At 66.1% G+C, this 45,374-nt stretch carries 42 protein-coding genes (1 of these 42 only partly in view); 14 read left to right on the top strand and 28 right to left on the bottom strand.

From position 1 onward, the window contains the following. The 9 genes from AC07YR_RS03840 to AC07YR_RS03800 all read right to left on the bottom strand — a co-directional run. Nucleotides 1-217 (bottom strand): hypothetical protein (locus tag AC07YR_RS03840; protein ID WP_494733087.1); only part of this gene is annotated, 217 nt, incomplete at its 3' end. A 22-nt stretch (nucleotides 218-239) separates the two neighbouring features. Continuing rightward, complete coding sequence (locus AC07YR_RS03835; protein ID WP_494733086.1) at nucleotides 240-800, bottom strand: HNH endonuclease; 561 nt, start codon at nucleotides 798-800, stop codon at nucleotides 240-242. A 4-nt stretch (nucleotides 801-804) separates the two neighbouring features. Beyond that, nucleotides 805-1,209: a hypothetical protein gene (locus AC07YR_RS03830; RefSeq protein ID WP_494733085.1), complete on the bottom strand. Its 405-nt coding sequence runs from the start codon at nucleotides 1,207-1,209 to the stop codon at nucleotides 805-807. 129 nt (nucleotides 1,210-1,338) lie between these two features. Then, the gene (locus tag AC07YR_RS03825; RefSeq protein ID WP_494733084.1) at nucleotides 1,339-2,175 is read right to left on the bottom strand and encodes a hypothetical protein; all 837 of its coding nucleotides are present in this window, start codon (nucleotides 2,173-2,175) and stop codon (nucleotides 1,339-1,341) included. Nucleotides 2,176-2,257: 82 nt separating this feature from the next. After that, on the bottom strand, nucleotides 2,258-2,440 hold the full coding sequence (locus AC07YR_RS03820) for a hypothetical protein (RefSeq protein ID WP_494733083.1): 183 nt from the start codon (nucleotides 2,438-2,440) through the stop codon (nucleotides 2,258-2,260). After that, the gene (locus AC07YR_RS03815; protein ID WP_494733082.1) at nucleotides 2,437-3,330 is read right to left on the bottom strand and encodes a RecB family exonuclease; all 894 of its coding nucleotides are present in this window, start codon (nucleotides 3,328-3,330) and stop codon (nucleotides 2,437-2,439) included. The genes AC07YR_RS03820 and AC07YR_RS03815 overlap by 4 nt, the downstream gene beginning before the upstream one ends. 9 nt (nucleotides 3,331-3,339) lie before the next feature. Then, nucleotides 3,340-3,813 (bottom strand): hypothetical protein, encoded by a 474-nt coding sequence (locus AC07YR_RS03810; RefSeq protein ID WP_494733081.1) that lies wholly within the window; start codon nucleotides 3,811-3,813, stop codon nucleotides 3,340-3,342. A 77-nt stretch (nucleotides 3,814-3,890) separates the two neighbouring features. After that, nucleotides 3,891-4,298 carry an ImmA/IrrE family metallo-endopeptidase gene (locus tag AC07YR_RS03805; protein ID WP_494733080.1) on the bottom strand — a complete coding sequence of 136 codons (408 nt, stop codon included), beginning with the start codon at nucleotides 4,296-4,298 and terminating at the stop codon, nucleotides 3,891-3,893. Nucleotides 4,299-4,462: 164 nt separating this feature from the next. Beyond that, a complete protein-coding gene (locus tag AC07YR_RS03800; RefSeq protein ID WP_494733079.1) occupies nucleotides 4,463-5,848 on the bottom strand; it encodes a recombinase family protein in 1,386 nt (461 codons plus the stop codon). 224 nt (nucleotides 5,849-6,072) lie between these two features. Here AC07YR_RS03800 and AC07YR_RS03795 point away from each other — a divergent pair, with 224 nt between their 5' ends. Together AC07YR_RS03795 and AC07YR_RS03790 are read left to right on the top strand one after the other, a co-directional pair. Further along, nucleotides 6,073-6,744 (top strand): potassium channel family protein, encoded by a 672-nt coding sequence (locus tag AC07YR_RS03795; RefSeq protein ID WP_055802226.1) that lies wholly within the window; start codon nucleotides 6,073-6,075, stop codon nucleotides 6,742-6,744. Continuing rightward, complete coding sequence (locus AC07YR_RS03790; RefSeq protein WP_055802224.1) at nucleotides 6,745-7,512, top strand: potassium channel family protein; 768 nt, start codon at nucleotides 6,745-6,747, stop codon at nucleotides 7,510-7,512. Between the two features lie 35 nt (nucleotides 7,513-7,547). Here the strand turns inward: AC07YR_RS03790 and AC07YR_RS03785 are convergent, their stop codons facing one another. The 4 genes from AC07YR_RS03785 to dut all read right to left on the bottom strand — a co-directional run bounded on the left by AC07YR_RS03785 (nucleotide 7,548) and on the right by dut (nucleotide 10,066). After that, nucleotides 7,548-8,333: a DUF3159 domain-containing protein gene (locus AC07YR_RS03785; RefSeq protein ID WP_494733078.1), complete on the bottom strand. Its 786-nt coding sequence runs from the start codon at nucleotides 8,331-8,333 to the stop codon at nucleotides 7,548-7,550. Next, entirely contained in the window at nucleotides 8,330-8,722 is a 393-nt protein-coding gene (locus AC07YR_RS03780) for a hypothetical protein (protein ID WP_436057320.1), read from the bottom strand. The genes AC07YR_RS03785 and AC07YR_RS03780 overlap by 4 nt, the downstream gene beginning before the upstream one ends. Beyond that, a complete protein-coding gene (locus tag AC07YR_RS03775) occupies nucleotides 8,715-9,422 on the bottom strand; it encodes a DUF3710 domain-containing protein (RefSeq protein ID WP_436057319.1) in 708 nt (235 codons plus the stop codon). Before AC07YR_RS03775 ends, AC07YR_RS03780 begins: the two co-directional genes overlap by 8 nt. 95 nt (nucleotides 9,423-9,517) lie before the next feature. Continuing rightward, nucleotides 9,518-10,066: a dUTP diphosphatase gene (dut, locus tag AC07YR_RS03770; protein WP_028270827.1), complete on the bottom strand. Its 549-nt coding sequence runs from the start codon at nucleotides 10,064-10,066 to the stop codon at nucleotides 9,518-9,520. A 118-nt stretch (nucleotides 10,067-10,184) separates the two neighbouring features. On the opposite strand from dut, the gene AC07YR_RS03765 reads away from it, so the two are divergent. Further along, nucleotides 10,185-10,673: a DUF3093 domain-containing protein gene (locus AC07YR_RS03765; protein ID WP_055802217.1), complete on the top strand. Its 489-nt coding sequence runs from the start codon at nucleotides 10,185-10,187 to the stop codon at nucleotides 10,671-10,673. A 9-nt stretch (nucleotides 10,674-10,682) separates the two neighbouring features. Here the strand turns inward: AC07YR_RS03765 and AC07YR_RS03760 are convergent, their stop codons facing one another. Next, complete coding sequence (locus AC07YR_RS03760) at nucleotides 10,683-10,982, bottom strand: DUF4193 domain-containing protein (protein WP_055802215.1); 300 nt, start codon at nucleotides 10,980-10,982, stop codon at nucleotides 10,683-10,685. Between the two features lie 354 nt (nucleotides 10,983-11,336). On the opposite strand from AC07YR_RS03760, the gene sepH reads away from it, so the two are divergent. Together sepH and AC07YR_RS03750 are read left to right on the top strand one after the other, a co-directional pair. Further along, entirely contained in the window at nucleotides 11,337-12,773 is a 1,437-nt protein-coding gene (gene sepH / locus AC07YR_RS03755; RefSeq protein ID WP_494733077.1) for a septation protein SepH, read from the top strand. 35 nt (nucleotides 12,774-12,808) lie between these two features. Then, nucleotides 12,809-13,504, top strand: coding sequence for a flavodoxin domain-containing protein (locus tag AC07YR_RS03750; RefSeq protein WP_436057317.1), 696 nt, complete (start codon nucleotides 12,809-12,811; stop codon nucleotides 13,502-13,504). Here the strand turns inward: AC07YR_RS03750 and AC07YR_RS03745 are convergent. From AC07YR_RS03745 to AC07YR_RS03730, 4 genes are all read right to left on the bottom strand, one after another. Next, nucleotides 13,422-14,144: a thymidine kinase gene (locus AC07YR_RS03745; RefSeq protein WP_436057316.1), complete on the bottom strand. Its 723-nt coding sequence runs from the start codon at nucleotides 14,142-14,144 to the stop codon at nucleotides 13,422-13,424. The two genes, AC07YR_RS03750 and AC07YR_RS03745, sit on opposite strands and share 83 nt — an antisense overlap. Next, a complete protein-coding gene (locus AC07YR_RS03740; RefSeq protein WP_494733381.1) occupies nucleotides 14,137-15,306 on the bottom strand; it encodes an alkaline phosphatase family protein in 1,170 nt (389 codons plus the stop codon). Before AC07YR_RS03740 ends, AC07YR_RS03745 begins: the two co-directional genes overlap by 8 nt. A 70-nt stretch (nucleotides 15,307-15,376) precedes the next feature. Further along, entirely contained in the window at nucleotides 15,377-16,117 is a 741-nt protein-coding gene (locus tag AC07YR_RS03735; protein WP_436057315.1) for a DUF5998 family protein, read from the bottom strand. 54 nt (nucleotides 16,118-16,171) lie between these two features. Then, nucleotides 16,172-18,892, bottom strand: coding sequence for a bifunctional acetate--CoA ligase family protein/GNAT family N-acetyltransferase (locus AC07YR_RS03730; RefSeq protein ID WP_494733076.1), 2,721 nt, complete (start codon nucleotides 18,890-18,892; stop codon nucleotides 16,172-16,174). A gap of 53 nt (nucleotides 18,893-18,945) precedes the next feature. Here AC07YR_RS03730 and AC07YR_RS03725 point away from each other — a divergent pair, with 53 nt between their 5' ends. After that, the gene (locus AC07YR_RS03725; protein WP_494733075.1) at nucleotides 18,946-21,444 is read left to right on the top strand and encodes a DNA gyrase/topoisomerase IV subunit A; all 2,499 of its coding nucleotides are present in this window, start codon (nucleotides 18,946-18,948) and stop codon (nucleotides 21,442-21,444) included. 9 nt (nucleotides 21,445-21,453) lie between these two features. Continuing rightward, on the top strand, nucleotides 21,454-21,972 hold the full coding sequence (locus tag AC07YR_RS03720) for a DinB family protein (protein WP_494733074.1): 519 nt from the start codon (nucleotides 21,454-21,456) through the stop codon (nucleotides 21,970-21,972). Between the two features lie 18 nt (nucleotides 21,973-21,990). On the opposite strand, the gene AC07YR_RS03715 is transcribed toward AC07YR_RS03720, so the two are convergent. Genes AC07YR_RS03715 through AC07YR_RS03700 form a run of 4 tightly spaced genes read right to left on the bottom strand, consistent with a single transcriptional unit; the run spans nucleotide 21,991 to nucleotide 29,320 of the window. After that, a complete protein-coding gene (locus AC07YR_RS03715) occupies nucleotides 21,991-23,025 on the bottom strand; it encodes a GNAT family N-acetyltransferase (RefSeq protein WP_494733073.1) in 1,035 nt (344 codons plus the stop codon). Nucleotides 23,026-23,034: 9 nt separating this feature from the next. After that, a complete protein-coding gene (cydD, locus tag AC07YR_RS03710; protein ID WP_494733072.1) occupies nucleotides 23,035-26,643 on the bottom strand; it encodes a thiol reductant ABC exporter subunit CydD in 3,609 nt (1,202 codons plus the stop codon). A gap of 6 nt (nucleotides 26,644-26,649) precedes the next feature. Next, complete coding sequence (gene cydB / locus AC07YR_RS03705; RefSeq protein WP_436057309.1) at nucleotides 26,650-27,699, bottom strand: cytochrome d ubiquinol oxidase subunit II; 1,050 nt, start codon at nucleotides 27,697-27,699, stop codon at nucleotides 26,650-26,652. A gap of 19 nt (nucleotides 27,700-27,718) precedes the next feature. After that, nucleotides 27,719-29,320: a cytochrome ubiquinol oxidase subunit I gene (locus tag AC07YR_RS03700; RefSeq protein ID WP_436057308.1), complete on the bottom strand. Its 1,602-nt coding sequence runs from the start codon at nucleotides 29,318-29,320 to the stop codon at nucleotides 27,719-27,721. Between the two features lie 273 nt (nucleotides 29,321-29,593). Between AC07YR_RS03700 and AC07YR_RS03695 the strand changes: the two genes are divergently transcribed. Both AC07YR_RS03695 and AC07YR_RS03690 read left to right on the top strand, forming a co-directional pair. Then, entirely contained in the window at nucleotides 29,594-29,980 is a 387-nt protein-coding gene (locus tag AC07YR_RS03695) for a BlaI/MecI/CopY family transcriptional regulator (RefSeq protein WP_028270841.1), read from the top strand. Between the two features lie 6 nt (nucleotides 29,981-29,986). Beyond that, a complete protein-coding gene (locus tag AC07YR_RS03690; RefSeq protein ID WP_436057307.1) occupies nucleotides 29,987-31,015 on the top strand; it encodes a M56 family metallopeptidase in 1,029 nt (342 codons plus the stop codon). A 67-nt stretch (nucleotides 31,016-31,082) separates the two neighbouring features. Here AC07YR_RS03690 and AC07YR_RS03685 read toward each other — a convergent pair whose 3' ends face one another. Next, a complete protein-coding gene (locus tag AC07YR_RS03685; protein ID WP_055802189.1) occupies nucleotides 31,083-33,191 on the bottom strand; it encodes a DNA gyrase/topoisomerase IV subunit B in 2,109 nt (702 codons plus the stop codon). Nucleotides 33,192-33,414: 223 nt separating this feature from the next. Between AC07YR_RS03685 and AC07YR_RS03680 the strand changes: the two genes are divergently transcribed. Then, on the top strand, nucleotides 33,415-33,636 hold the full coding sequence (locus tag AC07YR_RS03680; protein WP_028270844.1) for a DUF7455 domain-containing protein: 222 nt from the start codon (nucleotides 33,415-33,417) through the stop codon (nucleotides 33,634-33,636). 134 nt (nucleotides 33,637-33,770) lie between these two features. Here AC07YR_RS03680 and AC07YR_RS03675 read toward each other — a convergent pair whose 3' ends face one another. The 4 genes from AC07YR_RS03675 to AC07YR_RS03660 all read right to left on the bottom strand — a co-directional run bounded on the left by AC07YR_RS03675 (nucleotide 33,771) and on the right by AC07YR_RS03660 (nucleotide 39,025). Beyond that, nucleotides 33,771-35,072, bottom strand: coding sequence for an RNA polymerase sigma factor (locus AC07YR_RS03675; RefSeq protein ID WP_028270845.1), 1,302 nt, complete (start codon nucleotides 35,070-35,072; stop codon nucleotides 33,771-33,773). 304 nt (nucleotides 35,073-35,376) lie between these two features. Then, nucleotides 35,377-36,621, bottom strand: a complete 1,245-nt coding sequence (locus AC07YR_RS03670; protein ID WP_494733071.1) for a DUF4192 family protein — start codon at nucleotides 36,619-36,621, stop codon at nucleotides 35,377-35,379. Between the two features lie 98 nt (nucleotides 36,622-36,719). Continuing rightward, nucleotides 36,720-38,051 (bottom strand): MFS transporter, encoded by a 1,332-nt coding sequence (locus tag AC07YR_RS03665; protein ID WP_494733070.1) that lies wholly within the window; start codon nucleotides 38,049-38,051, stop codon nucleotides 36,720-36,722. A 35-nt stretch (nucleotides 38,052-38,086) separates the two neighbouring features. Further along, nucleotides 38,087-39,025, bottom strand: coding sequence for a proteasome assembly chaperone family protein (locus tag AC07YR_RS03660; protein WP_436057304.1), 939 nt, complete (start codon nucleotides 39,023-39,025; stop codon nucleotides 38,087-38,089). A gap of 319 nt (nucleotides 39,026-39,344) precedes the next feature. Here AC07YR_RS03660 and AC07YR_RS03655 point away from each other — a divergent pair, with 319 nt between their 5' ends. The 4 genes from AC07YR_RS03655 to AC07YR_RS03640 all read left to right on the top strand — a co-directional run bounded on the left by AC07YR_RS03655 (nucleotide 39,345) and on the right by AC07YR_RS03640 (nucleotide 44,865). Next, on the top strand, nucleotides 39,345-40,871 hold the full coding sequence (locus tag AC07YR_RS03655; protein ID WP_494733069.1) for a leucyl aminopeptidase: 1,527 nt from the start codon (nucleotides 39,345-39,347) through the stop codon (nucleotides 40,869-40,871). Nucleotides 40,872-41,145: 274 nt separating this feature from the next. Continuing rightward, nucleotides 41,146-42,528 (top strand): dihydrolipoyl dehydrogenase, encoded by a 1,383-nt coding sequence (gene lpdA, locus AC07YR_RS03650; protein WP_028270850.1) that lies wholly within the window; start codon nucleotides 41,146-41,148, stop codon nucleotides 42,526-42,528. Between the two features lie 114 nt (nucleotides 42,529-42,642). Continuing rightward, a complete protein-coding gene (sucB, locus tag AC07YR_RS03645; RefSeq protein WP_494733068.1) occupies nucleotides 42,643-44,367 on the top strand; it encodes a 2-oxoglutarate dehydrogenase, E2 component, dihydrolipoamide succinyltransferase in 1,725 nt (574 codons plus the stop codon). Nucleotides 44,368-44,514: 147 nt separating this feature from the next. Then, entirely contained in the window at nucleotides 44,515-44,865 is a 351-nt protein-coding gene (locus tag AC07YR_RS03640) for a hypothetical protein (RefSeq protein WP_436057300.1), read from the top strand. A gap of 119 nt (nucleotides 44,866-44,984) precedes the next feature. Here the strand turns inward: AC07YR_RS03640 and AC07YR_RS03635 are convergent, their stop codons facing one another. Continuing rightward, on the bottom strand, nucleotides 44,985-45,374 hold the 3' portion of the coding sequence (locus AC07YR_RS03635) for a VOC family protein (protein ID WP_494733067.1). Its footprint extends 21 nt past the window's final position; 390 of the gene's 411 nt are visible here — the last part of the coding sequence; its start codon lies off the right edge, out of view; the stop codon is at nucleotides 44,985-44,987.

The raw sequence follows: 45,374 nt of genomic DNA, 5'->3' as shown, positions 1-45,374 counted from the left end.
CGGCTTCCAGCCGCGCCCCGATGAGCGCCTTATTCTGAAAGCTTGCAGCCACGCGGCCAATGTCGACCGGCACGCTGGATGCTTCGAGCTCCTGCAGCATTGACTCAAGCTGCTGGAGGTTAGTGGCCCGCATCACGAGCCACGGAGCGTCCCTGTCGTCGGAGCATTTGAGTGTCAAAACTAGTGGGGCTTCAATGATGGTCTTCGTGTCCGACAAGTCGGACTCCTCTCAGTTGTTACTAGGCGGCCTTTAGCCAGCCCCAGCTCTCTCCGCTGGCGATGGAGTTGATGGCAGAGTGGGTCACTCCATACATGCTGGCGATTCCTCGCCGCGTGCCGCCCTCCCGGAGGAGGGCCTTGATCTCGAGTACCTGCGCCTGGTTCAGCTTGCTCTTGCCGTTGACTTCGCCTAGCGCGAATGTTCCGTGGCGAATCATGTCCGCTACGTTCTCCAGCCGAGTGTCGTAGCGCAGGTTCTCTAGATGGTTGTTCGCGGGGTTCCCGTCGTAGTGGCAGACATGGATGTCGCCGGAGGGGCGTGGCCCGAGGAATGCCTCAGCCATCAGGACGTGGACCGCCGCAGTGCGGTAACCGCTCTCCACCTTGACCCTGACTTGCGGGTAGCCACTGCTATTCGCGGGCGACTTGAGGAGTTTGGGCACCTTGGATCGGTTCAGCCAGCCTCGCTGACTACGCGCCTTCCACGACCGAACGCGACCGCGATTGGATACCTCATACCAGCCATTGGAGCCAACGACGGCCCGCCACTCTTCGGCAGCGGGCCGTTCCTCGGTTGTCATGGCGCTACTCGGCCGAAGCCGCAACCTCGGCTGCGGGGATGTAGCGGGCTGCGTACTCGCGGGGCGGCTGAGCCGGGTTGCGGCCCTGGGCAAACCCGGTCCACGCCACGCCCAGCACGCCGCCGATCTCAAGGTCGCCGACGCCGGCTGCTGCGAGGGCTGCGCCGATTGCCTTCTGCAGGCGGGAGCCCTGCGGTACGTGCAAAGTCTTCGACTCGCCGGATTCGGTGGTCAGCGGGACAAGCGCCTTCATTTTCGGGTCACCGTTCGGGAAGGTGGCCAACTGGTCGCGGCTGCCAAACACCGTGTCCTGCTGAGTAATCACGGGGCCGGACACCTGGGCGACGAACTCGACGTTCTGTGCTTCGAACTTGACGGACGTGCCAGAAGTGGTGTTGAAAAAGCTCAAGGGAAATACCTCTCGTTGGTGTAACTGGTAAACATGTCGCCCGATACGCGGGCACAGAAAAGGCAGCCGCCACGTTGACGACTGCCTCGGAATTGGGGAGGCGAGCTGGCGCTCACCCCTGGCCGCTAGCTAGCTAGACGCAGCGAGGTCGGCGTAGGCCGACTCGTACTCGGCGATTGCCGCCGTGACTGTCTTCAGGCTGGTCGGCGAGATGCCGCAATCGGCAACCGTCGTCAGGCGCTCGAGCACCCTGTCGCGAGCCTCGTCGGCGCGAGTCTTGATGGCCTTGCGCTCATCGGCCCGCTGGTCGTGGCGGTCAACCGACTTGAGGTAGGCGACGGCCGTGGCGAGAATCCGGTCGCGGTGCTCCGTGGAGCCGATGACCACTCCGCTCGAAAACCCGGCGCCAATGGTGGTGTTGAAGCCGCCAAGAATGCCGGGCCGGTCGTAGCCCAGCACGTTGAGCGCCAGCGGGACGCTGTCAGCTGCATTGACGTAAACAGCGGCGGACTGGCCGCCCTCCTTGTCGGTGGCCTCGAGCAGCGCCGTGACATCGACGCCCCATGATGTAGCCTCGGAGACTTCGATAGTGTCGCCATCGCTGTCGGTGTATTCGTGACTCTTGGTCAAGCCCATGGGCTTGCTCCTCTCGTTGAAAGTTGCTTCGTCAATGCCGACGAAGAAACGCTGCGGCATGGCGTAATTCTCGACAGCATCCAGCCACTGCTGCTCCCTGATGCCTGTCGACCAGGTGGCTGGATACTTGATGGAATAGTCGCGGGACGCCTTGTTGACGATGTCCTGCAGTTGGAGCATGTGATCGGTCAGTGGGTCGGCCCTTGGCCGCAGCCAGGCTGGCGTCTCGTTGGCGAAACCAGCGGGCTTCCAGCCCTTGGCCGACCATTCACCACTCTCGTCAAACCAAATGGCGGCCCTGTCGGAGCTCAGCGTGAACGGCTCTGTCATCGTGACGCCATTGGCTGTGGTTCCAATGCGCTGCCAGCCACTCTCGCCAAGCTTCGTGCCGACCGGCGCCACCCACACGCCGCTAGCGATTGGCACGCCGAGCTTTGCGGGCCGCCCTGTTCTTCGCCCGCCGCTTGGCGACAGTGACCTCGGGCACGGTGCCGGCGTAAATGCCGAGACGCGGATGCGAGTTGAAGCCCGACGCCAGCTTGTTGATGGCAATCAAAAGCTGAGCTGCTGGCTTGTTGGTGATCGTGTCGCTCATGCGGCAACCTCTTTCTGTGCTGCGAAGTAGTCTTCGCGTTTGCGGATCATGCTGAACATTGCGGCCGATTCGCCGTGGCCCTTGCCCGGCACCGAACACCACTGAGCGACGCCGCAAGTGCGTTCGCATTGGTCCTGTGGATTCGGGAGGTAGAGGCCTTGGCGCTCGGCCTTGTCGAAGTCGCGGAACAACTGGGTAATGTGCTCGCGAGTCCATGGGCCAAGGTCGTGGCGCAGTTCGAGTACAGGCTTCGCCTTCCCTCGCGCAGTTGCGGGCCGCGCCAACTTGATGAAGGCGGCGGTCGCTGGCTTGACGCCCAGATACTCCTCGGCCGCCAGGCCGTAGACGCCCAGCTGGAACGCTGAGCCGGGAATCGTCGAGCCGCCCTTGAGGTCGTCAACCTCGATGGAGCCGTCGGCGTACTGCCTGACTTGGTCGATGTAGCCGAGGACTTCGACGCCGCCAAGCTCGATGACGAACTCGACCTCCGACGCGATGACCCGCCACTCGGCGGCATGCTCAAGGGCGTAGTTGATGTACTCGCGGACCTGATAGGCGCCGACAACCCTGCGGTCGTCCTTATCTTGCTCGCCCTTCTTGGCGCCGCCTGTCATCCAGCTTTCCCATTCGGGCCACCGGGCAAGCTGCTGCTCGATGCCCTCGTCGTAGGCCTTGTGGAAGAGGTCTACTGCCCAGTCGTCGGGATGCTCGCGGCCGGTGGTCTCCCACTTTTCGATTGCCTCGTGAGCTGCGGTCCCCATCGTGAACCAGGAGGCGGGCCGCGAAGGCGCCTTGGCGACCTTTTGCAATCTGTAGCTTTCGGCGCATTGTGCGTAGGAGGTCAGCTGCGAAACTGACCTGCGGATGGGGGGTGGTTCGGGCTCTGGCATTGCGCTCCTTTAGTTGGCGAGTGATGCGTCGTAGCGGCCGAGGGCCTCGCGCAGCTTGCCGATCTCGTCGCCAGTGAACGCGCCGGGGCCGTCATTGCGAAGGCGGATGACCGCGTCTGTTAGCGCTTGAGCGGCTGCTTCACGCCGCTTCTCGGCGGTAGCAAGGCGGATGGCCCGCTTGTCGTAGGCGATCACCGCCTTGAGTAGTGCTGCCGCCTGCCTCAGCTGAAAGTCGCGAGTCATCGGCGTCTGCGCAACGCTAACGACCGCGTCCTCGACGCTTACCGAGTCGGCGTGCCGGTCTTCCTCGTCGAGGTCATGGCCGAGCACATTCACTGCCAGCGGAACGCTATTGGCCGGAGTGACATAAAGCCCGTCCTCGGCGCCGCAGATGTACACGTCCTCGTCGTTCTGAGCCGACTCGCTAATGGTCAGGTCGTCGTAGCCGTTGTCGCTGTAGCGATATGTCCTGGTCAGTGTCATCTGGCCCTCTCGTTGATTTTGGTCATGAAAAAAGCGAGCCCGGAGGGACTCGCTTTTAGGTACTGCTTATTCAGTTGTCATGCGGCCAGCTGCCAGGCAGGGGCACTCAGCCACAAGTACGCCCGCAGTATGACGCGAGCAACCCGCAACTCGCGGCACATGTCTCTCTCGCTCATGCCATGCCGCTGCAAACGCACCATCTCGTGGTGGTCGATCAAGTTGCGACCCGCCATTGCCGAGGCGAGCCTCTCTTGGCGGAGTTCCCTGCACCATATGTCCTGTGGCTCGTGGCGCATCTCAGCGTGCGCCGCCTCGTGGGCTAGCACGCTGCGCTCCACATTCGGGTCAAGCCCGGCGCGAATCTCAACCAGCCGCTCGTCGTGATAGTAAAGCCCGGGCACCTCAAGGTCGGGCACAAACTCGACCCTAACCCCCATCATGAGCAGGTGGCGGAGTGGATCGTAGTTCTGAAAGCGGTGCGGCAAAGCGGTCCCCCCAAGGGATGTGAGTGGTTGATGCTGCAACCAAATCATGGAGGTACGACACTAAAAGCTGATTACTACAACGTTTGGATAACAGAACACCATTCACTTTAGTTACCTTTCGGTAACCATTGCGTGTTTTTGTCACATTTGACTCGCACCCTGCTTTAGGGTGACCCCTCTGCCATCTCAACCTTGATGCTGCTGTAGTCGAAGTGGCGACCGGCGGAGCCGACTTTCATGATCGTCACCTTGATCGTGTCGCGGATGATCGTCCGCTTCTGCTCGAGCGTCAGCTTGTCCCAGACCGCAGAATCGAAGCTGGCGGAGTGGGCGATCTTCGCCTCATCCATGGCCGCTTCAAGTTCGGCCAGGGACGCGTTTAGCTTCTTGCTCATAACTCCAAGTTGGGCCATGCTTAGCACCCCCTCAGAAGCCATTGACGCCGCCTCTATGAGGCGGGCACGCAGTGCCTTAGCCTCCGCTTCAAGGTCACCCGACGCAGCCCGCTGCGGCCGCTGTAGCGCCTCCGCTATTCCGGAGCCGCGCTTGCGCAGTAGCGTCGGAACTAGCATGTTGACGTAGCGGTCGACGTTCTCCGCGTTGCGATTCACATGCCCCGGGCCAATGAGCTTGCAGCGATAGACGCCGCGCCGCCCGCCACGGTGGTCACGAGTCGCCCCGATCTTCACCGTGGAGCCGCACTCGCAAAACGCCAGGCCACTGAGCAGCCAGCGGCCGCTGTTGTCGAAGCTGGTCCTGCGCTCCGGCGCCTTGAGCAGCGCACGAACTCCGCGCCACCTTTCTTCCCCGATGATTGCCGGAAATACCGGGTCATCGACGATCTCGCCATCGACTTCCCGCATGCCCGCAATCTTCGGCCGGATCAGCATCTGCAGCAGGCTGACGTGATTCCACTTAGCCCCGCGTGGCGACAGCTCGCCGCTTGCGTCGAAGTGGCGCACTAGGCTGCTCATCGTCGCGCCCAGATAAATCTGGTCGACGGCGTGGCGGAGTAGATTCGCCTGCACCTCGTTGACGACGGGGTTGCCGTCGACATTCGACCAGCCAAAAGGAACCACGCCGCCAGTCCACTTGCCATTCTCTCGGGCCTGTTGCCGTTGCCGCTTCTGACGTTCCGACTTCATCTCACTTTCGTATCGAGCCCACGCCCCCAGCGTCCGGGCTACCGCCCTGCCGGATGGTGTCGCCAAGTCAAGCTCGCCGGCCTGTACGGCGTGTGTTGCTATCCCACTCTTCTCGCTGATGTCGATGTAAGTTTCGAGGTCGCGGGTCGAGCGGGTCAGCCGGTCAAGGTGCCAGCAGAGAATGATGTCGGCGGCGCCAGTTTGCATCGCGCTTAGCATTGCCTCATAAGCTGGCCTACGCTTGCCTGAGTAGGCGCTGATGTCGGAGTCGGTGAATACTTCAATCACCTCGGCCCCCAGCCGCTTAGCCAGCAGCCTGCAGTCCTCTTCCTGGCGACTCACGCCGAGACCGGCGCCGGTCCGGTCCTGACTGATGCGAGCGTATATGAAAGCGCGAAGTCCCATGCAAACAAAGGGTAGTTTATGTAGCGTGCAACTGCCTATTTGTCAGCACTCCACAAAGCTAGTCTGATTCGGACGCGATGTCATGACGGCGGGTGGCCGTTCGCTCCGGGGCCCCTCCGCGGCGCCCGCGCGGCGGCGGGCCGAAGTTGCGGGCAGCGGGCAGAGTGGCGCCGACGGCCGGTAGAGTCTTACGCAGCAACTGGAAAAAGACTGAGGAGGCACGGGTGGCGCACTTCGTGATCATGGGATGTGGGCGTGTGGGAGCCACGCTGGCGCACACCCTCGAGGATGCTGGCCATTCGGTGGCGATCATCGACCAGGACGACCGTGCCTTCCGCAGGCTCCGCACCGGGTTTTCCGGTCGCAAGGTCACCGGCGTCGGGTTCGACCGGGAGACCCTGAAGCAGGCCGGCGTCAGTGAGGCGTACGCCTTCGCCGCCGTGTCCAGCGGTGACAACTCCAACATCCTGGCGACCCGGGTGGCCCGCGAAACCTTCCACGTGCCCCACGTCGTGGCCAGGATCTACGACCCCGGCCGCGCCGAGATCTACCAGCGCCTGGGCATTCCCACGGTCGCGGCGGTGCGTTGGAGCGCAGACCAGGTGCTGCGCCGGATCCTGCCCGAACAGCACCTCGCCGGTGATTTCCGTGAGCCCTCCGGCCGGCTGGTCCTCGCTGAAATCGACCTTGACCCGGCCTGGATCGGGCACTCCGTCGCCCAGATCGAGAAGGCGGCCGGCATCCGGGTTGCCTACCTGACCCGGTTCGGCGAAGGCATGCTGCCGGCCGCCGCTACGTCCTATCAGGAGGGCGACACCGTCCACGCCATGTTGCGCGTGGACCGCAGCGCCGAGGTAGGCCACATTCTTGCCAAAGAACCCCCCAAGGAGCAGTAAGTGAAAGTCGTCATCGTCGGGGCAGGCAGCGTCGGTTCCTCGATCGCCCGTGAGCTCCTTGCCCACAAACACGAAATCCTGCTGATCGACCTGAAACCGGAAGTGATCGGCCGCAGCGGGCTCCGTGGCGCCCATTGGCTTGTGGGCGACGCCTGCGAACTGAGCACGCTCCAGGACGCCAAGCTCGAGGACGCCGAAGTGGTGGTTTCAGCCACGGGTGATGACAAGGTGAACCTTGTGGTGTCCCTGCTGGCGAAGACCGAGTTCGGCGTTGGCCGGACGGTGGGACGCGTCAACAACCCCAAGAATGACTGGATGTTCAACGATTCCTGGGGCGTCGACGTCGCAGTCAACACCCCGCAGCTGATGACCGCGCTTGTGGAGGAAGCGGTGGAAATCGGCGACCTCGTCCGGCTGCTCACGCTGCAGACCGGGGTTTCGTCGCTGGTCGAGTTCACGGTGCCCCACGACTCGCACGTCATCGGACTGACGGTGGGAGACATTGACTGGCCCGAGGACTCCACCCTGGTGGCGATTCTTCGTGACCAGGCCCCCATCACGCCCAGCCGGGACGATGTGCTCGACGGCGGGGACGAACTGTTTTTCGTCACCACCATTGCTGCCGAAGACGACCTCAGGGCCCTGCTGTCCCCTGAACAGCAGGACCGGGACACGGACACGCACGGTTCACAGGAGGACGACAATGAACCGGCGGCCGCCCAGCCCCGGGAGCAGCAGGCCCCCGAGGACGACGGCTTCGACGGCTAAGTCCGCCGTCTGCGTCAGACAGCTAATGCCGGCGGCTACGCCGCCGGCGGAGGACCTTGCTGCGGTGCGCCGGGCTGCGAAGGTTCACCGGGCTGCGCCGGCGGCACCGCGGCAGCAACGGGCCTGGTGATGAGCCAGGCAACCCAGATGCCCAGGATGTACAGCGGGGCGCCCATCAGGAGCCGTGTGGTGGCGAGGCCGGCCAGGCCCTGCTCGCCGAGGAGGTAGAGCGGCACCTGCACCAGCAGCCGCAGGGCCAGGACGCCCACGATGATCCACGTGCCCAGGCGGTAGGCCCTGACCCGGGCCGGGTCCTTGCGCCACTCCAGGCCTTCGTTCCTGATGAAGCCGAACAGCAGGCCGGCGATGGGCCAGCGCAATGCTATGGACACCACCATGCCTGCAATGTAGGCGGCATTGGTGAAGAATCCCAGGACGTAGAAGTTTTCCGCCTTGCCGGTGGTGTTCGCCAGCCACGCGGAAATTCCGACGCCGACTATCCCGGCCAGCGCCTGGGTCAACGGACGCCGCTGGACCAGCCGGGCAATGGTGAAGGCGGCGGCCGCAGCCAAGGCGCCGATCAGGGACAGGGTGAGGTCGCGGGTGATGGTGAACGCGACGAGGAAGGTGAGTCCGGGAACGATGCTCTCGGCAATGCCCTGGACGCCGCCCGCAGTCTTGAGCACGTCGATGCTGCCGTCCTTCGTCCGATGCAGGCCGGCCTTGACTGCGTAGCCTTCCGCGAGGTCGGCCACTGGTGGTTTGACCGGTTCGGACGCGGCGCGCCCGGCAGCGGGATCCGGGGTCTCGGACGGCGTCATTGGTTCTCCTGGCGGGACAGTATTTCGTAGCGGGGGTTGAACATGGTGGGCAGCCCGTCGCGCAACGTCAGCATGCCTTCCAGCCGGAGTTCGCAGCCGGGGTCGACGCCGGGTACCCGACGCCGGCCGAGCCACACGACCCGCAGCCGGTCGCGCCGGCCGGGTCCTCCGCGCCTCCGTGCCGACGGCGGTTCCACCGCGGCGGGGGCAAGGCCCCCCTGGGCGCGCGGCAGGTCGTGGTCCGTGACGATTGCGGTGAAGCTGGCAACCTGTGTGGCCGGTACGTACGTCACCGATTCGATGAAGCCGCGGCACAGCACACGTCCACGGTCCGGCAATCCACTGATGGACAGCTCGGGCTGCGGATATTCGCCGGCCGGGTCAGCCAATCTGGGTGATCTCCGGTCCGCGCTCGGGTTGCTCGAACTCAGGTGCGCCCTGCAGCGGCGCCGGAGCGGAATCCTTCGGCAGGCGGAGCTGCAGCAGGTCACGCGGCGGCATCGGGCTCTCGCCCCGCACCACCACGATCTGCCTGAACAACGACTCCAGGTTCGCCGCAGCATCGCGGTCCAGGGCAGCTTCGCCGCCCAGCACGCCGCGGAGGAACCAACGGGGGCCGTCGACGCCGATGAAGCGGGCCACGCGGTAGCCGCCCGCGCCGTCGGCTGTTCCTGCCGGAAGTTTGGCCACGAGCTCGGTGCCGAAAACTCCGGGAATCTCCTCGACCTGCCCGCCCTGGCTTCCCACGGACTGGCCGATCTGTTCACGGATCTCATCCCAGAGTCCCTCGGTGCGGGGTGCGGCGAAGGCCTGGAGCTGGAGGCTCGAACCGTCGAGGTCCATGGTCACGGCCACAACCCGCTGGGTGGCTTCCTCGATCTCGAGACGGAGCTGGAGGCCTTCCCGTGGTGCAATCAGGAGGGCGCCAAGGTCCACGTAGCCGTCAGTGCTGTCGACTTCCGAGACATCAAAGGGCCCCGTGACGGCCCGGCCGGTGCTCTCCTCGGCAGCGGAGCCTGCAGTTTCCGGGCTTTCCCCGGGCTCTGCCGCCTGGTCCTTCTTGGCCTTCTTGCCACGCCCAAAAACCATCGGGTTGTCTCCTTAGTTGTGATCATTTCCCGCCGTGCCACCCTGGGCCGCGCGGTAAGTCATGCAGCACCGGCTGAGCCGGGCGGCGCCCGCGGCTAGGCCTGCGGTGTTCCGAAACCGGCGGCGGAACCGAAACCACCGGTGGAACCGAAGCCGCCGTCACCGCGGACCGAGTCGCTCAATTCCGCAACGGCCACAAACTGTGCGTACTCCACGCGCTGAATGACCATCTGTGCAATTCTATCGCCGCGCCGCAGCTCGATGGCTTTCTCACGGTCCGTGTTCAGCAGCGTCACGGCGATCTCGCCGCGGTATCCGGCGTCCACGGTTCCGGGGGCGTTGACCACTGTCAGGCCGTGCTTGGTGGCGAGCCCGGACCGCGGGTGGATGAGGGCGACATACCCGTTGGGCAGGGCGATGGAGACGCCCGTGGGCACCAGCCGGCGTTCACCCGGTTCAAGAACTACGTCCTCGCGGGCACGAAGGTCCGCTCCGGCGTCGCCGGGGTGCGCGTAGGACGGGGCTTCGAGGCCCGCGTCGAGCATTTTCAGCTGGACCGACAGCGTGGGCGATCCGTAGGCCGCGGCACTGCCTTCCAGGGAGTTCGGCGGCAAAGTACTCACGGCTGCAGTTTCTTCAGTCACAGTCATTTACTCTAACGCGAGCGGCGCACCTTGGCCTAGCCGCGGTACTGGCCGCCGTGGGCGGCGGCCAGTACCGGGCCAAGGTGAAATACCCCGGGAAAAGTGGAAAGCTGGGCCTATGCCGGAATCTAGTGCAGCTGTGCCTGCCCCCAACAGCACACCCCGCGGAACTGCCGTTCTGTATAGCGAGAAACTCCACCCCAACCTTTGGATCTGGCTCGTGGCAGCAGGCTTGTCCGGCGCAGGCATCCTCGTGTTTGCTCCGATCAGTATGGCGGCCGGCATCACGGCAGCGCTGGTGCTGTTCACCATCATCACGGTGCTGCTGATCCTGTCCACGCCGTCGATAACGGTGACGGCAGACACGCTCCAGGTCGGGCGGGCAACCATCGAACGCCGGTACATAGGAACCGTGACACCGTTCACCGGCAAAGAGGCGACGGCGGAACGCGGCACGCGCCTGAACGGACTGGCATACCTCTGCATCCGGGGCTGGGTGGACCCGGTGGTCAGGATCGACATCACGGATCCTTCCGATCCCACGCCTTACTGGCTTACCTCCACGCGGCGCCCGGCACAGTTGACGGCGGCCCTCACCCGCGCCTAGGCCGCGTTGTCAACCCTCGCAGTCCTTGCAGAAGAGCAACCCGTCCTTTTCGCGGGCGATCTGCGAGCGGTGACGGACCAGGAAGCATGACGAGCAGGTGAATTCATCAGCCTGGGCCGGCAGGACGCGGACCAGGAGTTCCTCGCCGGACAGGTCCGCCCCTGGGAGTTCGTAGCCTTCGGCCAGATCGGATTCGTCCTCATCCACCACTGCCGTTGGCTTGTCAGCGCGGCGGGTCTTCAATTCCTCAATGGAATCTTCGTTCAGGTCCTCTTCTGATTTCCGCGGCGCATCGTAATCTGTCGCCATTATTTTTTGCTCACACTCCGATTTTTTCGGTTTGATGGCCGGGTGCCGGTGGCCGCGTTCAGGGACGGACATCGTCCGTGGGCTGGTCCCCCGGGCCGGTTCACCGATGTAAACGCTGGCCTGCCTGGTTTTGTGCCCGACTTAGGCGCCAATTTTCCCTAAGCGGGGGCGAAAGCGAGGGCTTTTCGGGGCGGCGCCCACCCGAGCCTGCCCGACGGAAGGCGGAGGCGGGATAAAAGGACTTGACGGCCGGAAAGTCGCGGAATATCGCGGCGCGCCCTCTCCCCTCCCCCGAATTGCGACTGCCGAGTGGCAGAGTTTCGAATGTCAGTAATGCCAGGGTGGAGGATTTGTATGCAGGATCTACGGCTTGTAGGCGTCCACGACGACGGGGAGCATCTCCTGTTGAGCGGCACCGGCGGCGAGATGTTCCGGCTGCCGATCGACGAAGCCCTTCGGCTCGCGGCCAGCCGCTCTCCGGCGAAAGCGGCCGCTGCAGTTGCGCCTGTTGCCATGTCCCCGCGGGACATCCAGGCACGCATCAGAAGCGGTGCCACAGCCGCCGAAGTTTCGGAACTCTCGGGCATCCCACTGGCCAAGGTCCAGCGCTATGAAGGCCCCGTACTTGCCGAGCGAGACTACGTGGCACAGCAGGCGCGAAAAATCGAGGTGGCTTCCCCTGCGCCGGGCCATGACGTCTACCGCTCCGCCTTCGGCGACAACCCGGCTACCCTCGGCGACATGGTGGCACACCGCCTCAACGCCCACGGCATCGAATCCTCCACCGTTGAGTGGGACTCCTGGCGGCGCCCGGACGGCACCTGGACGGTGGTGGCACGCTTCGAAACCAGTACCGGCGCGCACACCAGCATCGGCGAGGAACCGCCGGCCATGTGGACCTTCAGTCCCGCGCGGAAATCCCTGCAGAACGCCAACCGCTGGGCGCAGCAGCTCAGCGAACTGGAACCGCTCGACGGTCCTGTTCCGGCCCGCCGCCTGTCCGCAGTTTCCGACCGCCCGTTTGACTTTGAGACCGACGCCGAAGCGGCCGCGGCCCGGACGGCATCCGGCCAGTCCGGCAAGGATTCGGACGGCCTGCTCGAGATGCTCCGCTCACGCCGCGGCCAGCGGCTCGGTGTGGACGAGGACGGCGACGACGCCTTGGCACTACTGCTCACGAACGGTGTTCCGGCGGCCCACCCGCGCCCCTCCGAAGTAGTGGCGGAGCCCGAGGCCGATGACGACGCCACCGGGACGGAAAGCCGCGAAGAAACCGACGCTCCGGCCGCCAAGGGAGACTCGTTCACCCGCAAGCGCGAAGTCCGCGCGTCAATGCTGTCCCGGCTCAGCCTGGCTCCCCGGCACACCGGGGACGACGATGAACGGCTGAAACTCCACGACGGCGTCAGCACGGAAACCCGCGAAATCACCATCGTGGCTTCCCCGCTGCGCCCGGTGACGGACCCGGACGAAGCGTCCGCTGAAGACTCCGGCAGCACGCCGGCGGCACGCGACGCCGGCCCGGACACCGATGAAGCCGCCGTCGCGGAACCCGCCCCGGCCAAAGAAACCGCACGTGCCCGCCAGACCGGCTGGAACCGCGAATCCGCTCCGAACGTGGGTCTGGATGAACTGCTGGGCGGAGGCAGCCCGCGCCGGAGCCGGGACGACGCACCGGCCACCCCCAGAAATGACCGGGATGCAGAGCAGCCCGAACGGCAGCCATCCAAACCCAAGCGCTCCAGCGTACCCAGCTGGGATGAAATAGTCTTCGGCGCACGCGGCGACTGAGCAGCTCCGCCCTGCCTGAGCCCGCATAGGGACTAATGGCACCTTCCAGCCAGCGAACTTTCCATGAGACTGGAGAGCGGAAGGTTGGAGGCGTCATCATGACTGTTCTTGTCACCTACGCAAGTGCGATGGGTTCCACCCGGGAGATAGCCCAACGTGTGGCCTCCCGCATGGCGGTGAGGCTGGGCGAGGTCGAATGCCGGTCCGTGGAAGACGTCAAGGCTGTCTCCGGCTACAAGGCTGTGGTGGTCGGCAGCGCCATCCACAATCAGGCCTGGCTGCCCCAGGCGGTCCTGTTCTTTGCACGCCATGCGCCCGAGCTGGCCGGATTACCCGTTTGGGCGTTCAGCGTCGGGATGGCGGATGCCCTGCCAAAGCCGTTTCGCAAGCGTGGTGCCGCAGTGCAACAGGCGCGTATCGCCGGAGTTCTCGCAAAGGACGTTCCGCTTCGCGGCCACAGAGTCTTCTCAGGTGTCTACCAGGCCGCCCAGATGCCTGCATTGCTCCGGGTTTTGTTCCGGCTCACCGGCGGCCGATTCGGGGATTTGCGGGACTGGACGGCCGTCGACGCCTGGGCGGATGAGATAGCAACCCGGCTGGCACAGCCGGCTCCGTCCGCATCCTCAGGCACTCCCCCGGCGCAGCGGGTCAGCCGGGCCGGGTTTCCCCGGCACCGTTCCACAGGCAGGCGTCCACCTCGAACGGCAACAGCTGGTCCTGCTGGGCCATGACGTTGGCGCCGTGGGCAGTGACCCGCCGCATGAAGTGCCGCCGGCACAACGTCTCGTAGCCCACCACGGGGGCGTGGTCCGCCGCGCTGGTGGGGGCCTGGTCACCGGCCATGTCGACGTCGCCCACCACCACCTGCGCACCTTCGGTGACCATCACGCCGTCGACCGTGCGGGCATTGTGGGTGGCCCGGCGTCCGCACCAGCACAGCGCCTCCACCTGCAGGACCTGGACGCGGTCCGCCAACTCGATGAGCCGCTGCGATCCCGGGAAAAGGCGGGTGCGGAAGTCGGCGCTGATCCCGAAAGCAAACACGTCGACGTCGATCTCGTCCACAATCCGGGCCAGCTGTTCCACCTGCAGTGGTGAGTAGAACTGGGCTTCGTCACAAATGAGGTAGTCCACCCGCAGGCCGCGGGTGCGGCGTTGGATGACCTCGTCCCAGAAGTCCGTGCTGTCCAGGACTTCCACGCAGTCCGTCTCGAGTCCGAGCCGGCTGGAGATCCTGGCACCGCCGGCACGGTCGTTGCGGCTGAACCGGACGCCGCCGCGGCCGCGGGCCCGGTGGTTGTGGTCCATCTGCAGGGCGAGGGTGGATTTTCCGCAGTCCATGGTTCCTGAGAAGAAGACGAGTTCAGCCACGCGCTCCCTTTCGGCCTTGGGCCTGGAAGCACAACAGCGGAACCTCCCGCTCGGCTTTGGTCAGCGACCCGTGCTGCCCGACGACCTCCAGCGCGGCGGGGCGCACGCGGCGCGTGTCGTAGAGCGCCAGGGCGTCCCGGGCGGCGATCATGACATCGCCGATGCGCGCGCTGACTTCCGGGCGGATGTCGCCGAAGAGCCCGGCGGACACGGCCTCGTCGCGGGTGAACGCCCAGATCCTGTCTCCAAAACGTTTCCGCCACGATTCAATCAGCAGTGCCCGGTCCTGATCACCGGCGTCGGGCTCCAGATACAGGTGGACCATGCGCGGCTCCCCTGCGGTATGCCGGACGCCGGCGATGAGGGCCGGTTCCGCCGAGTAGTCGAACCGCTGCGATTCCGGGACGTCGAGCATGCCGTGGTCCGCGGTCAACAGGACAGTGGTCCCCGGCGGAAGCGTGGCGTTGAGCCGGCGTACGGTGGCGTCCAGCTCTTCAAGCTGGTGTTCCCACTGGGCGGACTGGCAGCCGTAGCGGTGCCCCGCCTTGTCCAGGTCGTTGACGTAGAAGTACATCAGGGAACTGTCGGTGCCCAGCATGGCCTCCGCCGCCGCTGCAGTCCTGGCGTGCGGGGTTTCGGCGGCGATGAACCGGCCGCCGCGGAGGGCGGCCTGGGTCATGGGTGAGGCGCCGAACTGCGGAAGGCTGATGGTGGTGACGTCGGTGTGGGCCGCGGCGCGCTCGAACACGGTGGGAAACGGCTGCCATTCGAGGGGGTCCACACCGGCATCCCAGTTGCCCAGCATGTTGACCACTTTGTCCTGCCCGGGATCGAGGACGTCATAGCCCACCATTCCGTGCTGGCCGGCAGGGAGCCCTGTCCCGAAGCTGGCGAGGGAGGAGGCTGTCGTGGAGGGGAAGGCGGAATCCAGGGCCACTGGAACGGCTCCCTGTCCCTGCTGCATCACGGACCGGAGGAAGGGGGTGTGTGCCGATTTTTGCTTCAGCAGGCCGCGGCCCAGGCCGTCGGCGAGGACAACGCACACCCGCTTGGCGGCAGGCAGGTTCAGCCGGTTCTCGAAGCCTTCAATCCCCAGGCTGGCCGCCGCGCTGGTCAGTACTTCGGCGATGGAACGTTGGCCGAAAGCCGGCGCCGGGGGCATCGGCGAAGGAGCGGGGGCACCCTCGGCGATGGCGACAGCTGACTGCTCAGAGTTGTTTCCGGGAATCATCTCAGCGCTGGTGCCCGCGGCTGAGGCGGTTTCCAAAAACGCCGGTGCGCGGACGCGGCGCGGCCACCAGGCCGCTGTGCGGCAGGGGCGCCGAACCGGTGTTGACGGCGCGCAGGGCGCGCGCGAACAGCTTGGCGTCCTGGACGGCCTGCAGGCCGTCGGCTTCGGCGCTGATTCGCAGCACGATGTCCTCCTGGGCGATGGTGCCGCTGTAACCGTGGTCCGCTTCGCACTGGGGATCCCCGCAGCTGGCCGGCCCCATGTCCAGTCGCTGGCCGCCGGACCAGGCGATGGAAAGGGTGAGTTCCCGCACGGGATCCGAGGGCTTGTAGTTTTGCGGCTGGGCGTACATGTAGCTCAGGACCACGGATCGGATCTGCGCCACCGGTACTGATTCGGTGGAAATCTGGGCGACAATCTGCTCGCCGGCCTCGTCGAGCTGCTGGTCGTCAACATGGGCGATGACCAGCATGTCGTCCGTCAGCACCAGCACGGTGATGTGGCGGCGTACTTCCGCGCGGTCGAAATGGGTTTCAAGATGCACAAGGTGCGCCATGCAGTCGCGGCCGTCCAGTGCGTCATCAACGACATCGGCGACCAGCCGTGGGTAGAAGCCTGCCTGCTGGAGTGCGCCTTCAAGGCTCTGGCCCTGGACACCGTGGTCATGTGCGCTATGCCCGTGTGAGGCCTGGTGACCGGGTCGGGGTGCGTGCGGCTTCGACGTGGGAGGCTGGGGGCTCATGACTCCATTTTCACAGATCGACTGGGCACTTGCTAACTGTGCGCCCGGGGCGGGCTAGCTTCGCATCGCCCGGCGGGCACTGTCGGTCCGCTGGGCGGCGTTCGCGATCCGGACATCTGCGGCCAGGATTGATACGCCGCGCAGCCCCGCCAGGACAGGGTTGAACTCCACCAGCGCTATTTCGGGATGGTTGTCCTTGAGCCGGGTCAACCTCGCGGCAAGGTCCTCCAGCGCGGCCACATCCACCGCCGGAAGGCCCTGGTAGCCGAACAGTTTCCGGGCCGCGCGCGGCGCGCGGATGAAGTCGTGGACATCGGCACCGGACAGCGGCGGAACCCGGTGGGCCCAGTCCTCCAGCAAATTCACGGCGTCCCCGGCAAGTCCAAAGGAAACCACCGGACCCAGCAGCGGATCCTCAATGGCCCGGAACGTGCAGGCTTGGCCCACCGGAGCCATCATCTGGACTTCCATGGACGGCGAGCCGTAGGGCGCAAGGGCGCGGTGCATCTCTACGATGTTGCGCCGCAATGATTCGGCGTCCTGGATGTCCAGCCGCACACCGCCAAGGTCCAGCCGGTGGCGCAGGGTCGGATCGGTGGTCTTCAGCACCACCGGCCAGCCAAGCCGCTCGGCGGCTGCAACAGCCTGGTCGGGCGTCTCGAAGCCCACGGAGGGGACAACGTCGATACCGTAGTGGGCCAGCAGGGTTGCCGCCTTCGCCGGGTCGAGCTGCACCAGCTGCTCGCCGGGGACGTCATGGAGCAGTTCCTCCAGCTCGGCCCTGACGCTTTCCGGGTCGCATCCTTCCGGCTCCGCGAAAAGACCCTGGTCGCGTTCCACCCACTCGGCATACTTGACCACGGCGGCGAGCGCTGCGACGGCGGCACCGGGGTTGGAGTAGCACGGCACGGATCCGCTGGCGGATTCGGCGTCCACGGCGTGGACAGGCAACCGTTCCGCACCCACCATGCCCTCAACATAGACGGACGGGTCCAGGATCCCGGTGAAGGCGGCAACCACCGGTTTTCCGGCCGCGGCGGAGCATTCCGCCAGGACGCCGGCAATCTTCTCCACCGTGAGGCCCCGTGCCGGCAGCAGCGCCACCACGACGGCGTGGATGGAGTCCGAGGCGAGGATCCCGGCGAGGCTCTCCCGGAGTGCCGGCAGCGCCAGTGACATGCCGGCGTCGAGATCCACGTCCGTGACAATCCGCTCAACACCGAGCCCGTTGGCGGCAGCACTGTCCGCGACCACTTTTCCGAGGGCCCGGGAGTTGCTGAAAACAGCAATGTCCGCCCCGGCCGGCAGCGGCTGGCCGGCGACGATCTGGGCCACGTCCATCAGCTGCTCAATCGTTTCAACCCGGATGACGCCGGACTGGCGCATCATCGCGTCCACGGCGCCGGCAGGCGCCTGCGTGGTCCGTACCGCATGCCCCGGAGGCAACTGCAGGCCCATCGAGTCCGATTTCGCCACGATGACGGGCTTGGTGCGGGCCAGGCGGCGGGCGAGCCGGGAAAACTTGCGCGGATTGCCGATGGATTCGAGGTAGAGTCCCACCGCGGCGGTGTCGGCGTCGTCTTCCCAGAACTGCATCATGTCGTTGCCGGAGACGTCGGCCCGGTTGCCGGCGGACAGGAACGTGGAAAGGCCCAGGCGGCGCCGGCTGGACGCGGCATACAGCGCCACTCCGATGGCGGCGGACTGGCTGAAGAGTCCCAGGCCGCCCCGGCGCGGCAGGCTTGGCGCCATGGATGCGTTCAGGGACACGGCCGGGTTCGTGTTGACGATGCCCAGGGACGCGGGGCCGATCACGCGCATCCCGTTGGAGCGGGCCTGGCGGACCAGCTCGCGCTGCCTGGCCAGCCCGCGTTCACCGTCGTCGGCGTACCCGGCCGTCGCCACCACAACGCCCTTGACTCCCGAGGCCGCGCAGTCCGCCACAACTTTGGGGACTTCCTCATAGGGGACGGCGATGATGGCCAGCCGGACGGGGTCCGGCACCTCGGAGAGCCTGGCGAAGGACAGCATCCCGGCGAGTTCGAGCGCCTCGGGGTTGATGGCGTAGACCGGCCCGGTGAAGCCGCCCTCGATGATGTGTTCGAGCAGCTGGTAGCCGATGGTGCCCCATTTGCGGCTGGCCCCGATCACCGCGACCGACGACGGCGCCAGCAGCTCCTGGATGCTGCGCGCCTCCGCGCGGTGCTCGCGTGACTCCATCACGGCCCGGGATTTTTCCGTGGGGTCGATGTTGAACTCCAGGCTCACCACACCGTCGTCGAAATGCCTCTTGACGTCGTAACCGGCGTCGGAGAAAACCATCAGCATTTTGCGGTTTTCCGGCAGCACTTCGGCACTGAATTTACGGATGCCGTTTTCGCGGGCGGCAGCGGCCAGGTGTTCCAGCAGGATCGATCCGATGCCGCGGCCCTGGTGGGCGTCGGCTATATTGAAGGCAACCTCGGCTTCTTCGGGATCGGTCAGCCGGTCGTAGCGGCCGATGCCCAGGATTTCACCGCCTATGGTGATCACCAGCGCCACCCGGTCCTTGTAGTCCACTTCCGTGAAGCGCTTCAGCTCCTTGCTGGAGAGCCTCGCTTTAAAGGCGAAAAACCGCATGTAGATGGACTTCTGCGACTGGCCGGTATGGAAAGCCTGCACGGCGTCGGCATCTGAGGGGTGGATCGGGCGCAGATGAGCCGTCCCTCCGTCCCGCAGAACGACATCGGCTTCCCAATATTCCGGATATACGCCGTCCCCGGGCTGATCCACCATAGGCTTAGCCTAGCTAAAACTCGCCAGTAAACCGTTAAGGATCCACCAGCCCCATGGCCCGCCGCCAAAGTTCCGCCCCGGCAGGGGACGCCGTCCAGGACTACACCGAGAACATCGTTGACATCGACGTCACGTCGGAAATGGAAGGCTCGTTCCTCGCGTACGCCTATTCGGTCATCTATTCACGGGCCCTCCCGGATGCCCGTGACGGCCTGAAACCGGTGCAGCGGCGCATCCTCTACATGATGAGCGAAATGGGCCTGCGCCCTGACCGCGGCCACGTCAAGAGCGCCCGCGTGGTGGGCGAGGTCATGGGCAAGCTGCACCCGCACGGCGACACCGCGATCTACGACGCCATGGTCCGCATGGCGCAGGACTTTTCGCTGCGGCTGCCGCTGATCGACGGCCACGGCAACTTCGGCTCGCTCGACGACGGCCCGGCGGCCCCGCGGTACACCGAGGCCCGCCTCGCTGCGGCTGCGCTCACCCTCACCGACCACCTCGACGAAGACGTGGTGGATTTCGTCCCCAACTACGACAACCAGCTGACCCAGCCGGATGTCCTGCCGGCGGCGTTCCCCAACCTGCTGGTCAACGGCGCCACGGGCATTGCCGTGGGCATGGCCACAAACATGGCCCCGCACAACCTCGTGGAGGTCATCTCCGCTGCCCGGCACCTGATCGCGAACCCCGGGGCCACCCTCGAGGACCTCATGCGGTTCGTTCCCGGCCCGGACCTGCCCACGGGCGGCCGGATCGTGGGCCTGGACGGCATCCGCGACGCCTACGCCACGGGACGCGGCTCGTTCAAGACCCGGGCGAAGGTGGAGATCGAGCAGCTGTCCGCCCGCCGCACCGGCCTGGTGGTCACCGAGCTTCCCTACATGGTGGGCCCGGAGAAGGTGATCGAGAAGATCAAAGACGCCGTCAACGGCAAGAAGCTGACCGGCATCAGCGACATCGTGGACCTGACCGACCGCAAGCACGGGCTCCGCCTGGTGATCGAGCTGAAGAACGGCTTCAACCCGAACGCCGTACTCCAGCAGCTCTACCGCTACTCGCCGATGGAAGATTCCTTCGGCATCAACAACGTGACGCTCGTGGACGGCCAGCCGCAGACGCTGGGCCTCGTGCAGCTGCTCTCCGTCTACGTGGACCACCGCATCAACGTGGTGCGGCGCCGCACGGCTTTCCGGCTGGCAAAGAAGAAGGACCGCCTCCACCTGGTGGAGGGCCTGCTGATCGCCATCGTGGACATCGACGAGGTCATCCAGATCATCCGGTCCTCCGACGAGGTTGCCGCCGCCCGCGAACGCCTCATGTCCATCTACGACCTCACCGAAATCCAGGCGAACTACATCCTGGAACTCCGGCTCCGGCAGCTGACCAAGTACTCCCGGATCGAGCTCGAAAAAGAGCAGGACCAGCTCAAGCGTGAGATCGCGGAGCTCGAGGCCATCCTGGCTTCGGACCAGCGCCTGCGCGAACTCGTCTCGGACGAACTGGCTGAAATCGCGGAAAAGTACGGCACCCCGCGCCGGACGGTGCTGCTTGAATCCGAGGCGGTCTCCCCCACCGTCGCCGCGCTGGCCGCTGCGCCCGGCGGCAAGGGCAAGGCGGCCCCGCTCGCCCTGGAAATAGCCGATGATCCCTGCTGGGCCATCCTGAGCGCCAGCGGACAGATCGCCCGGACCTCAAACCAGGAGCCCCTGGCCGAGTCCGGTCCGCGGTCACGGCACGACGTGTTCCGGTCCGTGGTGAAAACCTCGGCGCGCGGCGAGATCGCCGCCGTCACGTCCCTGGGCAGGATGCTGCGCCTCCAGGTCATGGACATGCCCGTGTTGCCGCCGATGTCCGGGCTTCCCAACCTGGCCGGCGGCGTACCTGCCAAGGACTTCATCACGCTGCTGAAGGGCGAGACCCTGGTCGCTTTCGCCCCGCTGGATACGGTGCTGGCGATCGGCACGGCGCAGGGCATCGTCAAACGCGTCCAGCCCGACTACCCCCTCAACCGCGAGGACTGGGAAGTCATTGCCCTCAAGGACAAGGACACCGTGGTGGGCGTTGAGCCGGCCGGGGCAGACGACGTCGACCTCGTGTTCCTCACCAAGCAGGCGCAGCTGCTGCGCTTCACCGCCGCAGCGGTCCGGCCGCAGGGCCGCACGGCGGGCGGCATGGCGGGGATCAAGCTGGGAGCCGGGGACGAGGTGCTGTTCTTCGGAACTGTCGCCCCGGGCGACGAGGAGGCCGTCGTGGTCACCGTTTCCGGGACCGAGGGTGCCCTGCCGGGCACGGCCCCCGGTGCCGGGAAAGTGACGGCCTTCGCGGAGTACCCGGCCAAGGGCAGGGCCACTGCGGGAGTGCGGGCGCACCGGTTCCTGAAGGGCGAAGATACCCTGCTCATTGCGTGGGCCGGACACGGGCCGGCCAAGGCGTCCTCGCTGGCGGGGGTGGCGCGCTCGCTCCCGCAGGAACACGGCCGACGGGACGGCTCCGGCATCCCGCTGTCGCAGGCCGTGGACGCCATTGGGCCCAGCATGACCTGGGCCTAGACTACTGGCATGCCTATCATCCCCGATGAAAAAGACTGGACCTGGGTGCTGACCAGGGTCTGCCCGGAGTGCGGATTCGACGCCTCGACAGTCACTCCCGCCACGGTTCCCGGCAGCGTCACGAACATGCTTCCGCGCTGGCGGGCGGCGCTGCGCCGCCCGGACGTCGCGGAACGACCGGACGAGGCCACGTGGTCCGTGCTGGAGTACGCATCGCATGTCCGGGATGTCTTCAGCCTCTTCGACCGCCGGCTGAACCTGATGCTGAGCGAGGACGACGCCCGGTTCGAGAACTGGGACCAGGACAAGACCGCCGTGGAGCAGGACTACGCCAACGCGGACCCCGCCATCGTCAGTGCCGAACTAACCGCCGAAGGCGAACAGATCGCGGAGTCATTCGCGGGCGTTCATGAGGACGAGTGGGGCAGGAAAGGCATCCGGGGCAACGGTTCGGAGTTCACGGTGATGACCCTCGCGCAGTACTTCCTGCACGACGTCGTCCATCACCTGCACGACGTCGACGCCTGAGTTGATCAGCTGGCCCGGTCAGGTGCGCACGGGCAGTTCCTTGTCCCACGCCAGGCTCCGGTTGACGGCGCTGTACCCCATTTTTTCGTAGAGGGCGAGCGCTCCGGTGGGGTTCTCCGAGTCGACATCGAGGGAGGCGCGGTCCATCCCTGCCGCGGCAAAGCGCCGCATCGCATCGGCGAGCAGGGCCTGGGCGATCCCGCGTCCGCGGTACTCGCGGCGGACGCCCAGCAGTTCCGTATACCCCTCGCTGTAGCCCCGGGATACCGCGCTGTCCGGGTCGTGGCTGGCCAGCTGGTAGCCTGCCACGGTTCCGGAGCCGCGGTCCAGGACCACAGCGCTCAGGTCTGGCCTGGCCTGCGGATCGTTGACGGTGAAACCCCAGGATTCCTCATCCCGTGGTTCGCTTCCCCAGTGGTCACGGAAGGCGGCGTTGTGGGCCAGCCGGACCTCCTCACTGAGCTCCGGCCGCATGGTTGCCAGTTCCAGCCCGTCATCGAGCCGCACGTCTGGAAGCGGGACGCCGTCCAGGTGCCGGTGCATCTCGTTGAAATAGCGCACCACGTGGAATCCTTCTTTGCGGAGCAGCCGCTGCTGGTGCTCGTGCTGCTGCTCCATGTGGACCCGCAGCCGCGGCGACGGTTCGTTGTCTTCCCGACCCTGGTCGTCCGCGAAACGCTCGAGGGTCCGCTGGCTGAGCCATCCCAGCAGCGCCGTGCCGATTCCCCGGCGCTGCCAGCCGGGGTCGACGCAGCCGAAACCGTAGGCCTTGTCGCCGTCCGGGTTTTTCGTGATGCGGGCATAAGCGCGGGGTACCGACCCGCGGTCCAGCAGCAGCAGCGTGTTGGCGGCCGGATGGTTCTTCTTCGACTGCAGGATCTGTTCAAGGTCGGCGGCCCGCTCAAACCACACGGGCCGTTCCACCTCGGCCGTCCGGGCAATCAGGTCAGCCCACGCCGCGACGTCCCTCTCCTCTGCCGGACGCCAGGCCAGCCCCTCGCCGGCCAGTGCGTCCCGCCAGGATCCGGGCATCGGAGCGTCGTTGTTCAGCATGCCAACAGGCTAGCTGCCGGCCCCGCCCCGCGCCAGAACCTGCCCGACGCGGGCGCGCGCCCCTGCGTCGAGGTCCAGCCTGCGGTCTGCCGGGTCAATGTCGTCGGGATTGTGGGTCACCAGAACTACAGTCCGTCCGGTGAGACCCCGCCGAAGGTCAGCCAGCATTTCCCGGCCCGCCTCGGCGTCAAGATGGGCGGTGGGTTCGTCCAGCAGGATCACGTCGGCCCCGGTCATGAGGGTCCTGGCAACCGCCAGCCGTTGGCGTTCCCCGCCGCTGAGGAAGGCGCCGCCGGGTCCGATCCGGGTGTCGGCGCCCTCCTCCAGCCTGCGAAGCAGCGGCTCCAGTCCCACGGCGGCCAGGGCCTCAGCGATTTCCTGACCGGCGTCGCCGTCCTTGCCTTCCGGCCGGCCGAGGAGGAGGTTTCCGCGGATGGTGGAGTCGAAAAGGTGCGCTTCCTGCGGACACCAGGCAGCGCGTCCGGTGACAGCGATCCGGCCGGAGCGTGGCAGCAGGAACCCGAGCAGGACGGCCAGCAGGGTGGACTTTCCGGAGCCTGAGGTTCCGGTCACGGCGAGCCAGCGGCCGGGTTCCGCCGTTGCGGAAACACCGGTGAAGACTTCCGGACCCGCGGGCCAGGCAGCTGAGAGCGACTCAAGCTCGATACCTGGCAGCCCGCCGGGGCGTTGGGCAACAGGCTCCAGTCCGGGTGTCCCGCGGTTCGGTCCACCGGTGTCCACAGCGGGTGTGGCTGCGGCGCCCGTTTCTGCGGCGGGGACGCCGGCGGCATCGGGGTCGGCGGCTTCGGAGGCGTCCAGCACGCCGGCCTCGCTGATCCGGTCCAGGACCAGGCGGAGAGCCGGGTACTGGCGTACCGCCGTCGTGATGGCGGCGTACGGATCCACCAGCGCGAGCTGCAGCAGGACCACGACGGCGGCCGTGGCCGGGGCCACGGATCCGCCCGTCACCTCGGGTCCGGCCAGGACCGCAGCGGCCAGGGCGGCGGTCCCGCAGGCAAGGACGGTGAGCGCCTGGCCCAGCCCCTCGGCCCACGCGGACCGCTGCGAGGCAGCTGTTGCCTCCTTGTCGGCAACTCCAATGGCGGACAGGACAGGTGCGGCGACACCGTTGGCGTGCAGTTCAGCGCGGGCGTCCAGCGCCGCGGCGATGTCCCGCAGGACCCCTGAGCGGAGCCGCTGCTCGGCCTGCGCCGACATCCTGTCTGCGAGGAGTGCCGCTGCCGGCGCGGCAACCAGTGACACCACTGCAGCGGCGATGACTGCAGGCAGCGCCGCGGGCAGCAGGAGGCCTGTGGCTGCAATGGCGGATGCACCCACAGCCACGGCGGTCACAGGCGGCAGGACCACCCGGGGCACCAGGTCCCGGACGGTATCGACGTCGTCAATCACCGTCCCCAGGACGTTTCCGCCTTGCAGGAGCCGGCGCAGGGACAGGGCGCGACGGCTCAGCGAATCCCAGAGCCGGCCGCGCAGCCTGGTGAGCGAGGCGAATACGGCGTCGTGCAGCAGGAGCCGCTCGGTGTAGCGCAGGACTGCCCTGCCGATGCCGAAGAACCGCACGCCCACGATGGCGGTGAGGAGGTAGAGGATGGGCGGCTGCTCGCTGGCCCGGATGATGAGCCAGCCGGACAATCCTGCCAGGGCAACGGCGAACAGGGCCGCCAGGACCCCCACGACGCCGGCTGCGCCGAATTTGAGGGACTCCGGCCGCAGGAGCCTGAAGATCCGGGCGGGAGTGTTGTGCGTGCGGACCCCCGCGGTCCCTCCGGCCCGGGCGTCGGTTCCCGCCGTGGCACGGTGCTCGGCCGCCCGCGCCGTCACCGGCGCCGTCGCCCGCCCCAATGCCGCATCCGGTGCCGCGTCCGGTCCCGCGTCCGGTGCCGGGAGAACGGCGGAATGCCGTGACGAGCCGGCAGCGTCTGCTGCCGGCCATCCCGGTGCGGATCCGGCGGCGACAGGAACTACGTGGTCTGCCAGTTCCCGGGTGAGGCGGTCGTGGGCCACGAGCAGGACAGTGGCCCGGCCGCGAAGCTTCAGGATGGATTCGTTGACCACGTTGGCGGATTCGCGGTCCAGATGCGCGGTGGGCTCATCCAGCAGCAGCAGGGTGGCACCGGCCTCGATCCGGGCCAGGCCCCGCGCCAGGGCAACCCTGCGGAGCTCCCCCGGGCTGAGCTCGGCGGGATGTTTCGCGGCCAGGTGTCCGGCTCCTGCCGCCTCAAGGCAGGCCCTGGCCTTCGAGGCGGCGGCATTGGCGGAGGCTGTGCCTGCGGTGCCGGCGGCGCCGCCCTTCAGGTAGAGCATCACCTCGGCCAGCACACTAATCTCCACCATGACCGGATGCTGCGGCACCCAGGCGACATCCGGCGGCGAGAACCCGGCGATCCCGCCGCTCACCACTGCACCGCCGCCCGTGCCGACGATTCCCGCCAGGACGCCCAGAATGGTGCTCTTGCCTGCCCCGCTGGCACCGTCGAGGGCGGTAATCCGGCCGGCGGGTGCGTCAAAACCCAGCGGTCCGACGGCGGGTTCCAGCCGCCCGCCGTACGTGACCGTCAGATTCCTGACCGTCACCGCCGGAAGGCCCGCGCCGCCCTCGGAAGTCCCCCCGGGAAGCAGGCCGCCCTGCGGCTGCGAGCCATTCTGCGGCTGCAGCGGCCGGACCTCCGGCGCGTCCATCACCGCGGCGACCTCGGCCAGGGCCGCACGTCCGTCGTCGCTTGAGTGGTGGGCGGTGCCCAGTTCCCGCAACGGCAGATAGCAGTCGGGTGCCAGGATCAGGGCGAGGAGCCCGGCCTCGAGTGCCATGTCGCCGTGGACCAGGCGCACGCCGATGAAGACGGCCACAACGGCCACCGAGATCGTGGCGATGAGTTCCAGCGCGAGCGCGGAGAGGAAGGCCGTCCGCAGGGTGTCCATGGTCCGGGAGCGGTACTGCTCCGAGATGTCCTCGAGGGCCTTCCGCTGGGCACTGGCCCGGCCCAGCCCCACCAGTACGGGCAGCCCTTTGGCCAGTTCCAGCATGTGGCCCGACAGGCGGGCCAGGGCCGATTGTGCGGCCCGGACCCGGTCTTCGGTGTACCTGCCGATCAGCACCATGAACACCGGCACGAGCGGTACGGTCAGGACGACCACCACTGCACTGACCCAGTCGGCGAACAGGATCCGGGCGCCCAGCAGGAGCGGGATGGCGGCGCAGTTGACGAGGGCCGGCAAAAACTGGGCGTAGTAGCTGTCCAGAGCATCCAGGCCTCTGGTGGCCAGGATCGCCAGGCCGCCGTCGGACGGGCCAGCCGCACGCGTGCCGTTCCGCAGTGCGCGTTCCAGCAGTGCGGCGCGCAGTTCTTCCTTGACTCCGAGGGCCGCCCGGCGCGAGGCCACCCCTTGAGCCCACACCGTCACGGACCGGAGGACCACGCCTGCCAGTCCCCAGCCCAGCTGGTCGGCCCAGGCCGGGCTCTGGGAGACCAGTCCGGCCAGGACCGATGCCACCGCCTGCGCCATCAGCACCAGTGACAATGCCTTGAGGGCAGCGAGGAAGCCGAGCCAATAAAGCGCGAGCCGGTTTGCTGGGCCGGCCGGGAACTGCGGTCTCATCGGGTCCTAGTCTTTGGGGGCCAGCGCCCTGGCGGCGATGGCAGGCAGGAAACTGTGGGCTTCCGGGATGTGGGCGGCACTGACCCGGCGGCGGAACACCCAGTAGGTCCAGGCCTGGTAGGCCAGCACCAGGGGCAGGCCCACGCAGGCCACGATGGTCATGAGCCCCAGGGTGTAGTCGGAGGATGAGGCATTGGAAATGGTCAGGTTGAAGTCCGCGTTGAGGGTGGAGGGAAGCACCACCGGGAAGGCCGCACCGAAGATCGACGCGCTGCCCAGGAGCAGGAACACCCCGAGCGACAGGAACGCCTTCCCCTCGAGTCCGTTCCGGCCGAACTGCCAGGCGAACACCGCGGCCACCACTGCCGCGGCAACCGCCGCGATGGTCCAGGCTTCGCCGCTGAGGAGCTGCACGCTGATGGCCCAGCCGGCGATGGGGAGCAGGAGGACCGGCAGCAGCCGGACAAACCAGTTCCGGGCGCGGTGCCTGACATCGCCGTCGGTCTTCAGGGCGAGGAAGGCCAGCGCGTGCAGCAGGGAGAAGCACACCACGGCCAGCCCGCCCAGGACGGCGTAGCCGCTGAACCAGGCGAACGGTCCGCCCTCGCGGTCGCCATTGGCGTTGAGCGGGAGCCCGGTGGTGGTCAGCGCCAGCGCCGCGCCGACGCCGAACGCAGCCACGAGGGATCCGGCCGCTATGGCCCAGTCCCACACCGCGCGCCAGCGGTCCGTGTCCACCTTGCCGCGGTACTCGAAGGCCACCGCACGGAAGATGAGGGCAACGAGGACCAGCAGCAGCGGAAGGTAGAGGGCAGAGAACAGGGATGCGTACCAGAGCGGGAAGGCGGCGAACGTCGCGCCGCCGGCGGTCAGGAGCCAGACCTCATTACCGTCCCAGACGGGGCCGATCGTGTTGAGCAGGACGCGGCGCTCGGTGTTGTTGCGGGCGAAGAGCTTCATCAGCATGCCGACGCCGAGGTCGAACCCTTCGAGAAAGAGGTATCCCGTCCACAACACCGCGATGGCGATGAACCAGATGGTGGGCAGCAGTTCCATGGTCGAATTTCCTCTGCGCTTAGTAGGCGAATGCCAGGACGTCGTCGGAGCCGCCGGGCTTGCCGGGGCCGCCGGGGCCCGGTGTGGCGTCCTCGTTTTCGCCGACTGGGGCGTGGGCGAGTTCAGGCATTGCGGAAACCACGCCGCCGCGGATGTACTTCACCAGCAGCTTCACCTCCACCACCAGCAGCACGGCGTACACGGCCGTCAGCACCACCAGGGAGGTGAGCAGTTCTCCTGCGGAAACGCCCGGTGAAACGGCCGCAGCGGTGAACATAAACACCTGGTCGATCCCGCTGGGGTCCGGGTTTGGCGCGACCACGAAGGGCTGGCGTCCCATTTCGGTGAAGATCCAGCCGGCCGCGTTGGCACCGAACGGCGCCATGATGCCGACGACGGCGAGCCGCATCAGTCCGCGGGAGGCCGGCACGGTGCCTTTGCGGGTGGCCCAGAGCGCCACGAGGGCAGCGAGGGCAGCGAGGCCGCCGAAGCCGATCATCATCCGGAAGCCCCAGTAGGTCACTTCCATGACCGGAACGTACTCGATTTCCTGCCCGGCACGGTCACCGTAGATGGGGTTGTCCGGGAGGTGCGTTCCGTAGTCGGCCTTGTACTGGTCCAGCAGGCTGTTGACGCCTTTCACTTCGGTGGTGAAGTCGCCCTTGGCCAGGAAGGACAGGATCCCGGGAACTTCGATCACCGCCACGATCTCGTCGCAGTTCTTTGAACCGACGTTGCCGACGCTGAGGACGGAGAAGCCGGTGCCGTCGTGGCAGGCAGCCTCGGCCGCGGCCATCTTCATGGGCTGCTGTTCGAACATGAGCTTGCCCTGCAGGTCGCCGGTGAGGGCTGTTCCGGCGAAGGAAATCATGGCCACGACGGCGCCGATCCGGAGCGAGGTGATCCAGACCTTGTAGTCAGCCTTGTCGCGGCCCGGAATGTCCGCTTCGCCCGGGATGACCTTGCCGTCCTTGCCCACGGTGTCGATGCCGTCATGGCGGCGGCGCCACAGGTGGTACCAGGCGATGCCCAGCAGGAAGCCTCCGGCAACGGCCAGGGCGCCGAAGAGGGTATGCGGGACTGCCACGAGGGCGGTGTTGTTGGTGAAGACGGCCCAGGCGTCAGTCATGACCGGGCGCCCGTTGATCATTTCCACACCGACGGGATGCTGCATCCAGCTGTTGGCCACGATGATGAAGTACGCGGAGAACACCGAGCCCACCACGGCAATCCAGAGGCAGGCCAGGTGGACGCCCCTCTTGAGTTGCTTCCACCCGAAGATCCACAGCCCCAGGAAGGTGGACTCCACGAAGAAAGCCAGGAGCGCCTCGAGGGCCAGCGGCGCCCCGAAAACGTCCCCGACGAAGCGGCTGTATTCGCTCCAGGCCATCCCGAACTGGAACTCCTGCACGATGCCGGTGGCAACGCCCATGATGAAGTTGATGAGGAACAGCTTCCCCCAGAACTTGGTCATGCGGAGGTATTCGGGCTTGCCGGTGCGGTACCAGACTGTCTGGATGACTGCCACCACGAGGCCCAGCCCGATGGTCAACGGGACCATCATGAAGTGGTACACGGTGGTGATGCCGAATTGCCAGCGTGCGATTTCCAAAGCGTCCAAGGCAGTCCCTACTTTTGGCTAGGCTTTCATCAGTCCAGGTCTTCTACGCTTCGTAGAAGACCAATTTCTACAGAGTGTAGAACACTTTCGGCGAGCAGTGTAACCAACAGTTCCACCGGCCGGACCCGCTGGCAAGGGCGCGACGCGCCGATTGTTCTACCTCATGTAGAAAGAAACTGCAAAAAGATGTAAATTTAGATCCTAAGTATTCAACTACGTTCCGCGAAGGCCGCCCCGGCTTCGCGGATCGGAACGTTAAGAAGGATGTACGGAATGGCAAGTCTTGGTGAACTGGAACGGGCAGTGATGGATTTGCTCTGGGCAGGCCAGGAAGCGGCCACCGCCAACACCCTGCGGGACCTGCTGGCGCAGAGCACCCAGGCCCAGGGCGGCACGGCCGGCCACGAGGGCAAGGACCTCGCCGTAACCACCGTCCTGACCGTGCTTTCACGCCTGGAGAAGAAGGGGCTCGTGGAACGCGAACGCGGCACCCGCCCGCACCGCTACCAAGCTGTCTCCAGCAGGGCGGACCACACCGCCGAACTCATGCACGAGGTCCTCGGCTCGGCGCCGGACCGCGAAGCCGTGCTCGCCCGTTTTATTGGCTCCGTCACCGAAAGTGAAGCCGAAACACTGCGCAAACTGCTTGGCCACAACTAACAGCGCATGTTCTGGACCTCATACTTACTGGCGGTCCTGGCGATAGTCCTGGCGTGGCCGGTGCCTATCCTTCTTTCGCGCGCGCAATGGCCGGCCCGGTCACCGTTCACGGCCATGCTGCTCTGGCAGGCAATCGCCCTGGCCGGCGGCCTGTCCATGATCGGCGCCATGCTGGTCTACGGCCTCGAGCCGATCGGTGACAACCTCCTGGCCGGCCTGCGCGGGTTGGCCGGAATGGTCCTTTTTAATGCCCCCACCACGGCGCTGGGCTTCTGGCATCTCTTCGCGCTGTCGGCGGCGGCGCTCCTCACCGCGCACCTCGTTTTTACGCTGCTGCTGACCTACTACCGGATCGAACGGCAGCGCAGGCGCCACCGTGAACTCCTTGCCCTCCTGGCGTCGCCGTCCACCGACGGCCCGGGAACCGTGGTGATCAACCACGATTCCCCCGTTGCCTACTGCCTCCCGGGGGGCGCACGGTCTGTCACGGTGCTGAGCGACGGCTTGATGGCTGCGTTGGAGCCGGCAGAACTTCGCGCCGTGCTCATCCACGAGAACGCCCATCTGAGCCAGCGCCACCACCTCCTGTTGTGGGCGTTCGCGGCCTGGCGACAGGCCCTCCCCTGGCTGCCCACCACCCGCCTTGCCCAGGAATCAGTGAGCACCCTGATCGAAATGCTTGCTGACGACGTCGCCTTGAAGACCGAGAGCAAGGCCACCCTCATCAAGGCCATTGCCATTGTTGCCAGCGGTCCTGCCGGCGTGCCCGGCGGCCGCGTGGCGTTCAACGGCGCCGACCTGCCGTCCGGCGACGCCGGCGCGGGCGGCATCAGCGCAGCCGGAATGGTCGACGCCGGTCTCCAGGGTTCGCCGGGCAGCGCGAGTTCGGCCGGCACCACCGTGTCCCGGGTCCGCAGGCTACTGTCCCCCCAGGAGCCGCTGCCGGCGCCGCTGCGGGCTTTGGTCCTGGCGGGCTGCCTGCTACTTCTGGCGGTCCCCACGGCTTTGCTGATTGTCCCGGGGCTGCTCGGCTAACCGCCCCTTCCGCAACCGCCCCTTCCGCAACCGCCCTTGTCGGCCGGGTGCTCCCCGGCCGCAGGACTCAGGCGTCGATCCGCTCCCGATCCAGGCTCGCAGCACCGGCAATGATGAAGTCCTTGCGCGGCGCGACGTCGGAGCCCATCAGCAGGTCGAAGGTCTCTTCTGCCTGCTTGGCGTTTTCGATCCCCACTTTGCGCAGGGTCCGGTGGCGCGGATCCATGGTGGTCTCCGCCAACTGTTCCGCGTCCATTTCACCGAGGCCCTTGTAGCGCTGAATGGGTTCCTTGTACCGCTTGCCCTCCTTGGCCAGCCGCGCCAGCAGCACGTGGAGTTCAGCTTCGGAGTAGGTATAGATCATCTCGTTGGCTTTCTGCCCGGCGTTGATGACCTCCACGCGGTGCAGCGGCGGCACTGCGGCGAACACCCTGCCCTCATCGATCATTGGCCGCATGTAGCGGAAGAAGAGCGTGAGGAGCAGCGTGCGGATGTGGGCGCCGTCCACGTCGGCATCCGTCATCAGGATCACTTTGCCGTAGCGTGCCGCCGTGATGTCGAAGCTTCGCCCGGACCCTGCGCCCACCACCTGGATGAGCGCAGCGCACTCGGCGTTGGACAGCATGTCCCCCACCGAGGCCTTCTGCACGTTGAGGATCTTGCCGCGGATGGGCAGGAGCGCCTGGAAGTCCGAGGAGCGGGCCAGTTTGGCAGTTCCCAGCGCGGAGTCTCCCTCCACGATGAACAGTTCCGAGCGGGCCACGTCATCCGTGCGGCAGTCCGCCAGTTTCGTGGGCATCGACGATGTCTCCAGCGCGTTCTTCCGGCGCTGTGTCTCCTTGTGGACGCGCGCGGAAATCCGGGACTTCATCTCGCTGACGATTTTTTCCAGGAGCAGCGCGGACTGCGCCTTGTCATTGCGGTTGGCGGAGCTCAGTTTGGCATTGATCTCCTTCTCCACCACCCGTGCCACGATGGCCCGGACCGCTGAAGTGCCGAGGATTTCCTTGGTCTGGCCCTCGAACTGCGGCTCGGCCAGGCGTACCGTCAGCACCGCGGTCAGGCCCGCGAAGATGTCGTCCTTTTCGATCTTGTCGTTGCCGGCTTTGAGCTTGCGGGCATTCGTTTCCACAGCCTTGCGGAAAGTCTTCACCAGGGCCTGCTCGAAGCCGGACTGGTGCGTCCCGCCCTTGGGGGTGGAGATGATGTTCACAAAGCTGCGCACGGTGCTGTCGTAACCGATTCCCCACCGGAGTGCCACGTCCACTTCACAGTCGCGTTCCACTTCGGCGAGCTGGCTGTGGCCCCGCTCGTCCAGGACCGGAACGGTTTCCTTGAACTTGCCCGAACCGTGCAGCCGCCAGGTGTCCGTGACCGCCGGATCAGCGGCGAGAAAATCGACGAACTCGGAGATGCCGCCGTCGTGGTGGAAGACCTCCTCGTGGCCGGCCAGTTCGCCGGGAGTGCCCGGAAGCCTCCGCTGGTCGCGGACGGTCAGCTTTAGGCCCGGTATCAGGAAGGATGTCTGCCGGGCCCGGGCGGCCAGTTCATCGTAGGAGAACTTGGCGTCCGGGGTGAAGATCTGGCGGTCCGCCCAGTACCGGATCCGGGTGCCGGTGACACCGCGTTTGGCCTTGCCCACCACGTCAAGGACCGAATCATTGACGAACGGTTCGAACGTCGCCGCCGGATCGGGTTTGGTCCCCGGGTCCTTGAACCGCCCCGGTTCGCCCCGCCGGAAGGACATCTTGTACGTCTTACCGCCGCGGTCCACCTCCACGTCAAGGCGGGAAGACAGCGCGTTGACCACCGAGGCACCGACGCCGTGCAGGCCGCCGGACGCCGTATAGGATCCGCCGCCGAACTTGCCGCCCGCGTGCAGTTTGGTAAAGACAACTTCGACGCCGGTCAGTCCGGTCTTGGGCTCAACGTCGATGGGGATGCCGCGGCCGTCATCGTGAATCTCCACGGAGTTGTCGGCGTGCAGGATGATCTGGATGTCATGGCCGAACCCGGCCAGGGCCTCGTCGACGGAGTTGTCGATGATTTCCCACAGGCAGTGCATCAGGCCGCGGGAGTCGGTGGAACCGATGTACATGCCCGGGCGCTTGCGGACGGCCTCGAGGCCTTCCAGTACAGACAGGTGCCGGGCAGTGTAATCAGAACTTGGTGCCACGGGTTGTGAACTCCTTCAGTGACGGAATAGCTAAGGCTTTTGACGCTCTTCCTAGGTTAGTCGGCCCGCGCCGGGACGCTTGCCAGCCACTCCAACATCGGCGTCGTCCGGCAGTACCCGTTACGGAATGGTGATACGCGCACAGCGAAAGTGATCCATCCTTGTCATGGTTTTGCTACGAATGCTGGTTATATAGATGTACAGATCTACTAAGGAGGCCGAAATGACAACAGCAGTTGCGGACCGCACGCTCAACGCACTGGACCGGTGCGATCGTTGCGGAGCACAGGCGTACGTCCGGGTTGTTCTCGAGTCCTCCGGCGGGGAGCTGCTCTTCTGCGGCCACCACGCGCGGGCAGTCGAAGCGACGCTTAAGCCGCTGAGCTCCGACTGGCACGACGAGACGGGCCGGCTTCACGAGAAGCCGCCGGTATCGGTGGACTAGGCAACTCTCTGACAGCAACAGGGCTCCTCCGCTTCGGAGGGGCCCTGTTCGTTTGTCCCTGGACACCCCTCAACTCCACACATAAGTAAGGCCCCGCCGTCCGGCGGGGCCTTACTTATGTGTGCTTCTGCTTCTTAGTCCAGGTAGTCGCGCAAGACCTGGGACCGGGACGGGTGCCGCAGCTTGGACATCGTCTTCGATTCGATCTGGCGGATACGCTCGCGCGTGACTCCGTAGACCTTGCCGATTTCGTCTAAAGTCTTCGGCTGTCCGTCGGTGAGGCCGAACCGCATCGCCACAACGCCGGCTTCGCGCTCGGACAGGGTGTCCAGCACCGAGTGCAACTGCTCCTGCAGCAACGTGAAGCTGACTGCGTCGGCGGGAACCACGGCTTCCGAGTCCTCGATGAGGTCACCGAACTCCGAGTCGCCGTCCTCACCCAGGGGGGTGTGCAGCGAGATGGGCTCGCGGCCGTATTTCTGGACTTCGACAACCTTCTCAGGTGTCATGTCCAGTTCGAGGGCCAGCTCCTCGGGCGTAGGTTCGCGCCCAAGATCCTGCAGCATCTGGCGCTGGACGCGCGCCAGCTTGTTGATGACTTCCACCATGTGCACCGGGATCCGGATGGTACGGGCCTGGTCGGCCATGGCACGCGTGATGGCCTGGCGGATCCACCAGGTGGCGTACGTGGAGAACTTGAAGCCCTTGGTGTAGTCGAACTTCTCGACCGCACGGATGAGGCCCAGGTTGCCTTCCTGGATGAGGTCCAGGAACAGCATGCCGCGGCCGGTGTAGCGCTTGGCGAGCGAAACAACGAGGCGGAGGTTGGCCTCCAGCAGGTGGTTCTTGGCGCGCTTGCCGTCGTGGATGACGAACTCGAGCTCGCGCTTGAGTTTCGGATCCATGGAGCCGTCGTCCGCCGCGATCTTCTCTTCGGCGAACAGGCCCGCCTCGATGCGGAGGGCAAGGTCCACTTCCTGCTCGGCGTTCAGCAGGGCCACCTTGCCGATCTGCTTCAGGTAGTCCTTGACGGGGTCGGCCGTGGCGCCGGCCGACATGACCTGCTGGACCGGGGCGTCGTCGTCGTCGGCGTCGGAGTACACAAAGCCTGTGCCGGTGGCTGCGGCACCGGTCTTGCTGGCGGCCTCTTCCTCGCTCAGCTCCGACGGATCCGGACTGACGTCGTCGAGATCTTCGTCCAGCTCAACGTCCTCTGCGTCGTCGTCGGACTTTCCGGCAGCCTCGGCGGCAGCCTTGGCGCCGGGCTTGGGTCCGCGCTTCTTGGGCTCGGGCTTTGCCGGGGCGCCGCCCTCGGCAGCCGCAGCCTTGTTGGCTGCGCGCGTGGCGGCACGCTTGGCGCTCGTCGCCGCCTTCTTCTCCTCAGGGGACAATTCGGCCTGGTCGGCGGGTTCCTTCTTGGCGGAAGACGGGGTCACAGAAAACCTTTCTAGCGGCGGTCTGTGGAATCACCATACGGGCAACACCACTATGACCCTGTCAAGTCCGTGATTCACATCAGGTGCGATCGCGGCCAGCAGAGCCATTAAGTAGAACTGCCGGAGCGGCCGTAATGTTCCCGTTTCCGGGCATCACTACATGCACTTGATTCACGGACCCAACCGGGTCTCGGCATCCATTGTCTCACGATTTTCCGAATCGGCCCCTCAGGGCCGCCGCACGGGCCCGAATGTTTCGGCGAACCGGCTTCTCCCTGCCCGCGTCATCCGAATGCGGCCCGGCCTAGGCCGCATCCGTTTCAAACTTCTGCCATGCTGCGTCACGGCGCCCGGCCCATCCGCACAGGGTGCCGCGGCTGACCAGTTCGGAGAGCAGCTCCGCGAGCCGGTATCCGGGGTGCGCCGTCACGGCCTGGTCCAGCAGCGCATGGGCGAACGAACCCCTGCCGCGGCACCACTCAATCCAGCCCCGTCCCGTGAGCGACGCAGCGCCGCCTTCTCCCCCGCCAGCCGTGCCGAGTTGCTGCAGCACGCGCTCCAGCGCCCTCATCCGGTCCCAGCGGGGCGATGGCGGTGCCAGCCCCAGCAGCACATCCCCGTAGCCGGGAACCGGGAATGTCCCATCGTCCGACGCATCTTCCGCCGGTCCGGCTGCCGGCAAAGCGCCAGGGGGCGGTGACACCACCTGCAGGCCGGCGTCCGGCGCGAAGATCCCGAAGTCCTCGGCGCCCTGCTCCGCGGCCAGCCGTCCCGCCGCGCTCATCACCAGAACGGCGTCCCGCCAATGGGGTATGCGCAGGGAGGCCCGGAGATATCCGGCCAACTCGGCCGGAAGGTGCCCCTCCCCTCCATCGGCCAGCACGCACCCCCAGACGTCCAGTATTTTGGCGAACTGGGCGCAACTGCCCCGGAGCCGAGCAAATTCGGTGGCCCACTTTTGTTCCGATTCCAGCACGCACGCATCAGCCTCCGCCGCAGCGGGCAAGGCACCGCCTGCGGCGGAGGGGTCCTCGCCCACGATGCTCCCGCGGAACACCATCTCGGCGTTGAGCCGGCTGTCCCGGATCTCATCGATGGAGCGGCCGGGCAACGGACAGCAGGCCGGATCGAAGCAGTACGCGTTCCGCCAGAAGGCCTCGCCGACGAACCAGGCGTCGCGGACCGGGACCCCGGATAATTCCAGCTCGACCTCCAGGGCTGTCAGCAGCCTCGCCAGTGTCCCGTCCAACAGCGCCCCGGCGGCCCAACTACCCGACCCGCCCGCCCATCCCTCCTCGCTGAAGAGCACCAGGAGGGCGCCGTCGGCGTCGTGGTCCGCTCCAAGGTAGTCCCTGACAGTGCGGGCAAACCGAAGCAGCCCCGGATCCGAGTCGAGGTCCGGGAGATCGACGCGGAGGGTGGCGCCCAGCCGCTTCCCCTGCATGGTCATGGCCACCAGGCTGTTGGCCGGCCAGTAGCCAAGGGAATGCGGAATGAAGCCCAGGATGTCCTCGGGGCCGGTGATGGTCAGTCGTTCTGGAGGTGTCATGCATCCAGACTGAAAGAGACTGCTGGACGCCGGAAGACAGATCTCAACCCATGTGGAAAAACCTATGAGGAACGGTTCGGCATCATCCCGTCCGACACCTACTCCGTACGGCGGCGTTCCAGGTTGCGGCGGCGCTGCTGCGCGAGGGCTTTGAGCAGCGGCGGCACAATGACGCCCTGGGCCGCCATCTGCCGCCGCACCTTGCGCCGAGTGTAGATAATCGCCGCCGAACCGATTCCTATCAGCACGAACTGGACACTCAGGGCGATCCGGAACGGGTCGAGTCCGTAGAGCTCGCCCTGCGAGAACCCGGTGGCATGGAGCACGTCAAGCACGACGCCCACGAGGTAGATGGCCACGAGCGCCGCAATGAATCCGCCGACGTTGACGATTCCGGTGGCGGTTCCGATCCGGTGGGCAGGATTAAAGGTTCGGGCAAAGTCGAAGCCGATCATGGATCCCGGCCCTCCGATGGCCAGCACCACCACCAGCCCGGCGAGCATCCACAGCGGAGAGCGGCCGGGCATGAGCAGCACGGCGGCCCAGGCTGCCGCCGTAGTGGCCGCAATGAGGAGCACCATGGTGGAGCGGCGTAGCGGGTGCCGGGAGACGAACCTGCCGATCAGCGGGCCCGCTGCGATGGCAGCGGCAACGTAGATGGCCATTAGGCCCGACACCGTCCCGGCGCTGAGTCCCTGGGCGGAGATCAGGAACGGGTAGCCCCAGGTCATGGCGAACACCGTGCCACTGAATTGGATGGTGAAGTGGCTCCAGAGCCCCAGCCGGGTGCCGGGCTGGCGCCAGGCGCGGGAGAGTGAAATGCCGGTGGCCTTGAGGCCCTGGCCCGTTTCCGGCCGGGGGTGCCCGGGCGGGTGGTCCTTCAGCACCGCGAGCACCAGTACGACGGCGAGCGCGGACATGGCCGCGAGCGTCAGGAATGCGGGGGTCCAGCCGGCCGAATGGAGGATCATCGCGAATGGGACCACGCTGAAGAGCTGGCCGAGCTGGCCCGACATTCCTGTCAGCTGCGTGATCAGCGGCACCCTGGCCGGGGCGAACCACAGCGGGATCAACCGGATCACCGAGATGAACGTCATGGCATCCCCGGCGCCCACCAGTACCCGCCCCAGCACGCCGCCCGGGATATTGTCCGCGAAGGCAAGCTGAAGCTGGCCGAGTCCCATGAGGACGGCTCCCCCGGCGATCATTGTCCGTGACCCGAGCCGGTCCACGAGGACGCCGACAGGGATCTGCAGTCCGGCGTAGACCAGGAGCTGCAGCACGGTGAAGAAGGAGATCTCCGCTGCGGTGGCATGGAACCGCTCGGTCGCTTCGAGGCCCACCACGCCAAAGGACGTGCGTTGGCTGACTGCAACCAGATACGCGAAAATTCCGACGGTCCAGATGAGCCAGGCGCGCGGTGCAGTCACGTCTCCATTATGCCCGCTGCCGGGATAAGTCCTATTTATTGACGGGGCTCTTCCCGGGCGAGATACGCCTCCACGGCAGCGCCGAGAGCGTCGGCGTTCGGCAGCTCGTCGTTTTCATCAGCCAGCAGGGAGCGACGGACTGTGCCCTCAGCCTTCTCGTCATAACGCGTCTCCAGGCGCGAAACCACCTGCTGCACTTCTTCGGAGGCCTCAAGCTGCTCGGCGATCTGACGCCCGACTTCGCGGCCGGCCTCCCGCAGGCGGTCAGTGGGAAGCATCAACGAGGTGGCTGCGCCAAGGTACTCAAGCCCGGCCACGGCCGCGTTGGGGTACTCAGCGTCCGCAAGGTAATGCGGGACATGGATGACGTAGCCGGCAATATTGCGGCCAGCCTCGGTGAGGCGCAGTTCCAGGATGTGGCCCACCGCGGCGGGAACTTCCACCGTGGGCTTCCAGACCGAGATGCCCTCGATGAGTTCGGGACGGTTGCCGTGGACGGTGACTCCCACCGGCCGGGTATGGGGAACGGGCATCGGGATGGAGTGGATCCAGGTCACCAGGTTCACGTCGAGATGCTCCACGATCCGGACAACGGCCCGGGCGAACCGCTCCCACTGGAGATCGGGCTCGAAACCGGCCAGGAACAGGAAGGGTTTGCCCAGGCCGTCCACCAGCCGGTAAAGGGCCAGGCTGGGAGCCTGGTAGTCCTGGAGGTGATCTTCCACGAAGGTGACGTGCGGGCGGCGCGAGCGGTAGTCGATGAGCTGGTCGGCGTCGAACACAGCCACCATCTCAGAGTCGAGGGTGTCCAGCAGCTCAGTAGTGATCTGCCTGACCACGTGGCCGGCGTCCGCGAATCCCGTGAAGCCCATCACCAGGTTGAGCCCGCGGAGAGCCGGGTCGTCGAACAGCTCGGCATTGCTCACAAAGAGAGCGTCGGGGTCCAGCAGGGAGCCGGAAATCCGTTCAAGCACGGCGTGTTCCTTTCGAGGTGGCGGCGGAGGCGGGGGTCGGCAGCGCTTTGGGTGGGGTGGTCCGCGCAGATCCGCCGGATATCTTCTACAACGCACCGGCCGCCCGAAGCATTCCGGATCCGGGGTGCACAGCGGCAATGTGCCGCAGGTCTCATCAAATTCAGCGCCACCGGGACGGAGAGACTACGATCGGAACTGGCCCTACGGACGGCCTGGCAGACACCGGGTTGCGTCTCAAGCCGACGACGGCCTGTTCCATGGCGGGGCGCCCAACATGCGCATCCTGCCGAAAATCACAGAGAATTGAGGACTGATCCTCGTGGTCAAGAATACTGAAATCAAACTTAGCGTCATTGCGCGTGACGTTAAGAAGTCGCCCACGGACGCGCTGGTCATTGGAGTGGCGCAGGGTCCTGACGGTCCTGTACTGCTGGACAACCCGCTGACGGCCAAGTCCGCCGAGGCCATCGCGGAGTCCCTGAAGGTTCTTGGCCTCACCGGCGCGGCCGACCAGGTTCACAGGCTGCCCGGGCTTCCGGAAGCCGGCGCCGCCGTCCTGGTCCTGGCTGGGATCGGCAAACCCGGCGCCGGAGGAAAGCTGACTGAAGAGGCGCTGCGCCGCGCCGCCGGGTCCGCTGTACGCCAACTGGCCGGACTCACCACTGTGACGCTGGCGCTCCCGACGGCATCCCTCGCCGACGTCGCTGCCGTCGCCGAGGGTGCGGCCATGGGTTCGTACTCGTTCACCGAATACCGCTCAGCTGCCAACGGCCGCAAGGACCCGGTCAAGAACGTCGTCATCTTCACGGACTTCGCCGCTGACAAGGACCTGCAGCCCCTGCTGGACCGTTCCGCCCTTATCGGGAAAGCGGTCAACGCGACCCGTTCGCTGGTGAACCAGCCCCCCAGCCACCTGTTCCCCGAGTCCTTTGCCGACGCCGCCAAGGAACTCTCCAAGGGCCTGCCGGTCAGGGTCACTGTGTGGGACGAAAAGCGCCTCGAAAAGGAGGGTTTCGGCGGGATCATGGGCGTTGGAAAGGGATCCACCCGGCAGCCCAGGCTGGTCAAGGTGGAATACGCCCCGTCCAAGGCAACGGCCAAGATCGCCCTTGTGGGCAAGGGCATCACCTTCGACACCGGCGGCATTTCCATCAAGCCCGCCCTCGGCATGGGTGATATGAAGAGCGATATGGCGGGCGCCGCCGTCGTACTTAACACCGTGCTGGCAATCGCAGGCCTAGGCCTTCCCGTTAAGGTGACCGCATGGCTGTGCATTGCTGAAAACATGCCCTCCGGCGCCGCGCAGCGCCCGGCGGACGTCCTCACCATGTTCGGCGGGAAAACCGTCGAGGTCCTTAATACGGATGCCGAAGGCCGGCTGGTCATGGCCGACGGCATCGTGGCCGCCAGCCAGGAATACCCGGACGCCATCATCGACGTCGCCACCCTCACCGGCGCGCAGCTGATCGCCCTCGGCAACAGGACGGCCGGCGTCATGGGCTCGGACAGTGTCACCGGACCGCTCAAAGCCGCGGCCGACCGTGCCGGCGAGCTGGTGTGGCCGATGCCGCTGCCGGAAGAGCTCCGCGCCAGCATCGATTCAGAGGTGGCAGACCTGGCCAACATCGGTGAGCGCCACGGCGGCATGATGACCGCTGCCGTGTTCCTGCGTGAATTCGTCGGAAAGGGCAAGGACGGCGAACAGATCCCGTGGGCCCACATCGACATCGCCGGTCCGTCCTTTAACAACGGCAGCCCGTACGGATACACCCCCAAGCAGGGCACCGGCTGCACCGTGCGCACCCTGGTGGCCTACGTCGAGGACGTCCTGGCAGCCTCCTCGTAACCGGCTCCGCCTCACCGGCCCTCCGCAGGGCCGGTGAGGCCGTCCGGGGCTTTATGTCGGGTCTGATCCGTCCGCCACAAAGCCGCGTGACACTCGACACAAGCGCTCCACAAACGCCGTGACAAGGTGGAGCATGGATAAGTGGTTCGCTAAGGTGAACTGCGGTAGTCACAAATGCAAGAGAACCGGCCTGCTGGCATAATCACGGCAGAGCAAGTTCCAAGACCAGATGATGCGTACTCTCGTGTCATCGTTCACGCGAGGGAGCGTCTAAGTGGCCGATCAGGCAACTGCGCAAGAATTCGACATCCTGGTACTCGGCGGTGGCAGCGGCGGATACGCCACGGCCCTCCGCGCCGTTCAGCTGGGCCTCACTGTAGGCCTCGTGGAGAAGGGGAAACTCGGGGGCACCTGCCTGCACAACGGCTGCATCCCCACGAAGGCCCTCCTGCACTCGGCCGAGCTCGCCGACCACGCTCGCGATTCCGCAAAGTACGGCGTCAACGTGACGCTGGACAGCATCGACATGAGCGCAGTCAACGCTTACAAAGACGGCATCATCGCCGGCAAGTTCAAGGGCCTGCAGGGCCTGATCAAGTCCAAGGGCATCACCGTCATCGAAGGCGAAGGCAAACTGCAGGGCACCGACACCGTCGTCGTGAACGGCACTGCATACAAGGGCAAGAACATCGTGCTCGCCACGGGTTCCTACTCCCGCACCCTGCCGGGCCTGGAAATCGGCGGCAAGGTCATCACCTCCGACGAAGCCCTCACCATGGATTACATCCCCAAGAGCGCGATCATCCTGGGCGGCGGCGTGATCGGCGTCGAGTTCGCTTCGGTCTGGAAGTCCTTCGGCGTGGACGTCACCATCGTTGAAGGCCTGCCGTCGCTGGTTCCGAACGAGGACGCTGCGATCGTCAAGAACTTCGAGCGCGCGTTCAAGAAGCGCGGCATCAAGTTCTCCACCGGCGTGTTCTTCCAGGGCGTTGAGCAGAACAACGACGGCGTCAAGGTCACCCTCGTTGACGGCAAGACCTTCGAAGCCGACCTGCTCCTGGTAGCAGTAGGCCGCGGACCGGTCACCGCCAACCTGGGCTACGAAGAAGCCGGCATCACCATCGACCGCGGATTCGTCATCACCAACGAACGCCTGCACACCGGCGTCGGCAACGTCTACGCCGTGGGCGACATCGTCCCGGGCGTCCAGCTGGCCCACCGCGGCTACCAGCAGGGCATTTTCGTGGCCGAGGAAATCGCAGGCCTCAAGCCGGTCATCGTCGAGGATGTCAACATCCCCAAGGTCACCTACTCCGAGCCTGAAATCGCCACCGTCGGCTACACCGAGAAGGCGGCCAAGGAAAAGTTCGGCGACGACCAGGTGGAAACCCAGGAATACAACCTCGCCGGCAACGGCAAGAGCTCCATCCTGGGCACCGGCGGCATCGTCAAGCTGGTCCGCCAGAAGGACGGCCCCGTGGTGGGCGTCCACATGATCGGTTCCCGCATGGGCGAGCAGATCGGTGAAGCACAGCTGATCGTGAACTGGGAAGCCTACCCGGAGGACGTGGCACAGCTGCTGCACGCCCACCCGACCCAGAACGAGGCCCTGGGCGAGGCCCACCTTGCCCTCGCGGGCAAAGCCCTCCACGGCTAGTACTTCCGCTTTACCACAGGGCTTAGTGCACCCGGCATGATCCGCAGGGTGCACTAAGCTCGAACACGGCAGCAATCATCCGCACTAAAGATCAATAAGGAGAACGGGGACGACATGTCTGAATCCGTTAACTTGCCCGCCCTCGGTGAGAGTGTCACCGAAGGAACCGTCACCCGCTGGCTCAAGCAGGTAGGTGACCGGGTAGAGGTGGACGAGCCGCTGCTCGAGGTTTCCACCGACAAAGTAGACACCGAAATCCCCTCTCCGATTGCTGGCGTGATTGAGGAAATCCTCGTCGCCGAAGATGAGACCGCCGAGGTCGGCGCTCCGCTCGTCCGCATTGGTGACGGCTCGGGTTCCGCCGGCGCATCCGAAGCAGCTGCCCCCGCCGAGGCCGCCCCGGCCGAGCAGGCCCCCGCAGCCGAAGAAGCACCCGCCGAAGAAGCACCCTCGACCGAGGCACCTGCCCCCGCTGAGGCCCCCGCCGCTTCCGGTGAAAGCCACGAAGTAACCCTTCCGGCGCTCGGCGAATCCGTCACCGAAGGCACCGTGACCCGCTGGCTGAAGGCCGTTGGCGACTCCGTCGAGGTTGACGAGCCGCTCCTGGAGGTATCCACCGACAAGGTGGACACCGAAATCCCGTCGCCGGTTGCCGGCACCCTGCAGGAGATCCGGGTCAACGAGGACGAGACCGCCGAGGTCGGCTCCGTCCTTGCCGTCATCGGCTCCGGCGCAGCCGCACCGGCCGCCGCTCCGGCAGCCCCGGCTCCCAAGCAGGAAGCACCCGCCGCCGAGGCTCCCGCAGCAGCACCCGCGGCCCCGGCCGCCGCGCCTGCCAAGGAAGAAGCACCGGCAGCGCCCAAGCAGGAAGCCCCGGCACCGGCAGCACCCGCTGCGGAATCTGCTGCACCGGCCGAGTCCGGCTACGTCACTCCCCTGGTCCGCAAGCTCGCCAACCAGCAGGGCGTGGACATCGCCTCGCTGACCGGCACCGGAGTCGGTGGACGCATCCGCAAGCAGGATGTGATCGCTGCCGCCGAGGCCAAGGCTGCCCCGGCCGCCGCAGCCCCGGCACCCTCCGCAGCAGCTGCACCGGCTTCAGGTGCGGAGTCCTCTCTGCGCGGCACCGTGCAGAAGGCACCGCGCATCCGCCAGGTCATCGCCCGCCGCATGCGGGAATCGCTGGACGTCTCCACGCAGCTGACGCAGGTCCACGAAGTGGATATGACCAAGATCGCCAAGCTGCGCCTCAAGGCCAAGAACTCCTTCCAGGCCCAGAACGGCGTGAAGCTGACCTTCCTGCCGTTCATCGCCAAGGCCGTCGCCGAAGCGCTGAAGCAGCACCCGAAGGTGAACGCTGCCTACGACGAAGACAAGCAGGAAATCACTTACCACAACGCCGAGCACCTGGCGATCGCCGTGGACACGGACAAGGGCCTCCTGGTTCCCGTCATCTCCGACGCCGGCAGCCTGAACCTTGCCGGCCTGGCCGGCAAGATCGCGGACGTCGCGAGCCGCACCCGCGACGGCAAGATCGGCCCGGATGAGCTGTCCGGCGGAACGTTCAGCATCACCAACATCGGGTCTGTCGGCGCACTGTTCGACACCCCGATCATCAACCAGCCGCAGGTGGGCATCCTCGGTACGGGTGCGATCGTCAAGCGCCCCGTGGTGGTCACCGACGAAAACGGCGACGACTCGATCGCCATCCGCTCCATGATGTACCTCTCCCTGACGTACGACCACCGCCTGGTGGACGGCGCCGACGCAGGGCGCTTCCTGCAGACCCTCAAGGCCCGCCTCGAGGCCGGCGCCTTCGAGGCGGACCTGGGGCTGTAAACAACAGCACACGACGACGGCGGTACAGGCACCGGTGGGCAACCCCCGGACGGCCTGCACCGCCGTCGTTTTTGTTTACCAAATCGTCGCCGTTTCAGTCCGCGGGGCTTACTACGATGCGTAGAACCCTCTGGCTAGACTGGGCTCATGATTATCGTCTACCACATCATGGTCTTCCTCCATATCATCGGCGCAGCCATGATTGTCGGCATCTGGATCGGCAACATGAAAAAGCCCACGGTGCATCCGCGCCAATTCGACGGCGCAGCCCTGCAGATCATCACGGGCATCGTGATGATGGGGCTCATCCCCGCACTGGACATGGAGGCGAACTACTTCAAGCTCGGCATCAAGTTCGCCATCGCGCTGGCCGTCGCGGTCCTCGCGTTCATGGGCCGCCGCAAATACAAAAAGGACGAGCCGATCAGCAAGGGACTGGCCCACAGCGTGGGCGGCCTCGCGCTGCTGAACGTTGCTATCGCCACTCTCTGGCAGTAGCGCAACTCCGGCAGTACCGCTGCTGCGCCAACGACGACGGCGGCCCTCCCCGGCAGGGAGGGCCGCCGTCGTCGTTGTGGCCGGTCAGCGGCGGGCCAGTGGCGGATTCCGTCTGCCAGTCAGTCGGTGGCGATGCAGAATTCGTTTCCTTCAGGGTCATGCATCACGTCCCAGTGGAAGTCGCCGATGTCGTGTCCTTCCACAAACACTGCTCCGAGCGATTCGGCGTGGGCCCGCAGCCCTTCCGGGTCGGGTCCATGGAGGTCAAGGTGCAGGCGCCGCCGGCCGGGTGTGGCGTCAGGGACCTCCTGGAAGGCCAGCTGCGGCGCTCCGGGAGCAGCCGGCTTGAGCCAGACGAACTGGTCAAAGCGGGCGGAGACCGTGGTTCCCAGCAGAGCAGCCCAAAATGCCGCAAGCTCTTCCGCGTTCCCGGCATTGACCATGATGGCCGCGATCCTCGCCTGCGGTGTCATGACGGCAGCGTGATCCCTTCGGCGTTGAGTTCCCAT

Source organism: Arthrobacter sp. GW460-12-1-14-TSB2 (genome assembly GCF_059423525.1).
The sequence above is the reverse complement of the archived record's forward strand: the minus strand, read 5'-3'. Positions and strand labels throughout refer to the sequence as shown.

Coding starts and splice junctions, on each gene's coding strand:
- AC07YR_RS03835 (WP_494733086.1), bottom strand. CDS start 800: ATGACAACCGAGGAACGGCCCGCTGCCGAAGAGTGGCGGGCCGTCGTT.
- AC07YR_RS03825 (WP_494733084.1), bottom strand. CDS start 2,175: ATGACAGAGCCGTTCACGCTGAGCTCCGACAGGGCCGCCATTTGGTTT.
- AC07YR_RS03820 (WP_494733083.1), bottom strand. CDS start 2,440: ATGAGCGACACGATCACCAACAAGCCAGCAGCTCAGCTTTTGATTGCC.
- AC07YR_RS03815 (WP_494733082.1), bottom strand. CDS start 3,330: ATGCCAGAGCCCGAACCACCCCCCATCCGCAGGTCAGTTTCGCAGCTG.
- AC07YR_RS03810 (WP_494733081.1), bottom strand. CDS start 3,813: ATGACACTGACCAGGACATATCGCTACAGCGACAACGGCTACGACGAC.
- AC07YR_RS03800 (WP_494733079.1), bottom strand. CDS start 5,848: ATGGGACTTCGCGCTTTCATATACGCTCGCATCAGTCAGGACCGGACC.
- AC07YR_RS03785 (WP_494733078.1), bottom strand. CDS start 8,333: ATGACGCCGTCCGAGACCCCGGATCCCGCTGCCGGGCGCGCCGCGTCC.
- AC07YR_RS03775 (WP_436057319.1), bottom strand. CDS start 9,422: ATGGTTTTTGGGCGTGGCAAGAAGGCCAAGAAGGACCAGGCGGCAGAG.
- AC07YR_RS03765 (WP_055802217.1), top strand. CDS start 10,185: ATGCCGGAATCTAGTGCAGCTGTGCCTGCCCCCAACAGCACACCCCGC.
- AC07YR_RS03760 (WP_055802215.1), bottom strand. CDS start 10,982: ATGGCGACAGATTACGATGCGCCGCGGAAATCAGAAGAGGACCTGAAC.
- sepH (WP_494733077.1), top strand. CDS start 11,337: ATGCAGGATCTACGGCTTGTAGGCGTCCACGACGACGGGGAGCATCTC.
- AC07YR_RS03750 (WP_436057317.1), top strand. CDS start 12,809: ATGGCACCTTCCAGCCAGCGAACTTTCCATGAGACTGGAGAGCGGAAG.
- AC07YR_RS03740 (WP_494733381.1), bottom strand. CDS start 15,306: ATGCCCCCGGCGCCGGCTTTCGGCCAACGTTCCATCGCCGAAGTACTG.
- AC07YR_RS03735 (WP_436057315.1), bottom strand. CDS start 16,117: ATGAGCCCCCAGCCTCCCACGTCGAAGCCGCACGCACCCCGACCCGGT.
- AC07YR_RS03730 (WP_494733076.1), bottom strand. CDS start 18,892: ATGGTGGATCAGCCCGGGGACGGCGTATATCCGGAATATTGGGAAGCC.
- AC07YR_RS03725 (WP_494733075.1), top strand. CDS start 18,946: ATGGCCCGCCGCCAAAGTTCCGCCCCGGCAGGGGACGCCGTCCAGGAC.
- AC07YR_RS03720 (WP_494733074.1), top strand. CDS start 21,454: ATGCCTATCATCCCCGATGAAAAAGACTGGACCTGGGTGCTGACCAGG.
- AC07YR_RS03715 (WP_494733073.1), bottom strand. CDS start 23,025: ATGCTGAACAACGACGCTCCGATGCCCGGATCCTGGCGGGACGCACTG.
- cydD (WP_494733072.1), bottom strand. CDS start 26,643: ATGAGACCGCAGTTCCCGGCCGGCCCAGCAAACCGGCTCGCGCTTTAT.
- cydB (WP_436057309.1), bottom strand. CDS start 27,699: ATGGAACTGCTGCCCACCATCTGGTTCATCGCCATCGCGGTGTTGTGG.
- AC07YR_RS03695 (WP_028270841.1), top strand. CDS start 29,594: ATGGCAAGTCTTGGTGAACTGGAACGGGCAGTGATGGATTTGCTCTGG.
- AC07YR_RS03690 (WP_436057307.1), top strand. CDS start 29,987: ATGTTCTGGACCTCATACTTACTGGCGGTCCTGGCGATAGTCCTGGCG.
- AC07YR_RS03680 (WP_028270844.1), top strand. CDS start 33,415: ATGACAACAGCAGTTGCGGACCGCACGCTCAACGCACTGGACCGGTGC.
- AC07YR_RS03670 (WP_494733071.1), bottom strand. CDS start 36,621: ATGACACCTCCAGAACGACTGACCATCACCGGCCCCGAGGACATCCTG.
- sucB (WP_494733068.1), top strand. CDS start 42,643: ATGTCTGAATCCGTTAACTTGCCCGCCCTCGGTGAGAGTGTCACCGAA.
- AC07YR_RS03640 (WP_436057300.1), top strand. CDS start 44,515: ATGATTATCGTCTACCACATCATGGTCTTCCTCCATATCATCGGCGCA.